The sequence below is a fragment of the Leptolyngbya sp. DQ-M1 genome, from assembly GCF_039962505.1.
Classification (GTDB): Bacteria; Cyanobacteriota; Cyanobacteriia; order Leptolyngbyales; family Leptolyngbyaceae; genus Leptolyngbya.
The window spans coordinates 570615-628285 of sequence record NZ_JAMPLJ010000001.1; the positions used below are offsets into that span (position 1 = coordinate 570615).

General features: G+C 48.1%; 53 protein-coding genes (1 of these 53 only partly in view). 36 read left to right on the plus strand and 17 right to left on the minus strand.

The features are described from left to right. The first annotated feature begins 153 nt into the window (after window positions 1–153). Window positions 154–1638, plus strand: a complete 1485-nt coding sequence (locus NC981_RS02810) for a hypothetical protein (protein ID WP_348241434.1) — start codon at window positions 154–156, stop codon at window positions 1636–1638. On the opposite strand, the gene NC981_RS02815 is transcribed toward NC981_RS02810, so the two are convergent. From NC981_RS02815 to NC981_RS02825, 3 genes are all read right to left on the minus strand, one after another. Further along, a complete protein-coding gene (locus tag NC981_RS02815; RefSeq protein WP_348241435.1) occupies window positions 1619–1807 on the minus strand; it encodes a hypothetical protein in 189 nt (62 codons plus the stop codon). The two genes, NC981_RS02810 and NC981_RS02815, sit on opposite strands and share 20 nt — an antisense overlap. Window positions 1808–1913: 106 nt before the next feature. Then, window positions 1914–2708, minus strand: coding sequence for a PD-(D/E)XK nuclease family protein (locus tag NC981_RS02820; RefSeq protein ID WP_190378576.1), 795 nt, complete (start codon window positions 2706–2708; stop codon window positions 1914–1916). A gap of 122 nt (window positions 2709–2830) precedes the next feature. Next, on the minus strand, window positions 2831–3055 hold the full coding sequence (locus NC981_RS02825; RefSeq protein WP_190378577.1) for a DUF2811 domain-containing protein: 225 nt from the start codon (window positions 3053–3055) through the stop codon (window positions 2831–2833). A 672-nt stretch (window positions 3056–3727) separates the two neighbouring features. Here NC981_RS02825 and NC981_RS02830 point away from each other — a divergent pair. Further along, window positions 3728–4477, plus strand: a complete 750-nt coding sequence (locus NC981_RS02830) for a hypothetical protein (protein WP_348241436.1) — start codon at window positions 3728–3730, stop codon at window positions 4475–4477. A 67-nt stretch (window positions 4478–4544) separates the two neighbouring features. Here NC981_RS02830 and ndk read toward each other — a convergent pair whose 3' ends face one another. Continuing rightward, the gene (gene ndk / locus NC981_RS02835; RefSeq protein WP_190378579.1) at window positions 4545–4994 is read right to left on the minus strand and encodes a nucleoside-diphosphate kinase; all 450 of its coding nucleotides are present in this window, start codon (window positions 4992–4994) and stop codon (window positions 4545–4547) included. Window positions 4995–5137: 143 nt separating this feature from the next. Between ndk and speA the strand changes: the two genes are divergently transcribed. The 5 genes from speA to NC981_RS02860 all read left to right on the plus strand — a co-directional run bounded on the left by speA (window position 5138) and on the right by NC981_RS02860 (window position 13748). Next, window positions 5138–7165, plus strand: a complete 2028-nt coding sequence (speA, locus tag NC981_RS02840) for a biosynthetic arginine decarboxylase (protein ID WP_348241437.1) — start codon at window positions 5138–5140, stop codon at window positions 7163–7165. After that, window positions 7165–7782: a histidine phosphatase family protein gene (locus NC981_RS02845; RefSeq protein ID WP_348241438.1), complete on the plus strand. Its 618-nt coding sequence runs from the start codon at window positions 7165–7167 to the stop codon at window positions 7780–7782. Before speA ends, NC981_RS02845 begins: the two co-directional genes overlap by 1 nt. 41 nt (window positions 7783–7823) lie before the next feature. Then, on the plus strand, window positions 7824–8738 hold the full coding sequence (locus NC981_RS02850) for a TIGR01777 family oxidoreductase (protein ID WP_348241439.1): 915 nt from the start codon (window positions 7824–7826) through the stop codon (window positions 8736–8738). Window positions 8739–8902: 164 nt separating this feature from the next. Continuing rightward, window positions 8903–11500: a DNA gyrase subunit A gene (gyrA, locus tag NC981_RS02855; RefSeq protein WP_348241440.1), complete on the plus strand. Its 2598-nt coding sequence runs from the start codon at window positions 8903–8905 to the stop codon at window positions 11498–11500. Between the two features lie 415 nt (window positions 11501–11915). Next, complete coding sequence (locus tag NC981_RS02860) at window positions 11916–13748, plus strand: serine/threonine-protein kinase (protein WP_348241441.1); 1833 nt, start codon at window positions 11916–11918, stop codon at window positions 13746–13748. Window positions 13749–13861: 113 nt separating this feature from the next. On the opposite strand, the gene tadA is transcribed toward NC981_RS02860, so the two are convergent. Continuing rightward, complete coding sequence (tadA, locus tag NC981_RS02865) at window positions 13862–14362, minus strand: tRNA adenosine(34) deaminase TadA (RefSeq protein WP_348241442.1); 501 nt, start codon at window positions 14360–14362, stop codon at window positions 13862–13864. Window positions 14363–14467: 105 nt separating this feature from the next. Here tadA and NC981_RS02870 point away from each other — a divergent pair, with 105 nt between their 5' ends. The 5 genes from NC981_RS02870 (at window position 14468) to NC981_RS02890 (ending at window position 18371) form a co-directional block, all read left to right on the plus strand. Further along, the gene (locus NC981_RS02870) at window positions 14468–16042 is read left to right on the plus strand and encodes a serine/threonine-protein kinase (protein ID WP_348242030.1); all 1575 of its coding nucleotides are present in this window, start codon (window positions 14468–14470) and stop codon (window positions 16040–16042) included. Between the two features lie 38 nt (window positions 16043–16080). After that, the gene (locus tag NC981_RS02875; RefSeq protein ID WP_348241443.1) at window positions 16081–16419 is read left to right on the plus strand and encodes a hypothetical protein; all 339 of its coding nucleotides are present in this window, start codon (window positions 16081–16083) and stop codon (window positions 16417–16419) included. Window positions 16420–16489: 70 nt separating this feature from the next. Next, on the plus strand, window positions 16490–16840 hold the full coding sequence (locus tag NC981_RS02880; protein WP_348242031.1) for a YtxH domain-containing protein: 351 nt from the start codon (window positions 16490–16492) through the stop codon (window positions 16838–16840). An 11-nt stretch (window positions 16841–16851) separates the two neighbouring features. Continuing rightward, window positions 16852–17433, plus strand: a complete 582-nt coding sequence (locus NC981_RS02885; protein ID WP_348241444.1) for a DUF948 domain-containing protein — start codon at window positions 16852–16854, stop codon at window positions 17431–17433. A gap of 134 nt (window positions 17434–17567) precedes the next feature. Then, window positions 17568–18371, plus strand: coding sequence for a TPM domain-containing protein (locus tag NC981_RS02890; protein WP_190378886.1), 804 nt, complete (start codon window positions 17568–17570; stop codon window positions 18369–18371). A gap of 110 nt (window positions 18372–18481) precedes the next feature. On the opposite strand, the gene NC981_RS02895 is transcribed toward NC981_RS02890, so the two are convergent. The 4 genes from NC981_RS02895 to NC981_RS02910 form a co-directional block, all read right to left on the minus strand. Next, window positions 18482–20026: a TAXI family TRAP transporter solute-binding subunit gene (locus NC981_RS02895; protein ID WP_348241445.1), complete on the minus strand. Its 1545-nt coding sequence runs from the start codon at window positions 20024–20026 to the stop codon at window positions 18482–18484. A 70-nt stretch (window positions 20027–20096) separates the two neighbouring features. Next, window positions 20097–20396 carry a hypothetical protein gene (locus tag NC981_RS02900; protein WP_348241446.1) on the minus strand — a complete coding sequence of 100 codons (300 nt, stop codon included), beginning with the start codon at window positions 20394–20396 and terminating at the stop codon, window positions 20097–20099. A gap of 523 nt (window positions 20397–20919) precedes the next feature. After that, entirely contained in the window at window positions 20920–21384 is a 465-nt protein-coding gene (locus NC981_RS02905; protein WP_190378887.1) for a tryptophan-rich sensory protein, read from the minus strand. 84 nt (window positions 21385–21468) lie between these two features. After that, entirely contained in the window at window positions 21469–23397 is a 1929-nt protein-coding gene (locus NC981_RS02910; RefSeq protein ID WP_348241447.1) for an amino acid transporter, read from the minus strand. A 321-nt stretch (window positions 23398–23718) separates the two neighbouring features. On the opposite strand from NC981_RS02910, the gene NC981_RS02915 reads away from it, so the two are divergent. The 9 genes from NC981_RS02915 (at window position 23719) to ispD (ending at window position 33191) form a co-directional block, all read left to right on the plus strand. Then, window positions 23719–24966, plus strand: a complete 1248-nt coding sequence (locus tag NC981_RS02915) for a dicarboxylate/amino acid:cation symporter (protein ID WP_348241448.1) — start codon at window positions 23719–23721, stop codon at window positions 24964–24966. A gap of 184 nt (window positions 24967–25150) precedes the next feature. After that, complete coding sequence (locus NC981_RS02920) at window positions 25151–26152, plus strand: glycosyltransferase family 9 protein (RefSeq protein WP_348241449.1); 1002 nt, start codon at window positions 25151–25153, stop codon at window positions 26150–26152. Next, window positions 26142–26573 carry a hypothetical protein gene (locus NC981_RS02925; RefSeq protein ID WP_348241450.1) on the plus strand — a complete coding sequence of 144 codons (432 nt, stop codon included), beginning with the start codon at window positions 26142–26144 and terminating at the stop codon, window positions 26571–26573. The genes NC981_RS02920 and NC981_RS02925 overlap by 11 nt, the downstream gene beginning before the upstream one ends. Then, on the plus strand, window positions 26570–27844 hold the full coding sequence (locus tag NC981_RS02930) for a helix-turn-helix domain-containing protein (RefSeq protein ID WP_348241451.1): 1275 nt from the start codon (window positions 26570–26572) through the stop codon (window positions 27842–27844). Before NC981_RS02925 ends, NC981_RS02930 begins: the two co-directional genes overlap by 4 nt. Before the next feature lie 90 nt (window positions 27845–27934). Next, on the plus strand, window positions 27935–28903 hold the full coding sequence (locus NC981_RS02935; protein ID WP_348241452.1) for a glycosyltransferase: 969 nt from the start codon (window positions 27935–27937) through the stop codon (window positions 28901–28903). Beyond that, entirely contained in the window at window positions 28900–30789 is a 1890-nt protein-coding gene (locus NC981_RS02940) for a glycosyltransferase (protein ID WP_348241453.1), read from the plus strand. The genes NC981_RS02935 and NC981_RS02940 overlap by 4 nt, the downstream gene beginning before the upstream one ends. 156 nt (window positions 30790–30945) lie before the next feature. Beyond that, complete coding sequence (locus tag NC981_RS02945) at window positions 30946–31671, plus strand: SDR family oxidoreductase (protein ID WP_348241454.1); 726 nt, start codon at window positions 30946–30948, stop codon at window positions 31669–31671. A 39-nt stretch (window positions 31672–31710) separates the two neighbouring features. After that, on the plus strand, window positions 31711–32475 hold the full coding sequence (locus NC981_RS02950; RefSeq protein ID WP_348241455.1) for a pentapeptide repeat-containing protein: 765 nt from the start codon (window positions 31711–31713) through the stop codon (window positions 32473–32475). Between the two features lie 35 nt (window positions 32476–32510). Continuing rightward, window positions 32511–33191: a 2-C-methyl-D-erythritol 4-phosphate cytidylyltransferase gene (gene ispD / locus NC981_RS02955; RefSeq protein WP_348241456.1), complete on the plus strand. Its 681-nt coding sequence runs from the start codon at window positions 32511–32513 to the stop codon at window positions 33189–33191. On the opposite strand, the gene NC981_RS02960 is transcribed toward ispD, so the two are convergent. Continuing rightward, the gene (locus NC981_RS02960; RefSeq protein ID WP_348241457.1) at window positions 33188–33757 is read right to left on the minus strand and encodes a Uma2 family endonuclease; all 570 of its coding nucleotides are present in this window, start codon (window positions 33755–33757) and stop codon (window positions 33188–33190) included. The two genes, ispD and NC981_RS02960, sit on opposite strands and share 4 nt — an antisense overlap. Before the next feature lie 123 nt (window positions 33758–33880). Between NC981_RS02960 and NC981_RS02965 the strand changes: the two genes are divergently transcribed. The 7 genes from NC981_RS02965 (at window position 33881) to NC981_RS02995 (ending at window position 42285) form a co-directional block, all read left to right on the plus strand. Continuing rightward, window positions 33881–35656, plus strand: coding sequence for an autotransporter domain-containing protein (locus NC981_RS02965; protein WP_348241458.1), 1776 nt, complete (start codon window positions 33881–33883; stop codon window positions 35654–35656). 305 nt (window positions 35657–35961) lie between these two features. Then, window positions 35962–37746: an ABC transporter substrate-binding protein gene (locus NC981_RS02970; protein WP_348241459.1), complete on the plus strand. Its 1785-nt coding sequence runs from the start codon at window positions 35962–35964 to the stop codon at window positions 37744–37746. Window positions 37747–38037: 291 nt separating this feature from the next. Then, a complete protein-coding gene (locus tag NC981_RS02975; RefSeq protein ID WP_348241460.1) occupies window positions 38038–38361 on the plus strand; it encodes a PIN domain-containing protein in 324 nt (107 codons plus the stop codon). 5 nt (window positions 38362–38366) lie between these two features. Continuing rightward, window positions 38367–40163: an ABC transporter substrate-binding protein gene (locus tag NC981_RS02980; protein WP_348241461.1), complete on the plus strand. Its 1797-nt coding sequence runs from the start codon at window positions 38367–38369 to the stop codon at window positions 40161–40163. A 17-nt stretch (window positions 40164–40180) separates the two neighbouring features. Then, window positions 40181–40954: a nickel pincer cofactor biosynthesis protein LarB gene (gene larB, locus NC981_RS02985; protein WP_348241462.1), complete on the plus strand. Its 774-nt coding sequence runs from the start codon at window positions 40181–40183 to the stop codon at window positions 40952–40954. Window positions 40955–41010: 56 nt separating this feature from the next. After that, on the plus strand, window positions 41011–41256 hold the full coding sequence (locus NC981_RS02990; RefSeq protein ID WP_348241463.1) for a helix-turn-helix domain-containing protein: 246 nt from the start codon (window positions 41011–41013) through the stop codon (window positions 41254–41256). Between the two features lie 42 nt (window positions 41257–41298). Then, complete coding sequence (locus NC981_RS02995) at window positions 41299–42285, plus strand: site-specific DNA-methyltransferase (RefSeq protein ID WP_348241464.1); 987 nt, start codon at window positions 41299–41301, stop codon at window positions 42283–42285. 7 nt (window positions 42286–42292) lie between these two features. Here NC981_RS02995 and NC981_RS03000 read toward each other — a convergent pair whose 3' ends face one another. The 3 genes from NC981_RS03000 to NC981_RS03010 all read right to left on the minus strand — a co-directional run bounded on the left by NC981_RS03000 (window position 42293) and on the right by NC981_RS03010 (window position 44162). Then, the gene (locus NC981_RS03000; RefSeq protein WP_348241465.1) at window positions 42293–42700 is read right to left on the minus strand and encodes a hypothetical protein; all 408 of its coding nucleotides are present in this window, start codon (window positions 42698–42700) and stop codon (window positions 42293–42295) included. Next, a complete protein-coding gene (locus tag NC981_RS03005) occupies window positions 42688–42882 on the minus strand; it encodes a hypothetical protein (RefSeq protein WP_348241466.1) in 195 nt (64 codons plus the stop codon). The genes NC981_RS03000 and NC981_RS03005 overlap by 13 nt, the downstream gene beginning before the upstream one ends. Before the next feature lie 110 nt (window positions 42883–42992). Further along, window positions 42993–44162: a cysteine desulfurase family protein gene (locus tag NC981_RS03010; RefSeq protein WP_348241467.1), complete on the minus strand. Its 1170-nt coding sequence runs from the start codon at window positions 44160–44162 to the stop codon at window positions 42993–42995. Window positions 44163–44257: 95 nt separating this feature from the next. Here NC981_RS03010 and NC981_RS03015 point away from each other — a divergent pair, with 95 nt between their 5' ends. The 4 genes from NC981_RS03015 to NC981_RS03030 all read left to right on the plus strand — a co-directional run bounded on the left by NC981_RS03015 (window position 44258) and on the right by NC981_RS03030 (window position 50383). Beyond that, a complete protein-coding gene (locus NC981_RS03015) occupies window positions 44258–45832 on the plus strand; it encodes a phospholipase D-like domain-containing protein (RefSeq protein WP_348241468.1) in 1575 nt (524 codons plus the stop codon). Window positions 45833–46225: 393 nt separating this feature from the next. Continuing rightward, window positions 46226–47341, plus strand: coding sequence for an LdpA C-terminal domain-containing domain (locus NC981_RS03020; RefSeq protein ID WP_348241469.1), 1116 nt, complete (start codon window positions 46226–46228; stop codon window positions 47339–47341). A 167-nt stretch (window positions 47342–47508) separates the two neighbouring features. Next, entirely contained in the window at window positions 47509–49245 is a 1737-nt protein-coding gene (locus NC981_RS03025) for a R3H domain-containing nucleic acid-binding protein (protein WP_348242032.1), read from the plus strand. Window positions 49246–49297: 52 nt separating this feature from the next. Further along, window positions 49298–50383 carry a histidinol-phosphate transaminase gene (locus NC981_RS03030; RefSeq protein ID WP_348241470.1) on the plus strand — a complete coding sequence of 362 codons (1086 nt, stop codon included), beginning with the start codon at window positions 49298–49300 and terminating at the stop codon, window positions 50381–50383. 60 nt (window positions 50384–50443) lie between these two features. On the opposite strand, the gene NC981_RS03035 is transcribed toward NC981_RS03030, so the two are convergent. Next, complete coding sequence (locus NC981_RS03035; protein WP_348241471.1) at window positions 50444–50584, minus strand: hypothetical protein; 141 nt, start codon at window positions 50582–50584, stop codon at window positions 50444–50446. A 184-nt stretch (window positions 50585–50768) separates the two neighbouring features. On the opposite strand from NC981_RS03035, the gene NC981_RS03040 reads away from it, so the two are divergent. After that, complete coding sequence (locus tag NC981_RS03040; protein WP_348241472.1) at window positions 50769–51683, plus strand: SGNH/GDSL hydrolase family protein; 915 nt, start codon at window positions 50769–50771, stop codon at window positions 51681–51683. A gap of 89 nt (window positions 51684–51772) precedes the next feature. Further along, entirely contained in the window at window positions 51773–52780 is a 1008-nt protein-coding gene (locus NC981_RS03045) for a GH25 family lysozyme (RefSeq protein WP_348241473.1), read from the plus strand. 62 nt (window positions 52781–52842) lie between these two features. On the opposite strand, the gene NC981_RS03050 is transcribed toward NC981_RS03045, so the two are convergent. Continuing rightward, the gene (locus NC981_RS03050; protein ID WP_348241474.1) at window positions 52843–53043 is read right to left on the minus strand and encodes a hypothetical protein; all 201 of its coding nucleotides are present in this window, start codon (window positions 53041–53043) and stop codon (window positions 52843–52845) included. A 204-nt stretch (window positions 53044–53247) separates the two neighbouring features. Continuing rightward, window positions 53248–55509, minus strand: coding sequence for a bifunctional (p)ppGpp synthetase/guanosine-3',5'-bis(diphosphate) 3'-pyrophosphohydrolase (locus NC981_RS03055; protein ID WP_348241475.1), 2262 nt, complete (start codon window positions 55507–55509; stop codon window positions 53248–53250). A 525-nt stretch (window positions 55510–56034) separates the two neighbouring features. Between NC981_RS03055 and patD the strand changes: the two genes are divergently transcribed. Both patD and NC981_RS03065 read left to right on the plus strand, forming a co-directional pair. Then, window positions 56035–56385, plus strand: a complete 351-nt coding sequence (gene patD / locus NC981_RS03060) for a heterocyst frequency control protein PatD (protein ID WP_348241476.1) — start codon at window positions 56035–56037, stop codon at window positions 56383–56385. A gap of 29 nt (window positions 56386–56414) precedes the next feature. After that, window positions 56415–57014 carry a zf-TFIIB domain-containing protein gene (locus NC981_RS03065; RefSeq protein ID WP_348241477.1) on the plus strand — a complete coding sequence of 200 codons (600 nt, stop codon included), beginning with the start codon at window positions 56415–56417 and terminating at the stop codon, window positions 57012–57014. Between the two features lie 101 nt (window positions 57015–57115). On the opposite strand, the gene NC981_RS03070 is transcribed toward NC981_RS03065, so the two are convergent. Further along, on the minus strand, window positions 57116–57671 hold the 3' portion of the coding sequence (locus tag NC981_RS03070) for a methyltransferase domain-containing protein (RefSeq protein ID WP_348241478.1). 371 nt of this gene lie beyond the right edge of the window; the window shows 556 of its 927 coding nt (coding positions 372–927); its start codon lies off the right edge, out of view — the gene reads right to left on this strand; its stop codon occupies window positions 57116–57118.

Below are 57671 nucleotides of genomic sequence, written 5' to 3' on the forward strand. Positions count from 1 at the left end.
TCGCTAGAGTGCCTCAATTTTTTTATCTGATAACAGGTAAAGTTTATCTTTTTTTCATATTTGGATTGTCGCGCCTTTACGATCGAATCATGCTAGTTTAGTACACAAATACTATGATTAGTCAAGAGTTATATCTTGGCTGAATGATTTGTGATGCAAACACCGTTGTCTGTTGATACGATTTTGGGCGACCGCTACTGCGTCTTAAAGATTCTGCATCAAAGTGCAGCAGGATGGGTCTATCTAGCGATCGACCAAACGACAAAAGGGGTTTGTGTCTTAGAAGAAATCTCTGCAATTGATCCAAGCACGTTACCGTTTTTGCAAGAACAATATGCTGAGTTACTGCCAGCTTTAAAGCTTCGTCAGGTGGCGCACTATCAAACAACGATCGTGGATTTTGATCGGTTTTATTTAGTTCGTGATTATACAGAGGGTCATTCCTATCGTGAGTTATTCGAGCAAAAACGAATCTTCTCAGAAAAGGAAGTGACGCAGTTTTCCAAGCAAATTCTAGCAATTCTGCGATCGCTGCAACGACGAGAGATTGCACACCAAAATCTTTCTCTCAATTCGATTATTCGGCGTTTAGATGGCTCATTAATGCTAGCCGAGTTCACGCAAGCGAGCTTTGTAGAGCGGGAATTTGATACAGATTTATATCTGTTAGCTGTTTTATCGATCGTGCTGCTGACAGGATGCGAACCGAAAGAACTCTACGACGAAACAACACAATCCTGGAAATGGCGCGATCGCGCTGATGTTCAGTCTCAATTAGCGCAAGTCCTTGATCGAATGCTTTCTCCCAATCCGCAAAGCCGTTATTCCTCGGCTGCAAAAGTCATGCAAGCTTTATCTGCATCATATCAACCGGATTTTGCTGCGATCGTCTTTACATTCGTGCTGATCGGACTGGCTGCAATCTCAGCTTATCGACTGATCAACTATCTACCAAATTTACAGACATCACCTCCGATCGCACTGGATACTACAGCATCACCAACCGCAACCGCTAAAGAAACGGTTCAGCAACGATCGAAACGATTAGGACTTCGAGATAATCTGCTTCAGCAAATTGTTGATGACTCAAAGGGAGTTCAAACACCAGAGAAGCTTCTAGAGCATCTAGAAACATTAAGCCAAGAAGCTCGTAGCGATATTGGAACCTACAAACGTGTTAACTACAATGCTTGGCTATCGAGCAATAAAGAGATCAGCGAACGAGCAATCGAACTGCTCACCGATGCTCAATTTGTCTCGTACTTCCCAGAACAGGAAGGAAAAGTTCTCAATCCCAGAACCTTTGGTCAAATCTGGTATGCGATCGCCCGCGACCAAATCACCAAAAGCAAATTTGAAACACTCCCTGCTCGTGCAAGTGGAACACTTAAGAATGGAATCGGAAAAGTTTACCGATCGCAATTCAAACAAGGTCAAACATTGAGGCTCAATCTAAAAGCAGATTCGGTCAGCGTTTGGATCATTGCTGACAATGCAACGCCGCTGAAAAACTTTGATCAATCAACCTGGACGGGAAAGGTCACTCGATCAGGCATCTATGAGATCGTGATTGTTCCCAATACAGCGAAAACGACTCAATATGAACTATCGATCGACTCTAGCTCGACTTCCAGGTAGGGGAATAGACAATCTCTTGAGTGACTTGGCGCGGTTTTTGAATGGTTCGACGATCGTGAACTGAATAACAAACCGCACCGTAACCACTGAAAGTTTGGTAATCCCGATAAATTGAAACGAGAAACGGAGCGCTAGAAGACTTTCTAGCGTAAGCAATAAAACGATTCATACTGCACACCCACCCAAGGCATTGAACAATATTGAACAATGCTGAAAACAACGTCCGTTCGATGAGTCCTCCACTCAAAACAGAGCCAAGAACCAACATCAAAACTCTACAATCCCAGTGCAAGCTGTAATTCAGGAGTTGCACTAACCGTTGTAGGCAACGGAGCCGGGTTAACATTCACTGCAGAACAATACCGGAAATATGCACAACGATCGCATTGCTTCCCTGGTATTGGCTCCCATGTTTCATCATGGCGCAACCGTACCGCCAAATCTGAAATCACCGCTTGCACTTGCTTTTTATGTCTGCGAGTGGCTCGATACCGAACCTTCTCGCCGGTTCGCAAAAACAGCAAGGTGAGATACTTCAAACTTTGTTGATAAGTCTGCTCCAACGCCAGGTAATACAATCCGATCTGCAAATCCATCTCATCAGACTCTGGAACCTTCAGATCGCGGCTCGACTTGTAATCGATTAGCTCTAACCCATCATTGAGATAGTCGATCCGATCGTATCTTCCCGTAATACAGAATTCGAGGCTTTCGACGCGCAAAAACGCCTGAATTCTTCCTTCAACTGCTAACGGTTGGCGTAACGACGGAGCATTCAAAATGAACTTCTCGTAATAACGCTCAAGAATCGATCGACCATCTTCAACTTGGCTCGGAGTCAAGCCGGTTGAATGCTCTTCCCAGCAGCGATGCACCCAGGCTAAATCGGGGACAGAATCGTGGTAGTGCCAGTCCCGATGAACCATTGCTAACGCTTGATGCAGTGCCGTTCCCAACGCTGCTGAACCGAAGAAATCATTGCTCGTAAGCCGCCGCTCGTACCGCAAATAGTACGCATAGGGACAGCGACTATACGCCTGAAGTTTTGTCGCAGAAATCTGATAAGGCATGATGAGGCAAACAAGGTTATGAGGAACGTACAGTTCGGAAATCGATAATGCTTGAATCGGCTCGACCGAATGCTAGAGCGTCGGACTTCTAATCCACTGCTTCTAGGTTCCAATCGAAACAGTTAAATCTGTTCAACCGGACGCTTAAAGATGGAATCGAGATAAATCCGCGCTGTCTGACGATCGGTTTGACGTTCATTTGCTGGGCGGTTTTGCAGCAGGAACAAAGACAGCGCCGCAGACATCACTCGGTCTTGATCCCAATCGGGACGGGAATCGAGAAACGACTGGAATGATTGATGTAGTGCTTCGGGAATTTCAACAAAAAGACTGATATTGCTATCCATATCCATCAAACCTCAAATAATGAATCGTCAGTAGGTGAGCTAACCCTCGAATTTCTGCGAAAATCTGCAACAGAAATCTACGCCAGTCCGGTCGCTCTTTCCAATCTCCAGGGCTGTGGAAATCTTGTATCGCGGCTCGGCTGAACGCTTTCGGTTAGTCGCTACATTCTGCGCGATCGCTGCCAGAAGATCAACATCAAGAAACGTAACAATCCGTTGCTAGATCAAAATTACTGAACGATAGAATCGGTATTTCAGCCATTTTTTCTTAATGTCGCTTCACAAATTAAGTAATTCTCAAGCAGTGAGCAGGATTGCACTCGACTTTTCCACAGTCTGCCGGAAAATGACGATCCTAGCCCGATCCCCTGTGGAAAACTTTCTATTCGATGTGGAAAAGGTGTGGAAAAGGAATCGATCACCTGTGGAGAGGCTGTGGAGAGTTTGGGGAAAACCCGCTTCTTTGTAAAGTTTTGTTAAGATTCCTGCCGTCTCCAGCCTAAGCTGTAAATCCCGCGGCTGAATTGGGTATTCTCTGTCTCCGAGCCTACGAATTGATCGAGAATATGAGCAAAATAGAGGCTGATACTCCGGTCGGTGGTCGCCAATCTAGACACAAGAAGGGATAATAGAATGTCTGATTACCGATGCTCGTCCCTTTAATATTCTGGAATGATAGATCTGAATCTTCCTGCCCAACTCAATCCGCAATCCTTCCTAGTCCTAATCGTTTTAGTTGCCTTGGAATGCGTGTTGTCGGCAGATAACGCGATCGCCCTTGCTGCAATAACTCAGGGCTTGCAAGACCTAGAACTAGAGCGTCGCGCCCTGAATATTGGGCTAGTGGTTGCCTATATCTTGCGGATATCGCTGATTTTGGCAGCATCTTGGGTCATTGGGTACTGGCAATTTGAGTTAGCGGGAGCGCTCTATCTGCTGTGGCTAGCATTTCAGTATTTCACCTCTGCCGAGAAAGAAGAAGGAGCGCATCACAGCCCCCGATTTTCTTCGCTCTGGCAAGCGATCCCGTTAATTGCTTTTACGGATTTGGCATTTTCGCTGGATAGTGTGACGACCGCGATCGCGGTTTCTCAAGAAACCTGGCTGATCTTGCTCGGTGGCACGATCGGGATCGTAGTGCTGCGGTTTATGGCAGGTTTATTTATCAATTGGCTAGAAGAATTCACGCACCTCGAAGATGCAGGTTACGTTACTGTTTCATTTGTGGGAATTCGATTGCTGTTGCGGGTGCTGAACGATCAGCTTGTGCCGCCAGAATGGTTGATGATTACGCTGGTTGCGATCGTGTTTGCATGGGGATTTTCTAAGCGAAATGATATCGCGGAGATTGAAGCGATCGCCGAATCCCAAAGCGAAGCAATGCCCGAAATTGAACCCATTTCGGAAAAAGATCCGGTTTAATTGCTCAAAACCCGACGGCACGCCGCCGGGTCACGATCGACAATTTGTCGCCAATTCAGGATTGCGATTATTCGTAAATCCAAGACAGCACGGTGGGCTGCCAATTCACTAATTCTTCGTCCTTAAACCAAAGCGCAATCTCGCTCTGAGCAGTTTCCGGCGCATCCGACCCGTGAATCAGATTGCGTCCGATATTGGCACCAAAATCACCCCGGATTGTTCCGGGTTCAGCAGTGAGGGGATTGGTTGCGCCGATCACTTTCCGCGCTGCTGCAATCACACCATCGCCTTCCCAGACCATTGCGACGACTGGGCCAGAAGTGATGAATTCAACCAGACTGCCGAAAAACGGACGTTCCCGGTGAACGCCGTAATGGCTTTCTGCCAGTTCGCGACTGACATTCATAAATTTCAAACCGACAAGGGTAAAGCCCTTCGTTTCAAAGCGGCGAATGATTTCACCGATCAGTTTGCGCTGTACGCCATCGGGCTTGATGGCTAAAAATGTGCGTTCCAAGCTGGACTCCCAAAAATGAAGTGAAATTTACAGAACCTAGATTATCTTAGAACGGTTAATCCGGTGATATGAAAGACTTCTGTTTTCAGATGGACGCGATAGACTGGATGCTTGAAGATTCGTTGCAATGAGGAAAAACCACGATGGGAGAACGCTCCGCTACTGTCAAGCCCGAAAAACAACCACCAGATCCGGGCTTGCAAGAGGAGGATTTGAAAACTAAGAATGGTAAGTCGAACGGCAAGCAAAACGGGAAATCCCCCACTCTGCTGGCTGCGCCGAAAAAGTGGATGATCGAAGATAGCGAAGAACTTTATCGAATTCAGGGCTGGGGCGATCCGTACTTTTCAATTAATGCGGCGGGGCACGTCACCGTCTCACCGAGAGGCAATCGCGGCGGATCGCTGGATTTGTTTGACTTGGTGAATGCACTAAAGCAACGAAATCTTGGTTTGCCGCTGCTGATTCGGTTCTCGGATATTTTAGAGGATCGCGTCGAGCGGATTAATTCCGCATTTGCAAAAGCGATCGCTCGTTACAGCTATCCCGGAGTTTACAAAGGGGTCTTTCCGGTTAAGTGCAACCAACAACGGCATTTGGTCGAAGATTTGGTGCGCTTTGGTCAACCGCATCAGTTCGGGCTGGAAGCGGGATCAAAACCGGAATTGATGATCGCTCTCGCGTCCCTGAAAACTCCTGGAGCCTTGCTGATCTGCAACGGCTACAAAGATCGGGAGTACATTGAAACGGCGATGTTAGCGAGACGATTGGGACAAACGCCGATCATTGTTCTAGAGCAGATCGAAGAAGTTGGACTGGCGATCGAAGCCAGTAAAAAACTCGGCATTCAACCGATTTTAGGGGTTCGAGCAAAACTGAGCGCGAAAGGCATCGGACGCTGGGGAACTTCGGCAGGCGATCGAGCAAAATTCGGCTTAACAGTTCCCGAAATCATTGATACCGTGAACCAACTGAAAGCAGCCGATATGTTGGACTGTCTGCAATTGCTGCATTTCCACATTGGTTCTCAGATTTCAGCAATCAGTGTGCTGAAAGAAGCCATGCGCGAAGCCAGTCGCATCTATATCGAACTATGCAGACTGGGTGCGAATATGCAGTATCTCGATGTCGGTGGCGGTTTGGGTGTGGACTATGACGGATCGCAAACGAACTTTCACGCCTCGAAAAACTACAGCACTCAGAACTATGCGAATGATGTGGTTGCAGCCGTGAGAGATGCTTGTGCGCTTGCCAATCTTCCGGTTCCAACCTTAATTAGCGAAAGTGGACGAGCGATCGCATCGCATCAATCGGTGCTGGTGTTTGACATTCTGGGTACAAGTGATGTCGCGGTTGAAACGCCCGAACCTCCCCAAGAAGATGAACATCTAATCATCCAAAATCTCTATGAAACTTACACCTCGATCAACAGTGAAAACTTTCTAGAGATGTATCACGATGCAGCTCAGTTCAAAGAAGAGGCGGTGAATCTATTTGGATTTGGTTATCTCAGCTTGACCGAACGAGCCAGAGCAGAGCGATTGTATTGGTCTTGCTGCCATAAAATCATTACATTTTCGCGTCAACTTGAGTACATTCCCGATGACATCGAAGACCTTGAGAAAATTATGGCTTCGATGTACTACATGAATCTCTCGGTGTTTCAGTCGGCTCCGGACAGTTGGGCGATCGATCAACTCTTCCCGATCATGCCCATTCACAGACTCAACGAAGAACCGACAAAGCGAGCAACTCTGGCAGATTTGACCTGTGATAGTGATGGCAAGATTGATCAATTCATTGATCTACGCGATGTGAAATCGGTGTTAGAACTTCATTCACTCAAGCCGGGTGAGCCTTACTATCTGGGAATGTTCCTTAGTGGTGCATACCAGGAAATCATGGGCAACCTGCATAACTTGTTTGGGGACACCAATACGGTTCACATTCAACTCACACCTAAAGGCTATCAGATTCAGCACGTGGTTCGGGGTGACACGATCAAGGAAGTGCTGGGCTATGTGCAATACGATGTGGAAGACATGATCGAAAGCGTTCGACTGCAAACTGAACACGCGCTGGAAGACGATCGCATTACCTTACAAGAGTCACAATTGCTGCTTCAGAACTATGAGCGCAGTTTAAGCGGCTACACCTACTTGCTGTCTTAATGATGAAGTGGTTTGTTTGGCTGTTGCCATTGTTATTGATTGAATGCGGGTACGATCGTTCACTATCTCAAGCTTCCGATGAAACTGTGAATGCTCGACCTGCTCCGGTCGATCGATCAATTTGGGGACAATTGCGGCAAGTAGAAACCTTCACGGTGATTCTGATGCGTCACGCGCTGGCTCCCGGAACAGGCGACCCAGGCAACTTTCGCTTAGACGATTGTTCGACTCAGCGCAATTTGTCCCAAGAAGGTAGAAATCAAGCCAAACAAATCGGTCAAGTGTTCAGACAGCGACAAGTTCCCGTGTCGCGAGTGCTATCGAGTCAGTGGTGTCGCTGCTTGGAAACGGCTCAATTGATGAATTTAGGAAAAGTTGAGCCGTTTCCCGCGCTAGATTCTTTTTTTCGCGACAGATCTACCGCACCGCGACAAACTGAACAACTCCGCCAATTCATGAGCAAAAACAAAGCTGCAAAGCAAGTCGTAAGCATGGTGACGCATCAAGTCAACATTACGGCGATCACAGGTGTTGTTCCCGATCAGGGTGAAGCGATCGTCGTGCAACTCGACGAGCAGAATCAGTTTAAGTCGATCGGCGAACTCGATCCGAATTAAGCGCGATCTATACTTGCAGATGGCGTTTCGTCTTGAAGATTATGAAAGTCGCGGTGACTGGGGCAACAGGATTTGTCGGATCACGGTTAGTGGAACGATTGTTAGCAGAAGGGAATTCAGTGGTTGCATTCAGCCGCGCCCGTGCCAGTGCAGAACGAAAACTTCCGCGCTCCTCAAACTTAGAAATCGTTGCATACCATCCGCAACAAGCGGGAGACTGGCAAGCAAAAATCTCAGGCTGCGATGCGGTTGTGAATTTAGCCGGAGAACCGATCGCTGAAAATCGCTGGACTCCTGAAATCAAAAAATCTCTGTTAGAAAGCCGGACTTTGACGACTCAAAATGTGGTGAATGGCATTGCTCAAGCCAATTCAAAACCGTCTGTGCTGGTGAATGCGTCAGCGATCGGCTTTTATGGCACCAGTGAAACGGCGGCATTCGATGAAACCAGTGCCGCAGGACAAGATTTCTTAGCCGAAGTGTGTCAGGCTTGGGAAGCAGAAGCCAGTAAAGTCAAAGAAAGCGGCACCCGATTGGTAATCTTCCGAATCGGAATTGTTCTCGAAAACGGTGGCGCACTGGGTAAAATGTTGACCCCGTTTCGGATGTTTGCGGGAGGGCCGATCGGTTCAGGCAAACAGTGGTTCTCCTGGATTCATCGTGAGGATTTAGTCAATCTGATTCTCAAAGCCCTGACCGATTCCAATCTAGAAGGCACCTATAACGCAACGGCTCCGAATCCGGTGAAAATGGCAGAACTCACCGACGCGCTCGGACAAGTGATGAATCGTCCGTCTTGGTTGCCCGTTCCGGCATTTGCGTTAGAAGCATTATTGGGCGATGGCGCGATCGTCGTTCTCGAAGGACAGCAAGTTTTGCCAAAACGTACCCTGACCACCGGCTTCGAGTACGAGTATCCAACCGTAAACCAAGCCCTTGCCGCAATTCTTAAATAATCCCAGTAAACCCTAGATTTCATAAGGATTTCAGCCTCGATCCCAAAGCTAAATTTGTGCTAAAATTTATCCAATATGAGCCGAAGCAGCTATACTTTCTAGGCATCTTTTTCCGCTCATATTTTTTCGCTTTTCGGTAGTACAAAAGTATCTCGGAGTCTTCTATGACCTTCTCCCAGGAACCGCCCCAAGATCGGATTATTCCAACCGATTTACGCAACGAAATGCAGCGGTCTTACCTGGAATACGCGATGAGCGTCATCGTAGGGCGGGCGCTGCCCGATGCGCGAGACGGGCTGAAACCTGTGCATCGTCGTATTCTTTATGCCATGCACGAATTAGGACTGACGCACGATCGACCCTTTAGAAAGTGTGCCCGTGTGGTCGGGGAAGTGCTGGGGAAATACCATCCGCACGGAGATACCGCCGTGTACGATGCCTTAGTGCGGATGGCGCAGGACTTTTCGATGCGATCGCCCTTGATTGATGGGCATGGAAACTTCGGATCGATCGACAACGATCCCCCTGCAGCAATGCGATATACCGAATGTCGCTTAACTTCACTCACGGCATTTTCACTGCTCCAAGACATCGAATCGGAAACCGTAGATTTTGTCGATAACTTTGATGGCTCAGTTCAGGAACCAACCGTTCTGCCGTCAAGAGTGCCGCAACTGCTCTTAAACGGTTCAGCAGGAATTGCAGTCGGAATGGCAACCAACATTCCGCCGCACAACTTAGGAGAACTCATCGACGGACTGGTGGCATTGATTCAGAATCCAGATTTAACCGATCTGGATTTGATGCAGTACATTCCGGGCCCTGACTTTCCAACCGGTGCCCAAATTTTGGGACGGACTGGAATTCGAGAAGCGTACACAACTGGCCGCGGCTCGATCACGATGCGAGGCGTAGCTTCGATCGAAACGATCGAACATCGTGGACGACCGGATAAAGAAGCAATCATCATCACCGCTCTGCCGTATCAAACGAATAAAGCGGCATTGATCGAACGCATTGCAGATTTAGTGAACGATCGCAAGATCGAAGGCATTTCCGATGTACGCGACGAGAGCGATCGAGATGGGATGCGAGTCGTCATCGAACTGCGACGTGATGCTTACCCACGTGTAGTGCTGAATAATCTCTACAAGCAAACTCCAATTCAAGCGAACTTTGGCGCAAATATGCTGGCGCTTGTAAATGGCGAACCACAGTTGTTGACTCTGAAGCAGTTCTTGACCGTGTTCTTGGACTTCCGGGTCGAAGCAATCACGCGCCGTACCCGATACCAACTCCGCAAAGCTCAAGAACGCGATCATCTCCTGCAAGGATTGTTAATTGCATTGGCGAACCTCGATCGCATTATTGCCCTGATTCGTCATGCGGCTGATACCGCAACGGCGAAACAACAACTGATTGAAACCTATTCGCTTTCAGAACAGCAAGCTGATGCAATTCTGCAAATGCAGCTTCGACGGTTAACAGCACTCGAAGCCGAAAAGATCGAGCAAGAACACCAAGATTTGCAAGCTCAAATTCAAGACTTGTTAGATATCTTGGCAAGACGCGATCGCATCTTAGACATCATCACTCGAGAAGTCACGCAGCTTAGAGCGAGTCATGCCACACCGCGTCGAACTATCATCGAACAATCTGAAGACGACCTCGGTGATATCGATCTGATTGCAAATGAGAAATCGATCGTGCTTGTCACCGAACAAGGCTACATCAAGCGCATGCCGATCAGCACGTTTGAAGCCCAGAATCGCGCCACTCGCGGTAAGTCTGGAGCGCGAATGAAGGAAGACGATGCCGTTGAACACTTCATTAGCTGCTGCGACCATGACAGCGTATTGTTCTTTAGCGATCGTGGAGTCGTCTACGCGCTGAAAGCCTATCAAATTCCAGTCGGGTCAAGAACCTCGCGAGGAACGCCGATCGTTCAGTTGCTCACTGTGCCGCACGGAGAAAAAATCACTTCGGTTATCTCTGTGAGTGAGTTCTCCGATGATGAGTACCTGGTGATGCTGACCAACAAAGGCTACATCAAGAAAACAGCCCTTTCAGCCTTTAGCAACATTCGCACCAACGGCTTGATTGCGATCTCGCTCGAAGAAGGCGACCAACTGCGATGGGTGAGACTATCGCGAGTGGATGACAGCATCATTATTGGATCAAGTCAGGGTCGATCGATTCACTTCCGTGTCAACCATGAGCAATTGCGCCCACTCGGTCGTGCAACTCGTGGTGTAAGAGCAATGTCTCTCAGAGAAGGTGATAGCTTAGTCGGTATGGCAATCCTGCCAGGTCAGATTGTGGCAGATGTTGTCCAAGCGCAAGCCGAAGATCCTGCGGGCGTTGAAGATGAGGCAAGCCTGGACGAGAACACAGAACTGCCGCCGCAGTCCGGCCCGTGGGCGCTTGTCGTCACGACCGGAGGCTATGGTAAGCGAGTTCCGGTCAAACAATTCCGTCTGCAAAACCGAGCAGGAATGGGAATTGTGGTGACGAAGTTCCGCAAACCGGGTGATACTTTGTCTGCGCTGCACATTGTCAACGAAGGCGATGAAATGATGCTAATCACCAATCGCGGCATTATTATTCGGCAGTCGGTGGATGCAATTTCATCGCAGTCACGCGCAGCCACTGGAGTCAGAGTGCAGCGATTAGACGAAGAAGATGCGATCGCAGCCGTTGCGCTTGTTCCTCCCACTGCAGAGGAAACTGAAGTGGTTGATCTCGAAGACGACGCAGAATAATCAAAAGGCGGGAGCAATCCCGCCTTTTTGATTTTTTGCAGATTGAGATCGACTCTCAGAGCCGACTTCTCTCCCTGGGGGGTCATAACCCTGAACTTTGTTTGAAAAAATTGAGCAGGAACCGAAGTCAAAAACTTTGCCTGACCCCTGCCCTAATTCCTGAAAGTAAGGTAAGAAGACACAAGTTCGATAGGGTTCTCTCTTTGGTTTGAGTGGCTACTTGCTCCTAAATTTCCCACATTGGGTAATCAGTGTGGGAAATTGGAATTTCCGGCTTGGAGTCGCCCTAAGGTAAAAGATAATGTAAAAGATTTGGGTAGAGGATTTGGGGACTGCCCGATGACTCAAGCGAAGCGAAAAACCTTGATCGAACTCACATCCAAAATCGTCATTGCACCAGGAGTGAGAACAATTCGTGAGTGTTTTACAGCGATTTCAGTCTAATTCGTCCAATCATCCGTTGGGAGGTCGCTATCAAGTTATTCAGGAATTGAGCGCGGGTGGATTTGGTCAAACTTTTCTTGCTGCGGATTTGCACCTTCCCGGTCAGCCTCACTGCGTCGTGAAACAACTGAAACCCCAGTCTACTCATCCCCAAAGCTTGCAGGTCGCTGCCCGCCTGTTTGATACGGAGGCGCAAGTGCTTTATCGCTTGGGACATCACGATCAAATTCCGCGCCTGCTGGCTCACTTTCAGGAGAATTCAGAATTCTACCTGGTTCAGGAGTGGATCGACGGACACCCCGTGGGTGAAGAACTGATTGCTGGGCAACCCTGGTCAGAAGCGCAAGTCCTCTGGATGCTTCGCAGCTTGCTTGACGGACTGAGCTTTGTGCATCAGCAGAACGTGATTCATCGCGACATCAAGCCCTCAAATCTGATGCATCGTCGCTCAGATGGCAAAATTGTGCTGATCGATTTCGGAGCCGTGAAGCAAGTCAGTACCGGATTCAGTCACACTGCGCCAACTCATACGATCCCGATCGGCACTCCAGGCTATATGGCGATCGAACAAATGGCAGGAATGCCCCGCTTTAGTAGCGATATTTATGCGGTTGGTGTGATTGCGATCGAAGCTCTCACCGGACTTCCGCCTTCCCATCTCACTCAAAATCCGAATACCGGAGAGCTTCAGTGGCGCGATCATCTACCCGATCTTAGCCCCGCGATCGCTGCTGTGCTAGAGAAGATGATCTGTGCTGACTTTCGCGATCGCTATGCCACTGCTGTACAAGCTTTGACCGCCATTCAAGCGATTTCCGCAGATCTCGGCGCTGCACCTATCCCCCTGCCTTCGCATCCACCGATCGCGTCAAACTCTACCGGAACCGCTTCGGTTCCGGTACCCACAGCAGCCTTAGCCGTGAATCCTCCACGCAATTTAGACAATGCAGCGATGCAGGCGCGAAAAATCTTTCCGTTTCTCGCGTCGTTCCGTCCCACCGTCTTAGCGGCGACATCCCTAATGCGAGTCAGCACACTTAAGCAAAGCGTAACGGTCAGATGGCGCGAACCGCTCGCTAAGATTTCTCGCCGTCGGATGCTGCCTCCCGCGATCGGACTCACGATACTAGGCGCTACTTTTTTCGGTTGGAATGCCACTCGTCCCCCTCAAAGAAATCTGAGCATTTCCACGCCTGCTCCTTCCCCGAATCCGGCGACTCAAGCTGCAAAACTCCTCGACGAAGCAAAACAGCAGCGGACAGCAAAGCAGTATCAGCAAGCCGTGAACACCTACGATCGGATGATCACGATCGATGCCAAATCTGCTGAAGCGCATTGGGGACGGTGCTACAGCTTGAATTATTTACAGCGTAGTAAAGATGCGATCACGGCGTGTGAGGCTGCATTAGCGCTGCGCCCGAATTATCCAGAAGCTTTATGGAGTAAAGGGTACGCTCTGGAGCAACAGCAACAGTACGAGCAAGCCTTGCCGCTTTATCAACGCGCTATCACCCTGAAGCCTGATTTTGCTGAGGCGTGGAGCAATCAGGGAACGCTACTGTTCCGGTTTGGTCGTTTCCCTGAAGCGATCGCCGCCCTGGATAAAGCAACCACCCTCAAACCAGATTTAGCAGAGGCTTGGAACAATCGGGGTGCTGTATTGTGGCGCTTGGGGCGGATTGATGAATCGATCGCATCGATCGACAAAGCCATTCAGCTTCGACCCGATTACCAAGACGCGCTCAGTCTGCGGCAGCAGATTGAGCAAAAACTGAACCGAGGCGGCCATCAAAAGCGAAACTAGCCAAATTGGCAAACTCCCACTGCTAGCAGTGGAACTCTCCCACGCTCTGCGTCAGACCAGCCAAAAGCAAGCCGATTGGGATCAGTCTCGAACCGCAGTCTGTCGGATTCGCATTAATCTTTATGCTCACGCCGCTGTCGAAACCATTGCTGCAATTGATCCCGGCAAGGCATTTCTAAAATCCCACCGAATACTGTTAATCGATGATTCGATGCCGCGCTATCCGGCAAATTCAACACTGTCCGAATCGCGCCAGCTTTCGGATCATCAGCTCCATAAACAAGCATTCCTAATCGCGCCAAGACGATCGCACCCGCACACATCGGGCAGGGTTCCAGCGTTACGTACAGCGTACAGTCATTTAAATGCCAGGACTGTAAAGCTTGCCCCGCTTGTCGCAGCGCCAACACTTCTGCATGAGCCGTCGGATCGCGATCGCGTTCTCGGCGGTTCTCAGCCTCCGCAATAATCGTGCTAGATCGAACCACGATCGCACCAACCGGAACTTCTCCCGCATCTCCGGCTTGCTGTGCCAATTCGAGCGCTCGCCGCATCCAATCGCAGTGCGTGGAATAGTCAGCGCTATTGATCCCACTTGGGTACCCAGAAACCATGAACTTTATTGAGGCTTTTGGGAATACTCTACCTGATTGCCTTGGAGATTCTTGCAGCTCTGGGCAGTTCAGGGTCAAACATTCTGTAGCGCGATCGATGTCCTCATGAGCTATTGCTTAAATCCAGTCTGTTCTAATCCCGAAAATCTGGCGAACGTTGAGCGGTGTCAAGCTTGTGGTGTTTCTCTGCTGTTGCGCGATCGGTATCGGGTGTTTCACGCGCTGGGTCAAGGTGGCTTTGGTGCAACATTTCTAGCTAGGGATGAATCGCTTCCCGGTCAGCCTCATTGCGTGATTAAACAACTCCGTCCCACCGCAACGGCTCCTCATGTCATGCAAATGGCGCGAGATCTGTTTGAACGAGAAGCCCAGACGCTGGGACGAATTGGCAATCATCCACAAGTGCCACGTTTGCTGGATTATTTTGAGGCAAGTCAAGAATTTTATCTAGTTCAAGAGTATATTAGCGGATCGACGCTGCAACAGGAAATCAAACGATCGGGCGCGTTTAGTGAAGCTGGAGTCAAACAGTTTCTCAGTGAAATCCTACCGATCATGCAGTACGTGCATAGCCATCAAGTGATTCACCGGGACATCAAGCCTGCCAATCTGATCCGCCGATCGCAAGACTGCAAGCTTGTGCTAATTGACTTTGGAGCCGTGAAAAATCAGGTTAACTCGATTTCTACAAGCTTATCGGATCAAACTGCTTTAACCGCTTACGCCATTGGGACACCAGGGTTTGCCCCACCAGAGCAAATGGCGATGCGTCCAGTGTATGCCAGTGACTTGTATGCACTCGGAGTCACCTGTATTTATCTCTTGTCTGGGAAATCTCCTAAAGATTTAGATTACGATCCCACAACAGGCGAACTCCTCTGGCAAAGGCAAGTTCACGTCAGCGAACACTTTGCAGGTGTCTTGAAGAAAATGCTGGAAGTGTCCGTGCGGCATCGGTTTCAGTCGGCTAATGAGATTCTCCGGGCGCTGGACTTAGAACCGTATCTTGATAGTTTGGCAAACAGCATGAATAGCGTCACCGCCCGATCGACCCTGCCGAAACGCGAACCCGATTCCCAGCCAAGCTCTCCCGCCGCTCGCGCAGCAATGGCAATTCGTGCTAGGAATACGCGATCGGACTCAACTCACACCCAAACCGGAGCCGCCCGAAACCGGATGATGGCAGCCCGTCCTCGTGATTCGGGCGGACGCACTAGCGGCATGACCGAAGGCAGAATCAATCAGGCCACAAAACTGGATGCTATCACTCTCGCTAATTTGTATACCAAAGGAAAACGCGATTTTGCTTCTGTAGAGCTGTGCGCTGTCGTCGCTCCAAAAATTAATCTAGCCGGTGCAGTCTTTCACCAATCGAATCTCAAGCAAATTAACTTACAAGGCGCAAACTTATTTAACGCAGATTTTGGGCGAGCCAACTTAAGCCGCGCAAATTTACGTGATACCAATATGGCGCAGTCTTATCTGAGCAATGCGGATTTACAAGGGGCAGATTTGCGGGGAGCCGATCTCACCCAAGCCTATTTGCTCAATGCCAATCTCCGGGGAGCGAACCTCTGTGGCGCGAATCTCACAGGCGCGAAAATCACTGAAGAACAGTTAACCACCGCAAAAATGAACTGGCTAACCGTCAGACCCAACGGAAAACGCGGAATTTTGTAAAGACATGGCTATTATTAAGATAAATTCTCGATCGCACCATGTTAATCGCCGTTATTGCTCTGAATCTTTCACTGGCACTTTACGGGTTCTACCTGACCTGGCAAATGCGGAACCTGCGCCGGACATTTTCTCAAGCCGCAGATGCCCTGATTCTTGCAGAACAGAATACACACAATCTACTCAGCGGCGCACCTGAAGGAATTGAGCGACGAGAACTCACTGTTCACCAGCTTCGTCAGAACTATCGACAACTCCAGCCAAAACTCCAGCAAGCTCAGAAAGCGATGGCACTTCTTGGTATGGGACGATCGATGTTCTTGAGTCCCAAACTCCCCCAACGCTTAAGAAAATCTGCTACAAAACGAATGAACCGCTAGATCGCTCTCTTCGTCTGGCAAAATGGGGGTACGGTGTTGATCGAAATACTAGCAAGGGGAAAAGCCGAGCATTATGTCTAATCGGTCTGGATCATTTTTAGGCGGCATGATTGTCGGAGCGGCGATGGGAACGATCGCAGGCTTACTGATGGCACCGCGCACTGGGCGAGAAACCCGACAACTGATCAAAAAATCAGCCGATGCCCTACCTGAACTTGCGGAAGATCTTTCCACCAGTGTCCAACTTCAGGCAGATCGATTTTCTGAGACAGCTTTGCGAAACTGGGATGGTACCCTGACTCGATTGAAAGAAGCGATCTCGGCGGGTCTCGAAGCGACTCAGCGTGAGCATCAACTCCTCGATCGTGAAACTGAATCAGGGAATGAACCAAATCCTCCGGTACGCGATCGTTTGCGATAGGCGAGTGAAATGTGGCTGATCCTATTTTTTGGTTAGGTTTATCAATTTTATTGGTGGCGATCAGTTTGACCGCACTGCTTACGGTTGCAATCCCAGCGTTTAATGAGATGGGACGCGCCGCCCGCAGTGCGGAAAAGCTATTTGATACGCTGAATCGCGAACTGCCGCCAACGCTGGAGGCGCTGCGAATTACGGGTCTGGAAGTCACCGATCTCACCGATGACGTGACGCAGGGTGTTCAGAGTGCAACCCAAGTGGTGAAACAGGTCGATCAGAGCATTACCGGAGTAAAACAGCAGGTTCAAAAAGCGCAAACGACAAGTCGAAGCGTGTTTGTGGGTGTGAAAGCGGCATGGCGCACCTTGACCCAGCCGAATAAATCGCGGCGATCGTCCCGGTTGGCATCGGGTTCAGACCCACGATCGTTTTTTCGTCCTACTGCTTATCGCGACCCTTTTGACGACAATCATTACGAAGATTCTTTAAGCGCAGACCCGCACCATGATCGCCACAGTGAGAATTTACCGAATGAGCAATCGGACGTGCAGCCCACTGAACCTCCAAGACAACCGGTGCAGCGTAAGCCAGAGTAGTCCAATTTCTCAGGGATCGCGATCCTATATTAGAATTAGTTAAACAAATGTAAACAAAAATGAACGTTAATCCCTGAACGTCTCATTTTACGATCGCTTCTATGTTCTTTAGTCATACAACTGTGAAACCGCCCATGCACACTCTTCGAGTCCGCCGTCTGTTACAAGGACTGATGGCGCTGATGGTTGTTCTCTCCGTATGGACGATCGCACCTGCGGCTCAGGCTTATAACAATCCTGACCTGCTGCCCGATCATCCGACGAATGTGATTGATCTCGCGAATGAATTGACGACGATCCAGGAAGAGACGCTCTCCGAAGATTTAACCAATTTTGAGGCAAAGACGGGCTGGAAACTGCGCGTTCTCACTCAGAGCGATCGCACTCCCGGAACTGCGGTAAAACAATTTTGGGGTTTGGACGATAAAAGCGTTTTGCTTGTGGCTGATCCCCGTGGTGGGAATTTATTAAATTTCAGCGTTGGTGATGACCTGTATCCGCTACTGTCTCGGACATTCTGGATCGAGCTGCAAACCCGATTTGGCAACCAGTTTTTTGTGAGAGATAACGGCGGGGATCAGGCAATTTTGCAGGCGTTAGAGTCGGTGAAAGGATGCTTGTTGCAGGGTGGCTGTAGCGTGGTTCCGGGATTACCGCGTGAGCAGTGGTTATTGACGTTAATCACATCTACAGTCGGTGGATTGGTGTTTGGCTTTGCGGCACAGCCTCGTAAAGAAGGGCAGATTTTTGCTTGGCAGTGGGCGCTGATTTTCTCGCCGCTGTGGGGCATTTTGTTTTTGGCGTTCGGTGTTGGCCCAGTTGTGACTCGCACTTCGGAATGGCTCCCTCTGTTTCGCAATGTGGCAGGATTTGCGATCGGAGCGCTAGTTGCATTTCTAGCTCCATCTTTTGCGCGATCGTCCACCTCAGAAACCTAAACATTCAGAACACAAGCAATTCTCCATTAGAGGATCGTAGCGACATGACTGATCGCGTCGCTACGATTATGTAACGAACTGGCGATCTCCCACGATTCTTTAAGTTTGAATTAGACCGGGGTTGATGAACCCTCCGATCGCTCTTCCAAGCTTGGGCTAGCCATTTCAGGCAGAATAGCAGTTCCGCTCAAAGTCATCACAGACAGTAAAGTTAGCTCCATTAGCTCGATATATGCCTGAACTTCAACTTGGTCAGTAATCAACATCTCGCGGTATTGCTGCTTGAGATAGCCTAATTTCTGTAGGGCGGCTTGTGGATCGGTTTGCAGCGAGGCTTGCCAGTCATCTAAGACCAGTAGTGTGTTCAGAACAAACTGTTTTCGCTGCTGCTCTAGGATAGTGCGGCATTGAACCGCGAAAGTTTGCGTTTTGTGCTGTACTTGCTCATAGGCATCCGACGTAATCGAACCGTCGATGAACATCAAGCGGTGTTCCTGGCTCAGATCCTCAATGCCCTCTAGAGCTTGCTGAGGGTTGTGCGGAAGAAACTGCTTCAGTTCGTTGGTGCGAGTGATGGTAGCCAGGAGGAACTTTTTGCTGCGATCGCGTCTCCATCGCTGAATAATTAATCCAATCCCGCTCGTACCAAATAGAATCACAAGTCCTGCCTGGAGGTCACTATTGGCTTCGAGATATCGCAGCCACGCATTGCGCGGATCAGCATTTTCAGCATAGACATTCTGAGCGCCGGGATGGACGTAGAGCAAGTTTCTCTGCAACAGCGATCGCGCTTCCCCGGTTTGCAAATCGGGATAAAAGAGCGAAAACCGGCGGGAATTGTATAGAATCGCCCAGGTGAGTAAGCCAACCGTTTCGGTGCTGACATCGGGGCGAGTCACCAGAACAGTTGCAGTGGCGAGAGTAGAAATATCGCGGCTGGGAATCACAGGGCGCGGATTGTACACACCCTGCGGGATCGTTGTGGACTGATACGCACCCGGATCGCGATTGGTGAGGTAGTTGATGCGCTCAGGCTCGATCGACACCAGTTGCAGCGAGGAATTTGCAATTAACTCCTGTCGTAGTCGTTCGCTTGCACCCAGCGTTCCTACATAGAATCCAGCATCAAGCTGACGGATGCTGAGCTTACGAAAGGTTTCATCAAAGCTAGAGCTGTCTTTCTGAAGCTTGAGGTTGAAGGCTCGAATGAGATATTCCGAGGTGTAACGGATGCCGCTGCCTGAAGAGCCAACTCCGACCCGCTTGTTGTTCAAGTCGGAGAACGATCGAATTTTGGCATCTTTGGAGGCGATGATGTGAATCGGCTCATTTGCCAAAATTGCCACGGCTTGAACTTTCCCTTGGCTCATGGCATTGCTGACGACATCAAGCTGCACTAAGGCGAAGTCTACCTGACGATCGAGTAAACGCCTCAGGTTCTCGATCGAGCCTTGAGATTCGCGGTTTTCGACCTTGAGCTGTACGGTGTGATGAGTTACGGAGCGAATTTGCTCTGCCAATCGACTGTAATAGCCCTGACTGGTTCCACTCGAAAGCGCAACTTGTTTAGGCGATCGAGCGCAACCGGAGGTCAGCAATGTGACTCCAACGGCACAACCCATCATTAGCTTCGATAAGAACTGCAGTTTTAGCATTGTTTCGATCGAGAAAGGAACGCTCAGACCTGTCTTTTAATCATGTCTGATTTCATCATCCCTGAAACCGTCACCGCGAATACAGTGATAATTTTTGTTTGAATGAATTCGGCTCAAGCTGTTTCGGTTTTCCTTTCCGTAAAGCAAGACTAACCAACGATAGGGTCTTTAAAAGACTGACATCTTGTCGAACCAAAACGCCATACGAGGGAGATTGTAAGTTAATCCAAATCACAAATCGAGTCGCAGACAGAGTGACTACGATTGGGATTTTTGCTTCAGCGAGTACCCATGCCATTTGGTGCGCCTGAAGACGGTATCTCAGGTCAAATTGGTAAGCTGCGCCATAGAGAGTATTGGCATACCGCATTCCTTCTCGAATTTGATCTTGGAAAAAGAAGGAAAATTTGTCGATCGTAGATTCCCGCAGAATAGGAGGGTACTGGTTAGGTGCAGTGTCCTTGATCTCAAAGCCAAGAGTCTGAAAAATGCGGCGCTTGATCTCTACTTGATCTCTATGAGTGCGGTTGCATTGGCTGGGTTTTGTTCAAGCTGCTGGTAAAGCTTTGTTAGCAGCTCAAGCTCTTGAATTCTCAAGCTGCGGTTCCCAGGAGCGAGTGGCAAATTTTGCACAATGCGATCGAGATTGTCGTCACTCAGATTGAAGCAATTTGAAGTGGAAACAAGCGATCGAGGTATTCAAGATTTTGCCTTAGAAGTTTACGAATGTGATAGTGAGCGATCGGAGAAAGAGACATAACCGTAGACGAGAATGGACTTGCGAATGAGCAACTTCTATTTCAGAGTGCCCCATATAAGTCGCTTAAGAGCGTCAGCGTTTTAACGGAAGTCTCCAACGAAGGTACATTTGTGAGAAGGGCGAAATAAATTTGTTAGATCGCTTCGGGATTGAAATCGATTAGCTCACGGGTCGCATAGGTTCCGATCGGACTCCAGAGCAAATAAGGCACAAGAAACAGGGCGGCAAGCGGGGAAATCGGCAATACCGAGAGAGCTAAGACAAAACCCAAAACCCCACCAAAGCCTCCGATTACCGTTCCGATCGCTAAGCTGCGAAGTCTTAACGTCAGCGGAATATAAGCAACAGTCACGACCTCCACAAGCAGATAGAAGCCCATAATCAACCAGGTTTTGAGGCTGCCTGGATCGGCTCTCCACACAAGCAGCGCCGAGATTGCACCACAGGTAAAAATCACAGTCCAAATCACTGGAATTACAGGTTCAACGATCGCTAACCAGCGTGGAAGATTCAGCCGTTTCACCCAGCGAATGTCCTCTTTGGGGTGAAACAGAAAGCTTCCAAACGATACCAATATCGTTACGATCGCAATGATCATCCAGGGTTTCAATGAACTGCTCCTAACTCTGCATTTCGAACATAGCGAGATTGCTACAAGCGCAACCTGTATCCCCAGGCAGAACTATCCGCCCACGTGGATACGGGGACGGCGCTGCGGAATTCTTTCAGCTTTTCGCAAGACTTCGCGAGTTAAAACTGCGATATCTCCTTCACCCAGTAGAATAAACCGCATCAAATATTGAATCGGATTACCTTCGACCCAGCCAAAGTAAACATGAGGAAGCCGACCCGTTTCATCTCGAATGGCTAAGGCAATGGCTGCGATCGCATTCGGTACAGCAGCACTCCTGGCTCTCAAGATGCGATAGTTTCCAACCTGCACTCCTTGGACTTGAATGGTATGGGCAAATTGCGACGCATCTGAAATCTGGATTTCTAGAAACAGAATGGTTTCATCTGGTGGAATGTGAGTATCTTCGCGTACCTCTTGTTCTTTGAGAAAATACTCTCGTTCATCCCCTATACTGATCCGATTTGCAATCAATCGCACCGCATGATGATTTTCTTGAGCGAGAAATTGACGCGCAACTTCATCAAACTCAAGGTGCTCAGCCCGAAGCTCAGTCGATCGCCAAACTCGCGAAATCATCGACGTGACAATGATCGCTCCGATAAACAGCGAGGCAATCCGAATTCCTTCAGGTCGCTCGATAATATTGACGATCGTAGTGTAGATAAACACTAGAGTAATGATGCCGAACGTGAGCGTTCTGGAAAGTTTGCCTCGATTGCGCGTTGAGAGTGTGACCGCGATCGCGGCTGAACTCATTAGCACTAACACACCTGTAGCATAAGCTCCCCCCTGTGCCTCAACATTCGCCTTGAAAATGATGGTTACGACAAAGGCAACAAAGGTGTAAATCAGCACTAAAGGACGAATCATCAATGTCCAACTGGGAGCCATTCCATAGCGGGGTAGATAGCGCGGCACAATGTTTAACAATCCTGCCATTGCAGAAGCACCCGCAAACCAGAGAATTGCGATCGTGCTTAAGTCGTAAACAGTTCCAAAGGCATTTCCTAGATATAGGTGTGCTAGATATGCCAGTGCGCGTCCGTTTGCTTTTCCGCCTGCTTGGAACTCTGCCGCTGGAATTAATAGTGTTGTAACAAGACTACTGGTCATGAGGAAAAAGCTCATAATTATTGCAGCAGTTCCCAACAACTTATGAGTATTGCGAATTCGCCCTTTGGGGGCTTGTTCGGTATCAGTTTGCCGTCCTCGTACTAGCGGCATCACAGCAACCCCGGTTTCAAATCCAGACAGTCCTAGTGCTAACTTAGGAAACAGTAGTGCGGCAACTCCTACAATTAGCAATGGATTAGATTGTTGTGCAAACAGTGCTTGTTGCCAGTTTGCCACAGCTGATAAGTTATTCAATATTTGATAAGCGCCTACACCAATGGTGATCAAATTCAGAAACAAATAGACACTGACTAAAAAGACAGCAATGCCGATCGCTTCTTGAAAACCCCTAAGAAAAACAGCTCCCAACAGAGCAACTAATATCAACGTAATCGTAACGCTTTGCCCGTGCAGAAATTCTGGAACAAACGGATTTTCAATAATGTGAGCCGTGGCATCCGCAGCAGAAAGGGTAATCGTAATAATAAAATCGGTGGCAACAAAGCCCAGCAAACATAGCACAAACAATTTGCCTTGCCATCCCGGTAGAAGCTTTTCGAGCATTGCGATCGAACCTTCTCCATGTGGACTGATACTGGCAACGCGGCGATAGATAGGAAGTGCGCCGAAAAGCGTTAATAGCACTAGGATCAGCGTTGCGATCGGAGATAAGGCTCCGGCAGCGAGTGCGGCAATTCCTGGCTGATAGCCTAGAGTCGAAAAGTAATCCACCCCAGTCAGACACATCACTTGCCACCAAGGTTTTCTCACATGATGCTTTTCTGCCTCGCTGCGATTAGCGTCCAGCAACCATTCGGCGAACTGTCGTCGATATTGTTTTGGTGGAACAATTGGCCCGACCATGAACATTACTCCTAAAGATTTAGCGAGCCTGATTCAGCTCATGCAGAAGCACGATCGCTGAATAGCAGTTTTAATTTGTCAAAATCCGTCAAGATTAAAGTTCACATGTTATCACTGTGGAAATAACTATCTAAGGTCGAAGACTGTAGTTTTAGAGGCTCTACAGGCTAGCCAAAGGAAAGATAGAGGATTTTAGCTGTAGGGCAAAAAATTCTTTGACCACTTTGACAAATTATAAAGGTGGAAATAAGGGGAGCGATCGAAAGAACTGAAGCGATCGACAGTGCTACAGTGAGTCCTGACGGTTGAAGAGTCAAGACTATGAGCTTATCGACGCTGATTTTGGTGGCAATGGCGGTGGGAATCGGGTTTGGGGCGGTGCTGCATGATTTCTTTCCGACAGTGATCCTGCCGCTCGATCTCTATTTGCTCAGTCCAACTGGAACGGCATTTTTGCGGTTGATTCAGTTTGTGGTCGTGCCGATCGTTTTTTCATCGCTGATTTTAGGCTTGACTCGGATTCAGAATGCGGCACAGGTTGGGCGGTATGCGGTAAAGCTGATTGTGAGCTATTGCTTAACGAGTGGGATTGCTGTGGCGTTGGGATTGATCATAGCGGTTGTTGTTAAGCCTGGAGTTGGAGTGTCGGTTTCAACTGATGTGCAGATTAGTGCGATCGCTCAACAACAATCACTAATCGATTGGTTAGTGAGCTTGATTCCAACGAACCCAATTGAAGCACTTAGCACAGGCAATCTACTACAAGTGATTTTCTCATCTGCGTTGATTGGGGTTGCAATTCAGCTTGTGGGTGAAAAGGCAGCAAGCTTTGTTAGCTTTGTTGAAAGTTGCTATGTCATTAGTGAAAAAATTCTGTCGATCGTGCTTTATGTTGCACCGATTGGTGTCTTTGCCTTAGTTAGCTCAGTTATTGCAACCGAAGGGCTACAGCTCATCGCGAAGTTATTTACCTATGTCTTTTCGCTCTTTGTTTCGACATTGATCATGATTACTTTCTATGTCTTGATTCTTGCGATACTGAAAGCCAAACCGATTAAACTGCTTCAAAGTCTTGTTCCAGCCTTGTCGTTAGCATTTGGCACTGCAAGTTCTAATGCTGCACTGCCTGTCGTCCTGAAGAATGTTCAGGAAGATTATGGGCTGCGTGAGGACATTGCTAGCTTTGCAGTCCCCTTAGGAACAGCATTAAAGCGAGATGGATCAGCGATTTTGCAAGGCTTTAATGCGGTGTTTATTGCTCAAATGTTTGATATTTCTTTGACTCCTTCATTGTTGCTTGCGATCGTACTCAGCACCTTTTTAGTTTCGTTCAGCACTCCGGGTGTTCCTGGTTCTGGAATCATCATGATGACGACTGTTCTGACTGCATCAGGATTACCCGTGGAAGGAGTGGCAATTGTGGCGGGAATCGATCGCTTAACTGATGGCTTCAAAACAGTGCTCAACATTATTGGCAATGTTTCAAATGCAGTCATTCTGAATGCTTGGGAAGATGCGCCGGCTCCTCAGCCTACTGATGTCACGGATGAGGTCAGGGAGCTTACCTAATCGCACTTCAACTTGGTAGGTCAGTCTTTAAACGAAGTGGGCTTTTGACCCACTTTTTCATGATCTCTATCCTGGGTCGGACTGATCTTCTACTCTCTTCTATCTATGTAGGGACGACATAATTTACCTAGAACCTCTACTCTGCTTCAAGACGTAGCAGGTAGAAGGATAGTAGGTAGACAGTGTGAGTGAGGCGATTTCAACAGCAGAAAGAATTGCGATCGTTCGGGCATTACCAGGATTGGGGGATTTCCTGTGTGCAGTGCCAGCCCTACGCGCTCTGAGAGTCGCTTATCCTCAAGCAAAGGTGACGCTGATTGGTTTGTCCGGTTCACAGGGATTAGCGGAGCGATTTGAGCAGTACATTGATGAGTTTGTAGTGCTGCCTGGTTATCCTGGTCTGCCAGAGCAGTCTGTTGATTTATCTGCTTTGCCAGCTTTTTTTGCAGAAATGCGATCGCGCAAGTTTGATCTCGCAATTCAGATGCATGGAAGCGGCGTTGTGACGAATCCGCTAACACTGGAACTCGGTGCAGGGCGAACGATCGGATTCTTCCAATCCAGTCAAGTTTGTCCCGATCTCGCTTCGTTTTTGCCGTTCGTCGAAACGGAGCATGAAATTTTGCGGTATTTGCGCTTGCTTGATTTTGTAGGAATCCCAGCGTCAAACGCGCAGATGGAATTTCCGATCGGAGAGAACGATCGCCAAGAGAGACAAGCTTTATTGCAACTGTACGATCTACAGCGCTATGTCTGTATTCATGCCGGGGCAAGTGTTTCTTCGCGCTGTTGGTCAGGAGATCGGTTCGCAGCGATCGCAGAGCATCTCGCCCAGAAGGGATGGCAGGTGGTATTGACCGGAAGCGATGCGGAACGGGGATTAACTGAGGCGATCGCACAATTGATCAAGGCTCCGACGATCAATCTAGCAGGACGAACCAGCTTGGGGACGTTGGCGGCAGTGCTAGAAAACTGTCGATTGTTGGTGTGCAATGATACGGGAGTTTCACATCTTGCGGCGGCGCTCAAGGTTCCAAGCGTGGTGATCTTTAGTGGGTCTGATCCGCAGCGATGGTCGCCTTTGGATCGCCAGCGCCATCGATCGATTGTGCCTCCTGCTTCGATTAGCACGGTCTTGGAGCAGGTTGAAGCTCTATTACAGCAGGAGGCACTCTATGTTGCCTGAGAAGGTATTGGTGATTCAGACTGGCAATCATGCAGATGGATTGCGATCGGGAATTAAGCAGGTGCGATCGCAGTTGCCAAGTTCGCAGATTGTTGTGCTGTGTGCGGCTCGGCTGAGTCAAGTGGCACTCTCAATTGCTCAAGTGAATCAGGTCTTAGTACATTCTGCTATCTCTGAAACAAGCTTGTCTGATGTTCCAGAGCGATTACTGAATTTGATTGAACTGCTGAAAGTTGAGCAATTTGATGCGGCGATCGTCTTACCCGATGGAAATCGATCGCCGTATCCGGCTGCTTATGCTTGTTATCTTGCCGGAATTCCGGTGCGAGGCGGAGTGTCTTGTGAGTTCGGAGGCGGGGTGTTGTCGGTGTGTAGAGCGAGTATTGAGGAGATGCTGAATACTCTTCGGGAGGCAGCGTGACACGAGAAGGAGCTGCGCTAATTCGGTTTAAGCGAGTTGCTCAAGTGATTGTTCAGCAGATCCAAGAGGTGCTGAATGCACGAGTGTTTGTAGTGGACGATCGAGCGATTGTGGTCGTAAGTACCGAGAATGAGGCAGTTGGACACTGTTTTGATGCACCATCGAATTTGAGACTGCCTTTACAGGTCGGATACCAACGAGGCGAATTGATTCTCGGCCATTTAGAGTCTGATGAGATTTCGCTGCGGCTAATGCAAGTTTTAGTAGAGTTAGTGATTGCCCAGGCAATGTCGATCTCAGATCAGCCTTTTCAGCCAGAACTGAAAAACAAGTTTATTCATGATCTGCTGCGTTCTGCGAGCCGGAACGAATCTGAAGTGCTACGAGAAGCGCAGATTTTGGGCTTAGATTTTACTCGTCCGCGGGCTGTGATTTTGATTGATGCGGCTGAATATTTGCTCTCTTGTCCGACTAAGCCGTTTGAAATGTTGGATGCTCAAACTCAACGCAGAATTCAGGTAATTATTGAAAGCATTGTTAAGTTCTTTCATCTCCCTAACGATACAATTTGTGCTTACATTGGCGGGAGTGAGATTGCAGTATTAAAAGCCAGTAGTACTCAAGATCTTAAGGCTTGGGCAGACCAGAAAGACCCCGCCGGAAATCCATCGTGGGCAAATTTAGCCGCCTTAAAACGAGCCAGTACCGCATTGCTGAATCAATTGCGATCGCAAACCGGAACCAATCTCAGCATCGGAATTGGGCGCTATCATCCAGGCATTCAAGGGTTGGCGCGATCGTATCAAGATGCACAAGCGGCATTGTCTTTAGGACATCACTTTTCTGGTGAAAACCAAGTTTATTGTTTAGACGATTTGGGTGTCGCCGCGTTCGTTGGCATTTCAGACGAAAGCACAAAAATTGATTTAGCAAAACATCTTCTCAGCCCGTTAGATCAAGAGCCAGAACTAATTGATACGCTGGAAGTTTTCTTTACAGAAAATTGCTATCCGTCTTCTACAGCCGGGAAGTTATCTATCCACAGGAATACTTTAAGTTACCGTCTTGATAAAATTACTTCATTAACGGGACTAAATCCCCGCCTATTTGATGATGCAATCCAGATTCGATTAGCGCTACTGTTGCGCTCTTTTGTTGATTCGCATTCGGAAAGTTTAGCGGTTCGCGATCGTAAGTTGGGCATTTGCACAATCCCTGAGCGTACAAACTCATTACATCTTGTGCAAATGCCCAATGTATTCTCTCTTTAAATTTTGCATGATATAAAACAATCATTCAGTATGTTTGTTTTGCGTTGATTGTTCTGCTCCAGGAACGCGCACTTATTCGGAATTTTAGTTATGAAACCTCTTCGGATTCTTACTTGGCACGTCCATGGGAGCTATTTGTATTACCTTGTCCAGTCGCCGCATCAATTCTTTCTGCCGGTGAAACCTGGGTTTCCAGAAGGATACGGCGGTAAGTTAGGTGGATTTGTTTGGGGTGACAATGTGCATAATGTTCCGGCTGAAGAAGTACGGAACTTGGAGTTCGATTGCATCTTGTTCCAATCACGCAAAAACTATCTCGAAGATCAGTACGAGATTCTGTCGGAGCAACAGCGCTCCTTGCCTCGGCTCTATCTGGAACATGATCCACCCCGCGAACATCCAACAGATACACCGCATGTTGTGAATGATCCAAATGTCCTATTAGTTCATGTGACGCACTTCAATAATCTGATGTGGAACAGTGGTGTGACACCGACCTGTGTAATTGAACACGGTGTTATGGTTCCTGAAACTGTGCGCTATCAAGGGCAGATCGATCGCGGCATCGTCGTAGTGAACGGATTACAAGCAAGGGGACGAAGACTCGGAGCTGATATTTTTGAACGAGTGCGATCGCAAGTGCCGTTAGATTTAGTGGGAATGCAGGCGGAAAAGCTCGGTGGACGCGGCGAGATTCCGCACCAACAATTGGCTGAGTTCACGTCACACTATCGATTCTTTTTTAATCCGATTCGCTACACCAGTTTGGGCTTGTCGGTCTGCGAAGCCATGATGATCGGAATGCCAATCATTGGGCTTGCGACCACGGAAATGGCAACGGTGATTGAAAACGGAGTGTCTGGTTATGTGGATACGAATGTCGATCGCTTAATCGAGGTGATGCAGCAGTTGCAGAAATCACCCGAAGAAGCTCAGCGATTGAGTCAGGGGGCGCGGAAAGTTGCCGAAGAGCGATTCAATATCGAGCGGTTTAAGCGCGATTGGAATCGGGCATTTGCACAAGTTGTCGATCGTAAACCTACTATGACCCTCGTATGAAACGGATTGCATTAATTAGTGAACACGCTTCGCCGTTTGGGATTCTGGGCGGTGTGGATAGTGGCGGACAAAATGTGTATGTCGGACAGTTGGCGAAGCATTTAGCCAAGCGCGGTTATCAGGTGGATATTTTCACGAGGCGCGATCGGGCGTTGTTGCCGGAGATTGCCAACTGGAGCGAGGGAGTGCGTTTAATTCATGTTCCCGCAGGTGATCCGGTTGAGATTCGCAAGGAAGATCTATTGCCGCATATGCAGGAATTCACAGCGTACATGCTGCGTTTTTGTCAGCATACGCACTATGATCTCGTTCATGCTAACTTCTGGATGTCTGGGCTGGTTGCCGCAGAGTTGAAGCGAGTGTTGCAGATTCCGTTTGTGATTACGTTTCATGCGTTGGGGCGGGTGCGGCGATTTCATCAAGGCGGAAACGATGAGTTCCCGGATGAGCGGTTTGAAATTGAGGATCGATTGGTGCAGGAAGCCGATCGCATTGTTGCCGAATGTCCTCAAGATGAAACGGATTTGATTGAACTCTATAATGCTGATCCGCGCAAAATTACGATCGTGCCTTGTGGCTTTGATTCGTCTGAGTTTTGGTGTTTAGATAAAGCATTGGCGAGAGTTGCTTTAGGGTGGAATCCTGACGATCGCATTGTTTTGCAACTCGGTCGTATGGTTCCGCGTAAAGGGGTTGATACCGCAATTCGAGGATTTGCAAAGTTCTCTGAGAAGACTCCTGCACAGTTGATCATTGTGGGTGGTGAACTGAATGATAGTGATCCGCGCATTGCGAAAGAGGTCGATCGACTGAATGCAATTGCAACAGAGCTAGGAGTCGTCGATCGTGTGCATTTCGTCGGTCGCAAAGGGCGGGAAGTGTTGCGGTACTACTACAGTGCAGCAGATGTGTTTATTACAACGCCTTGGTACGAACCTTTCGGAATTACACCGCTTGAAGCAATGGCTTGCGGAACTCCAGTAATTGGTTCGAATGTCGGTGGGGTGAAATTCTCGGTTGCAGATGGTGAAACAGGCTATCTTGTGCCACCGAATCAGCCCGATGCGATCGCCGATCGTCTGTCTCATTTGTATGCTCATCCAAGTTTAATGGAAAAGCTCAGCCGCCAAGCAATTCGGCGCGCCAATGATCTGTTTACTTGGCAAAGTGTGGCAGACTCGATGGCGAATTTATATCAGTCTGTGCTGATTGATCAGTCAACTGTGTTAGATTCTGCGGCAGTGATCGATCGGGGATTCAATTCAGTGATTGCAGCCATTCAAGCGGCTCACTCCTGCTTGCAAACTGAAATTACTCAAGCGGCAACCTTGATCACAAATTGCTTTCTTCAAGATGGCAAAGTGTTAATCTGTGGCAATGGCGGTAGTGCTTCAGATGCTCAACATTGTGCAGCAGAATTTGTCGGACGATTCAAGATTCCAAATCGGCGGGCGCTGCCTGCGATCGCGCTCTCTGCAGATACCGCATTGTTGACCGCTTGGGCAAATGATGTGGGATACGATCAGGTGTTTTCTCGTCAGATTGAGGCATTTGCACAACCGAATGATTTAGTCATTGGAATTAGCACGAGCGGTCGATCGAAAAACATTCTTGCCGCGTTTGAAACCGCACAACGTCTGGGAATTCCGAGCATTGGAATTTTAGGCGGCGATGGAGGACATGCTCGATCGCTCTGTGACTTATCGATCGTGGTTCCTGCGGCTGATTCACAGCACATTCAGGAAGTGCAAATCGTCGTGATTCACTTACTTTGCGAATTAGTTGAAGCATGGGTAGTGAATCACGAACAGAAACCGAAGCGACAACGATTAAGACTACAGAATCGTAAACAAGCTTCGGGAGTTCCGTTAACGGTAAATTATTAGGACTGCGATATGCCTAAAATTTCGCCCTCACCCTAAACCCTCTCCCTAGGGGAGAGGAGACAAGAATTCTAGCTCTCTTCTCCCTCAGGGAGAAGGGTTGGGGATGAGGGCAACACCGTTAACGCAAAGAACAAACAATTGATATAGGAGAAAACAATGAGTGATTTAACTGGAAAAGTAGCTCTCGTGACAGGTGGCGCACAAGGATTAGGCGAAGCAATTTGTCGAGTTCTAGCTGCTTCTGGTGTTACTGTCATCGTCGCAGATATTCGAGAAGATCTCGCTGAGAAAGTTGTCTCCGAAATTAGCTCGGAAGGTGGAAAAGCGGCAGCCCTGCGTTTAGATGTCACTGATGAAGCCCAGATTCTCGCTAGCATTGACAAAGTGATTGCAGAATATGATCACTTAGATATTCTGATTAACAACGCGGGAATTGATGTTACGGTGTCGATCGAAGAACTCGATGTCAAAGACTGGGATCGGGTTCTTGCGGTGAACCTCCGCGCCCCCTTCATTCTGTCGAAAGCGGTGATTACGCACATGAAGCAGCGCAAGTCTGGACATATCGTCAACATTGCTTCGACTGCATCAAAGCGCACATGGGCGAATGCAACTGCGTATCATGCCAGTAAGTGGGGCTTAGTTGGGTTTAGTCATGCGCTGCACGTTGAAGCCCGTCCAGAGCGGGTCAAAGTTACGGCTGTGATTGCAGGCGGAATGCAGACTCCATTTATTCTCGATCGCTTCCCCGATACGCCGCTTGACAAGCTCCAAGACCCCAAAAACGTTGCGGATACCATTCGCTACATTCTCACCCAACCACCGGAAACTGTGATTCCAGAAGTGATGGTAATCCCGATGCAAGAATCGTCTTGGCCTTAATCTAATATTAGAAAGGCACTTCTAACTCTGTTGAACCTTATGCAGAAGATTTCGATCGCGCTTCTCACGCTCACAGGAGTTTTAATCTCCGCGTCTGCCCAAGCTCAAAACTCACAGCAGCTTCAACAGTTGCAATCGACTAAAGAGTGTCGTGGGTGCGATTTGACCAACGTGAATTTGGCAAATACCGATCTGAGCAATGCACGCTTGATCAATTCTTCGCTGTTCGGCAGTAATTTCAGCGGTGCTAACCTGACTGGAGCAAACCTTAGTGGAATTCAGGCAGGTGAATTAGTCGTGAATGCACGATCGAGCGATCGGCGAACGAGCAACTTTACTGGAGCAGATTTCACCAACGCTGATGTCAGTCGGGCTTCGCTCAATCGTGCGATTCTCGATCGTGCGAATTTCACCAATGCTTACTTACTAAACACTGATTTCGGTTCGGCGCGGCTCACGGGTGCAAATTTTCAAGGTGCGACGCTTGGGTCTTCATTTTTTGGGGGTGCAGACTTAAATGGCGCAAATCTAAGCAATCAGCAGCTTGTCAGTGTGTACCTGAGAAATGCCAGATTAGACAATGCTCAGCTTGCAGGCGCACAGTTCAGTTTCTCTGATTTGACCAATGCTGTATTGAAAAATGCGGATTTGCGGGGAGCAACTTTCGTTAGCACTTCGATCAGCAATGTCGATTTCACAGGCGCGCAGCTTGATCCGGCGATCGTGCCGCAACTGTGCCAGCTTGCGAATGGAACAAACACGATTACCAATGTCTCAACTCGTCAAAGTCTCGGCTGTCGCTGATAGACTATGAACTCGGAGTGTTATTGGAATGAATCGTGTATTTATTAATTCCTGCGGCGGGTTCCGGACGAAGAATGGGCAGTGAGCGCAATAAACTGCTGCTCGAACTACTGGGAAAGCCTTTAATTGCTTGGACATTGCTTGCCGCAGAAGCCTCACAAACAATCAAATGGATCGGCATCATCGGGCAATCGATCGATTGGGAAGACTTCAAATCGATCGTTGAGTCGCTGAATCTGACGAAGCCTGTTCAGTTTATTCAAGGGGGTGCAACTCGCCAAGAGTCGGTCTACAACGGACTTCAAGCACTCCCGATTGGAGCTGAATCCGTTTTGATTCACGACGGCGCACGCTGTTTAGCCACGCCAGAACTGTTCGATCGTTGCTCTGAAGCATTGCAATCTTGTGATGGATTAATTGCTGCAATTCCGGTCAAAGATACGATTAAAGTTGTGGATGCAACCGGGGCGATTGAAAGTACACCGGATCGATCGCGGCTTTGGGCTGCCCAAACTCCTCAAGGATTCTCAGTTTCACTGCTGAAAAAGTGCCATGAACAAGGGCGGCAGAAGGGCTGGGAAGTGACGGATGATGCGGCACTATTTGAACAATGTGGATTGTTGGTGCGGATTGTGGAAGGTGAAGAAACGAATTTGAAAGTCACAACGCCTGTGGATTTGGCGATCGCAGAATTCATTTTGCGACAGCGTTCTTAAGCCGAAAAAATTTGTGCTGGCGTTAGGTTGAGCATTGGGAAAGTTGAGGAAGAAATGACTTGATCGCCTTGAAACGCTCCGATTTCTTGATAGGCTCCTGCTTCTAATTGCAGCACCGTGACACTCTGAGTTTGAGGATCAACAATCCAATATTCAGGAATCCCTCGATCTTCGTACTGTTCACGCTTGTTGGTGTAGTCCCGCGATCGATTGGTTTCCCCCGGACTGACAATTTCCACCACCAGCAGGGGAGGAGCCATTGATAAAAGGATCGTATTGCGGCGTTTTAACTGCTCGATGTGTTCTTCGCGAAGCACCGTCAGATCAGGAAAGCGGTTCTGGGGTTCACCACGGACTTGTAGCTCTAGTCCATGTCCTCGAATCCTACGGTAGTCAATGAATGGAACAAGCTGTAAGAGTAGAAAGGTGGCTATTTGAAAATTTAGTCCTGATTCCGGTGGCAATGCGACTAGCTCCCCATTCCATAACTCGTAAAGCTGATCTGTCCCGTCATCATAGGACAAATATTCTTCAAAACTCGAAAACTTGACTTTTGCTTGAGTCATGAGATTGTCCTCGATCGCTCTCTTCATTCTGACGTGATTTTCAAACAGTAATTACTAATCACAAAATTTAAGCTTCTCTGTTCTACACTCTAGGGTAAGTGTGATGAAGCATCAGAAAGTATTATGAAATGCAAGATTTTTACACTTTCGTTGGCGATCGCGGTTTCCTTACTACCTGTTCGCGTCTCGGCTCAAGCGATTGAAGGATTTACAGTTTTTGGAGATAGCCTTTCAGATAATGGCAATGCGTTCAGAGCCACAAACGGATTATTTCCGCCAAGTCCACCTTATTTCAACGGTCGGTTGAGTAATGGGCCTGTTTGGATTGAAAGCCTTGCTGAAACACTCAACCTAACAACCACAACCACGAATTTTGCATTCGGTGGAGCTTCGAGCGGAACGATAAACACCACGGTTCCATTTTTACCCGGCGTGACGACTCAGGTGAATGGCTTTTTGCAGAATTCACCGAGTATTAGCCCAGATCGTGTGTTTGTCGTTTGGGCAGGCGCAAATGATTATCTTGGTGGTCGTGTTACTGATCCTGCAATTCCACTGGGAAATATTTCTAACATTCTGCAACGCCTGACGGCAGCAGGCACAAGAACTTTGATCGTGCCAAATCTGCCGGATTTAGGCAGAACTCCGGGAGCGAGGACTCCAGAGCGACGTGCGGGACTCACCCAACTGTCGATCGCGCACAATCAAGGCTTAAGAACCTCATTACAAGCCTTAGCGCAAAGTCAGCCAGATGTGAATATCATTCCGCTTGATATTGGCGCATTACTCAATGAAGTGTTCAATGATCCGGCTCGATTTGGCTTTACCAACGTGACTCAGCCCTGTATTCTATCGGGCGCAAATTGCGATCAGTTTCTATTTTGGGATGATATTCATCCAACAACCGCCGCGCATCGAATTGTTTCAGAGTATGCGCTGGACATCTTGACGGCTCCGCAAACGATCGTGCCTCAAGCCGAGATTGCGCTGGGTGTGGCGCGTCGTCCCACTCGCGATCTGGATGGTCGATTATTGACGCTGCGAAATCCAACTCAAAATCCAACTCAAAGACTGGGTGTATTTGTGAACGGAGATTTTAACTTTGGGAGTCAGGATGCAAACGATCGCAGTACAGGGTTTGATTTTGATACCAAAGGCGTTACAGTCGGAGCAGATTATCGCGTCACAGATGGCCTAGCACTGGGATTAGCATTCAATTATGCAAGCAGCAATAGTGACTTAAACAACAATCGTGGCAGAGTTGAGATTGATAGTTATTCGCTATCTGCCTATGGAAGTTATGAGCGCGATCGCTTCTATGCAGATGCAGTGATTAACTATGGCTGGAATGACTTTGAAATCGATCGGAAAATTAATGCGACAGGTTTCCGCTCTGCAACTGCAAAGACTAACGGTAATCAATTCTCGGTTCGTTTGAACACAGGGTATAACTTTGGAAAAGATCAGCTCTCTGTCGGGCCGATGGTTGGTGTTCGATATACCAGAGTTAACATTGACAGCTACACAGAGCGAAACGGCAGTATTTTGAATTTGAATGTAGCTGATCAAAAAGCGGATTCTGTCATTTTGAATGTTGGAGCGCAGCTTTCGTATGATTTCCGTTCTCCTGCTGCAACGGTAACGCCGTTTATTGCGGCAAACTATGAGCATGAATTTGCCAACGGAAGTCGCGAAATTGTCACCGAGCTTGTCGGTCAACCCGGAATCCCTAATCGCACCAGAACGGGTGAACCCGATCGAGATTTTATTCGCTTGAGCGCAGGAGTCCAAACCCAGTTTGCGAATAATTTGTCGATCGGAGTTGGATACGAAACAATTTTAGGCAAGCGGGATGTCAGCGATCATTTTGTTCAAGCCCGAATTCGCTATCAGTTTTGACATCCGGGATGGGCTGACGTTCTGCGGTGAAGAGTCCACAATTCTTAGCGATTCTTATACCGAATTAAACATAGAATGCGATAGATCATACTCAAAGTCCCCAGAATGGGGGATTTAGGGGGCGAGAGTCTGTCGCATCCACAAATCAATCTGGTATTAGCGATCGCACGTTTCTACTCCAAATTGGGATAGAGCATTGCTGCCAGATTGATATTCAGGTTGATAATCTCCCAGAAATCTCCCAGAAATCGCGCAAAAGGTGTAGAAAGGATAGAATCACTCTCTGAAAGATGCGCGATCGACGTATGAAATTTTCCGCTCCGACAGGTTTCTGGCGATTCTGGACATTCGCAATGGCGGCGTTCTGCCTTGTGTTGACTGTCACGGCTTGCAATCCTCAAGGATATAAGACACAAGCAGCGCGAGTTCCACAAATGGTCGATAGCATTCTGAGCGATCCCAAGTCGTTCAACTATGCGCTGATTAACGAAGATCCAAACGTTGCGGGTCTGATGTATGTCGGATTAGTGACCGAAAATGCTTTAACCGACAAGCTAGAGCCAGAATTAGCCGAGAAATGGGAGCTTTCCCCGGATAAAAAGAAAGTGACCTTTACGCTGCGAGAGGGCTTGAAGTGGTCGGATGGCGCACCTTTAACGGCGGATGATGTCGTGTTTACGTTTCGCGATATTTTCTTGAATCCCAAAGTTCCGACTGATATTCAAGATGTGCTACGGATTGGTAAAGAGCGGCAATTGCCCACCGTGCGGAAGATCGACGATCGCAGAGTCGAATTCACGACCCCAGAACCGTTTGCTCCATTTCTACGGGTGACGGGTGGACTCGGAATTTTGCCAAAACACATCTTAGCGGAAACGATCGCGAAAACGGGCAGAGACGGCAATCCGTTGTTTCTCTCGACTTGGGGAACGGATACCGATCCGAAAAAGATTGTTACGAACGGTCAGTATACGATCGATCAATATGTCGCCACTCAGCGAATCATCTTTAAGCGCAATCCTTACTACTGGCGCAAAGATGCTCAAGGCAATCAACAACCGTATATTGAGCGGATTGTTTGGAGCGTGGTCGAAAACCAGAATACCGAGCTTTTACAGTTTCGATCGGGTGGGTTAGATATCTCTGAACCGATTCGGGCAGAAGATTATCCAATTCTGAAAAAAGAGGAAAAGCGCGGTAGCTTTACAGCTTACATTGGTGGCACTCGACCGATTACCACGTTTATGGCGTTTAACCTGAATCAAGGACGTAGAAACGGTCGTCCTGTGGTTGATCCGGTGAAGTCGAAGTGGTTTAACAATCCGAAGTTTCGGCAGGCAATCGCGTATGGTATCGATCGCGAGCGCATGAACACCAACATCTATCGCGGTTTGGGTGTGTTAATCAATTCTCAAATTCTAGAAACGAGTCCGTACTATCTCAAACCCGAAGAAGGATTAAAATCTTACAACTTTGATCAAACGAAATCGAAGCAACTGCTAAAAGAAGCCGGATTCAAACTCAATTCTCGCGGTCAATTGACTGATGCAGAAGGAAATGCGGTGCGATTTACCTTGATTACGAATGCTGGAAATACGGTTCGAGAAGCAATGGTGGCTCAGATTAAGCAGGATTTGAGTCAGTTAGGAATTCAGGTTGATATCAATCCGATTAACTTTGGAGTGTTAATCGATAAGCTGGATAACACTCAAGACTGGGAAGCGTATTTGCTGGCAATGGGTGGCAGTAAAGAGCCAAACAGTGGGGCGAATGTGTGGTTGCCGGATAGTCGATCGCATAGTTTTAATCAGTCTGCGTCTCCTGGAAAACCCCCGCTCGAAGGTCGGGTTGTGGCAGATTGGGAAGCAGAAATCGGACGGCTCTACATTGAAGGCGCAAGAGAGTTAGATGAAGCGAAGCGTAAACAGATTTACGGTCAGATCCAGAAAATTTCTCAGGAGTATTTGCCTTGGATTCCGTTGGTGAATGCAAGAGTGATGGCAGTGGTTCGCAACAGCATTGAGGGTGTACAGTATCCTGAGAGCGGCGGCGCATTGTGGAATCTCCACGAACTTAGAGTTGAGGATTAATGGATGATGAAAGTGGCAGATAAGATTTACGAATTGGTGAAGACGCTGCCAGAGGAGCAAGCCAGCTAGGTGCTTATGTTTGTTGAGTCTTTGCAGCAAGCTACTAGAGTACAAGTAGAGGGTCAAACAGTGGCGCGACAGTCAGAAACACCTCTTTCTGATTTCGTCGGAATTCTGAAAGACTCACCCAACTTTAATCAAGATCCAGTAGCACTACAAAGAAAGCTGCGCGATGAGTGGGATTAGATTTCTCCTAGATACTAATTACATCATCGGTTTGGTAAAGCAGCAGTGACCCAGGAAATAATCGATCGTGCGATCGGGGTTCAGGCTTGCGCTTATAGTGCAATTACGCGAATTGAACTGCTCGGATTTCCAGATATCACACCGCAAGAGGTGGAAGGGATTGAGCGCCTTTTAGCTCCAATGTACTATGCTGCACTAACTAGAGAGATAGAAGATTGTACGATCGTTGTTCGCCGTCAATATTGCTTAAAAACACCGGATGCTATTATTGCTGCAACCGCCAAATGCCTCAAGCTAGAACTGCTCACGCTCGATCAGCAATTAATTAAACGAATGCAGGAAATCGAAGTGAGTGATCTTGAAGGATGAGAAATATGTCATTTCAATTTATCCGATCGATGCGTTGGAGCGTTGTTTTAATCCTTGCGATCGCTTCCCTCTTTCTATCTGGCTGTAATCCACGGAATTATCGAACTGAAGCTGCGCAAGTTCCACAATTAGTATTAGTTAGTCCAACTGATCCTAAAACGTTTAACTATGCAAATAACCAAACATTTCCAAGTGTCTTTCCGTTTATTTACGAAGGATTAACGAGAGAGAATGGTGTTACTGGAAACTATGAGCCTGCATTAGCAGAATCGTGGAAATTTTCACCTGATAATAAACGAATCGTTTTTACGCTTCGCCCGAATCTGAAATGGTCAGATGGAACCCCTTTAACATCAGATGACGTTGTTTTTACTTATGAGGATATTGTTTTCAATCCGAAAATTCCAACCGACCAAAAGGAAACTATTCAGATTGGAACGCAGAAGGTTTTTCCAAAGGTTCGCAAACTTAACGATCGACAAGTCGAATTCATTTTGCCCGAGCCATTCGCTCCGTTGCTTGCTGCGACTGCCGCTCCAGAGGGCGTGATGATTCTCCCAAAACACGCACTTGCTGAAGCGGTTAAAAATAAGCTACCTGACGGAAATTCAGCCTTTATTTCAACTTGGGGAACGGATACTGAGCCGAAGAAAATTATTACCAATGGTGCCTATGTAATTGATAGCTACAGCGCGGGTCAAAGATTAGTTTTAAAGCGAAACCCGTATTATTGGCGCAAAGATCAGAGCGGAAAACAATTGCCTTATATCGATCGAATCATTTGGCAGTTTATTGAGAATCAAGATACCCAATTGCTGAGATTTCGCTCCGGCGATTTAGATGTGATGGGAGATACTAGACCGCTTCGACCGGAGTATTTCTCGTTGCTGAAGCGAGAAGACAAACGTGGAAACTTCCAAGTTCTAAACGGCGGGCCTTGGTCGGGAGTATTGTATCTAACGTTCAATCTCAGTAAAGCAAAAGATCAAAATGGAAAGCCGTTCGTTGATCCGATTAAATCGAAATGGTTTAATACACTAGAATTTCGGCAAGCGGTGGCATACGCGATCGACAGAGACCGCATCAATACAAACCTATTTCGAGGACTAGGAGTTGTACAAAACTCTCCGATTTCTGTGCAAAGTCCTTTCTCGCTTAAAGAAGGCTTAAGGGTTTATAACTATAATCCACAAAAATCGAGGGAGCTACTGAAAAAGGCGGGATTTAAGTATAACGATCGCGGACAGTTGTTTGACTCCGAAGGGAATCGTGTTCGGTTTACCTTGATGACTAATGCGAACAATCTGACGCGAGTTGCGATCGGCGCTCAAGTTCGACAAGACCTATCAAAAATTGGAATTGAAGTTGATTACAATCCGATTAATTTTAATGTTTTGATTGATCGAATCAATGGATCGAGAGAGTGGGATGCTCACATGATTGGTTTTACGGGTGGCATCGAACCACAGGGACTTGCTAATCTCTGGATGACCAGTGGTGGATCGCATTCGTTTAATTTGACCCAACAGCCAGGGCAACCCAAGATGCAAGGGTATGTGGCAAATGATTGGGAGAAAGAGATCGATCGCTTATTCATCGAAGGAGCGCGAGAACTCGACCCAGAAAAACGTAAAAAAATCTACGGTGAATTCCAAAAATTAGTGCAAGAGCAACTTCCGGTGATTCATCTAGTGAATGATTCTGCATTGATGGCTGTTCGCAATCGAGTGCAAGGATTGAAATACTCTGGTTTACCGAGTTGGGGACTGTGGAATATTCAAGAACTTAGAATTAAAGAGTAAACTATGTCTCCTTAACAATGAGTCAACCCGAAGCGCTCAAAGCCTTACTTGATGAAGTTTCTCAAGGCAAAATTAGTTCCGCCGATGCTCTCAATAAGCTGAAGTATCTGTCGTATGAGCCTGTCGGTGGATTCGCCAATATTGATCATCATCGATCACTTAGAACCGGATTTCCTGAAGTAATTTGGAGTCCCGGCAAAACACCCGAACAGATTGCCCAGATCATGGAATCCCTGCGCGGTAACGCTTCGGTTGTGATGGCAACTCGCATGGAAGCGGAAGTCTATGCTTGGGTCAAAGAAATGGTTCCTGATGCAATTTACTACCCGATGGCTCGAATCTGTGCGTTAAATTCAGTTCAAGCCCCAACGCATCTAGGCACGATCGGCATTCTTTCGGCAGGTACGGCTGACTTACCTGTTGCCGAAGAAGCAGCAATTACGGCTGAACTGTGTGGTTTTCGAGTGCAACGCCTTTGGGATGTGGGAGTTGCGGGTATTCACCGTTTACTCAGCAATGTTCAGGTATTGTCTGAAGCGGATGTGTTGATTGTTGTTGCGGGAATGGAAGGAGCGTTGCCGAGTGTGGTCGCGGGATTGTCGGACTGTGCGATCGTTGCGGTTCCCACAAGCATTGGTTACGGTGCAAGCTTTAACGGATTGTCGGCATTGTTGACGATGCTGAATTCTTGTGCAACCGGAATCGGAGTGGTCAATATTGATAATGGCTTCGGCGCAGCAATGTTAGCAGGTCAGATTTTGAGAACGGCGGCAAAGCTGAAATCAAGATAAATTTGACAAACCCAGACAGTAAAAGACCTATTTGATGATTAAAGTAAATTGTTTTTATGACAGACCCAAGCGCAAAAGACAGTTCCGAACTACTTTCTGTGGCTCAAACGGCAAAACTCCTTGATGTAACTCGTCAACGAGTACACGACCTGATCAAGAATGGTCAAATTGCAGCTCGTAAACTCGGACGTTACTACTATGTAGAAGCTGCTGAGCTGGAGAAGTATAAAAATCTTCCTGCTGGAAAACCTTATCAACCTCGAAGTACAAACTCCGAAAACTCTATTGACAATCGACAATAGAAATTATACTCTTAACTCATTAACAGTGTGAAGGATAAGGCAATGCTCCCGTTTCAAGCAATTGAGCCAGAGACTGCGATTCAACAAGGATTAAGACAGGTTTATCAGAGTGAGCATGGCACTCTGTATCAAGGGGATTGCCTTAAACTGTTAACAGCATTACCTGACGAATCCATAGATTTAGTATTTGCAGATCCACCTTTTAATCTTGGAAAGAAATACGGTAAAGGGGTCAGCGATGAGATGGAAAATGAGGAATACCTCAGATGGTCTCGACAATGGCTTGGACAAAGCATCCGAGTTCTTAAGCCCGGTGGAAGTTTATTTGTATTCAACCTGCCCAGATGGTGCATTGAGTATGGTGCGCATCTGAACCAGCAAGGAATGTGCTTCCGGCACTGGATTGCTTGTAGAATGCCGAAAGCTTTTCCTAGAGGTAGAAAAATGTCTCCTGCTCATTATGGGCTACTCTACTACACGAAAGGAGAGCCAGCAGTTTTTAATAAGATTTATACACCAATTCAAGTCTGTCGGCACTGTGGTGGCGAGATTCGCGACTATGGTGGACACCGCAAAAGCCTCAACGAAAAAGGCATTAATTTGATGGATGTCTGGGATATGCCAGAAGAGGTTTGGGAAGATGCTTCAGAAAGTGTCGCTGATGAAATCTTATGGTCACTTGCCGAGGAAATGTGGACGGATATTCCACCTGTTCGGCATCGTCAGCATAAGAAACGACTCCCTAACGAACTTGCTCCGATCATGTTAGAGCGAATTGTTGCAATGTCGTCTAATCCGGGTCAAATTGTGCTTGATCCGTTTGGGGGTTCCGGCACTACTTTTTACGCAGCGGAAAAATTGCATCGTTACTGGATTGGTTCCGAGCTTGGAGACACGCAACCAGCCGTAGAGCGATTGACCGATTTAGCGAATGGAGTAGTTGAGCAATGGGAATCGGCAAGAGGAAGAAAAAGAAACAAGCAGCGTAAAACGAGTATCTCTCAGTTAACTCTTCCTTACTCTACTTAGCAAACAATTAAATCAAGGCACGACCATCTGTTCCTTTCGCGATCGCGGGAACGTTGCTATCAATTTGATCGTGTTCGATCACAAAGATTGCCAGAAATCCTTCTGTTAGCTGCACTGCTCGCCAAACATCAAAATATGGCTCCAGCTCTTCGTAATTGCCAATTCGATCTGTGAGGTACGGGTAGAGTTTTCTACTCGGAAGTACAAGAACAGCACCTAGAAAAACGCGCCTTAACAGTCCAAGCATTATCTTATTCATGGCTCGATGACTTGAGGAAATATTTCCTGTCTCCCACTCAAGCGCAAAAAGATGACCGTCAAGTGCTTTTGTTGCATCCACTTTTCCTGGTGAGCGAGTCGCGTAGTTGATAGAAGTTTCTAAGCTCCAGTGGAACCGATCTCTTAAAGCGACCATGCAAGCTTGATTGGCTTGACCCCATTACCGTGTTTTATTGGTTTAATGGTGAAGCTTGATGTTTCAGGAGGATGAACGATTAAAGAAATCGCCTGACGAATTTCAGATCGAATAATCGACCAATCATTTGATTCTTCAAAGCTCCCAATGCTAACGAGCGAAACCTCTTGAACAATTTTCATCCTGCTACTCATTGACACTGCTATGTAAGAGTAGTGCAATTCTTCCTAACTGGAAAACTAACTTTTAAGGCAGAGATCGAGCGGCTTAATTTCTGGACTTCTTCTCCATTTTAGAAACACTCACAAGGCTGTTTTTGCGGTTGCAGTCGCGCCAGAATTTGCTTCAGCACGATCGCACTCCAATCAATATCTTCCTCAGTCGTATACCGCCCCAACGTTAAGCGGATTCCCGATTTTGCAGCACGATCGCTATATCCCATTGCTAACAAAATCGGACTTGGCTTCAAAGTGCCACTACTACAAGCAGCCCCCGCACTAATTCCAATGCCTGCTAAATTCATCTGACGGACTAAGACTTTTCCATTCAAGGTTTCGCCATCTGCATCGGGCAAACAAAAACTGACATGATGCGGCAAGCGATGAATGCGATCGCCTGTCGTCACTAATTCAGGAACATCCGCAAGCTGATCGAACAAACGATCGCGCAATCGAATCAATCGCGGCGTTTCGGTTGGCAATTCTTGAGCGCTTAATTCTGCGGCAGTTCCAAAACTGGCGATCGCAGGTAAAGCTTGAGTGCCCGATCGTAACTTTCCTTCCTGCCCACCGCCCCCCAGGATCGGAACCAATTCCACACCCGGACGAACATACAATGCTCCGGTTCCCTGAGAACCATACAGCTTATGGCTTGAAAGGGATAATAAATCGATCGGCAACTGTTGCACATCAAGCGGCAATCTTCCTGCGACTTGAACCGCATCGGTGTGAAAGATTGCGCCATGATTCCGCACGATTTGACCAAGTTGCGCGATCGGCTGAACGGTGCCGACCTCGCTTTGACCATAGATGATCGAGACTAATACCGTATTTGATCGCAATGCTGCCTGCAAATCAGCCGGATTTACCTGTCCCAACACATTCACCGGCAAGCGCGTAATTTCCCAGCCCCACTGCTCTAGAAGTCGAGCAGGTTCGGAGATTGCCGAATGTTCGACGCTCGAAATAATCATGTGTTGGGGGGCGCTGTACTGATGCGCGATTCCCATCACGGCAAGATTATTTGACTCTGTACCGCCAGAGGTGAAGACGATCGATTCCGCAGGTGCATTAATCAGCATCGCAATCTGCATCCGCGATCGCTCCAAAATCGTAGCGGCGCGGTTTCCCCAGGTGTGCAAACTCGACGGATTGCCCCATTGTTCCGCTAAGACTTGCTGCATTTGCGCGATCGCTTCGGGTCGCGTGGGAGTCGTTGCACTGTAATCAAGGTAGATTTGCATGAGCGGTGTTGACAAGAGAAGAATGGGTACGCTACGGATGCTGTAGAACTGCTGCTTTGACAGTAGCAAGCTCATCTTGCGGGGCAATCTAGCTTATGGGTAGACTCAATCACCTTCTTCAGTTTAGTCTCTGTGTGGCACTGTTTACAGGTTGTCAAGTTGCGTCTTCCGTGAGCGATCGCCCAAAGCTGCTCCCACAAGACCCCAATATTCAAGTTTTTACCAATCATGATCCGTCGTCTGAATACACCGAGCCATACCGGAAAATTACGCGATCGGGCAACAATCTAGAACAAGTTTTGATTGACGCGATCGCGACTGCAACCTCAAGTATTGATATTGCGGTGCAAGAATTTCGATTGCCGAATGTAGCGAAAGCCTTGCGCGATCGTGCTGCATCTGGGGTAAAAGTTCGAGTCATTTTGGAGCATGAGTATGCTCGTCCCTACAGCGCGTACACGACTGCGGAAGTTGAGAAGCTACCAGAGCGCGAGAAAGCAAGATATCAAGAATCACGATCGCTGATTGACGAGAACAACGATGGACAATTGAGTGAAGCTGAGATTCAAGAGCGTGATGCTTTAGTTGTTCTAGACACTGCGAAGGTTGCTCGGATGGACGATCGTGCAGATAGCAGTCGCGGGAGTGGCTTAATGCACCATAAATTTATGGTTGTAGATGGTAAGACGACGATCGCGACTTCAGCCAATTGGACAATGTCTGATGTTCACGGCGATCTGTCCCGTCCGAGCAGTCGCGGTAACGCAAACACGCTTCTGAAAATTAACAGTCCTGAACTTGCACAAGCATTTACTCAAGAATTTGAATTGATGTGGCGCGATCGTAAGTTTGGCGTGAAAAAGCCTGTTCGACCTGTGCAACAGTTCAATATTGGTGAAACGCAGATTGATTTACACTTTTCACCGCATTCTAATAAAGTTCCCTGGGAACAGACCTCGAATGGCTTAATTGCAAAGACGCTGGAACAATCAACCCAGTCGATCGATCTCGCCTTATTTGTATTTTCGGATCAGGATTTGGTCAATGCGATCGAACCTCGACACAATCAAGGCGTTGCAATTCGAGCATTGATTGATCCTGGATTTATTTATCGATCCTATAGCGAAGGCTTAGATATGATGGGCGTTGCTTTAAGTGATGATTGCAAATGGGAAGTGAACAATCGTCCTTGGCAAAATCCGCTTAAAACAGTCGGTGTACCACAACTACCGCCCGGTGATCTGTTGCATCATAAGTTTGGTATTGCCGATCGCCACACTGTCATCACAGGTTCACATAATTGGACAATTGCCGCCAATCGAAACAATGATGAAACCCTACTGATCATTCGCAGTCCAATTGTTGCAGCACACTTCCAGCGAGAGTTCGATCGACTTTATGCAAACCCAATTTTAGGAGTTCCGCCTGCAATTCAGCGCAAAGTAGATGCTCAACAAAAACAATGCCCTCCTCCCACGGCTAGAAGCGATGGCAAGGTTAATCTAAACACTGCAACACAAGCTGAACTAGAAACATTACCAGGTGTTGGCTCTGCATTAGCAAAACGAATGATTCAAGCTAGACCATTTAACTCAATCGAAGACCTCGATCGAGTTCCCGGTGTTGGCAAAAAGCTCATGGAACGATTGCGCGATCGTGTGGTGTTTTGAATGCATCGGTACTAGCATAGATAGAATTTTTCCCGATCGAGCAAAGGTCGATCGGGCTTACAAATCTATGTTTGAAATTCAGAAATTGAAATGCGGAATTGAGTAACACAATTCCTGCACTCGATATCGTAAGTGCAAAACTCAATGATCTAATTCGTTTACTCAATAAAGAAATTCTGAAACGAAATGACAATATCTGCTTTCTTAAAATGCAATTCGTTTATCAAATTACGTAATACCAAAATTAAGAAACACAATTCTGAAACTCGATACTGCAATTTTGAAACAAAATGACAGAATTCATTGACTAGATGTTGGATTTTGCTCGTTGGGTCGCCCCGCCTACAAAAAAATTGCCAAAAATCCCCCTCGTCGCATTAGCATGAAAGAGTGATGGATTTTTATTCGCCCCGACGATCGCTACAACAAGGTCACTGGTTCAAACTCATTTGCGGAGCCAGTTTCCAACATCTCCCTGCCATTCGCACCCTTGCACTCGTGTATGCGCTTGCCGGGGCAGATTGTATTGATGTCGCTGCTGATCCGGCGATCGTCTCTACCGCACGGGAAGCATTAGCCGTTGCCAATCAATTTGCCGAGGAAGCCCGCGATCGTGGCTATCGTCCCTCAATTCCTTGGCTGATGGTGAGCCTCAACGATGGCGAAGACCCGCACTTTCGCAAAGCAGAATTTGATCCAGCCGTTTGTCCACCCGATTGCTCAAGACCCTGTGAATCGATTTGTCCCGCTCAAGCGATCGTGCATTCTGGCGTGATCGACGATCGGTGTTACGGTTGCGGTCGCTGCATTCCGATTTGCCCGATTGGACAAATCACCACGCGGTCGTATGTCTACACACCGGAAGCAATTTCGCTGATGTTGCTTGATGCCGGAATTGACGCGATCGAGATTCATACGCAAGTGGGACGATTCGAGGACTTTCAGAGACTTTGGAGCGCGATCGCACCCTGGGTCGATCGGCTCAAACTCATTGCGATTAGCTGTCCGGACGGAGACGGCTTAATCGAATATCTTTGGTCAACTTACAACTTGATCCGTCCGCTTCCTAGCGAATTGCTCTGGCAAACCGACGGCAGACCAATGAGTGGAGATATCGGCGATGGAGCAACCCGTGCTTGTGTGAAATTGGGCGAAAAAGTTCTCACCGCAGGTATACCCGGTCATATACAGCTAGCAGGAGGAACGAACCCGTACACTGTCCCTAAGTTAGAAGCATTGGGAATGTTGCACAATAGAGATAGAACATTCGTTTCGAGGTGCGTTTCTGGAATTGCTTACGGTAGTTACGCTCGGCGCTTACTTTTACCTGTCCTTAATCAGCTAGAAGCAATGGAGATGATACCCTTGAGCCGTCCATCGATCGTGTCGCAGAATGCAAGCCATTGTGCGATTGAAACCGTTCCTGAACTTCTGTGGCAAGCCGTTGATCTTGCCGCCTCGCTAGTGACTCAAATCAAATCTCCCGATCGTATCCGGCAAGTGATTTGACAGACATCAGCAGGAACCAAAACCTCCTACCCTAATCACAAGACAGTTTTTCCTGTCTTTTCCTCCCAGACTCAGAACACATGGCAGAATACAGCTCAGTTCCTTCCGCTCAACCCGATTCTCAGTTTTCCTCTGACCGTGAACTGACCGCTACAGACAAAAACCGGATGCAAATTACTGACGATTTAACGAAACTTCTAGATATCCTGCCGACGCATTTACGCGATCGCTTAATGCAGCACCCCGAACGCGATCTCTTAGTCGAAGTCGTGATGGACTTAGGACGCTTCCCCGAAGCTCGTTTCCCTGGCAGGGCTGAATATTTGTCCGATACGCCAATCACAAAAGCAGATTTGGCAGAAAGCACGAAAAAAGTCGGAGATTTTGGCGGCGATAACCGTGCTGGGATTGAGAAAACGCTGCACCGGATTAGCGCGATTCGTAACCGTCGCGGTGAAGTGATTGGGTTAACTTGCCGCGTGGGTCGAGCGATTTTTGGCACGATCGGGATGATTCGCGATTTGGTCGAAAGTGGTCGATCGATTCTGATGCTCGGTCGTCCGGGTGTAGGTAAGACTACGGCACTGCGGGAAATTGCGCGGGTGCTGGCAGACGAACTCGATAAGCGCGTGGTCATCATCGATACGTCGAACGAAATTGCTGGAGATGGTGATGTTCCACATCCGGCGATCGGTCGCGCTCGTCGAATGCAAGTGGCTCGTCCGGAACTGCAACATCAGGTGATGATCGAAGCGGTGGAAAACCATATGCCCGAAGTCATCGTGATCGATGAAATCGGCACCGAACTCGAAGCACTGGCAGCCCGAACGATCGCAGAGCGCGGCGTGCAACTTGTGGGAACGGCTCACGGTAACAAGCTGGAAAACCTGATTAAGAATCCCACGCTGTCGGATCTCGTTGGGGGGATTCAATCGGTAACGCTGGGTGACGAAGAAGCCCGCAGACGCGGCACACAAAAGAGTGTGCTTGAACGTAAAGCCCCGCCGACTTTTGATATCGCTGTCGAAATGATGGAGCGGCAAAAGTGGGTGGTGCATGAGGAAGTGTCGGATACGATCGATATCCTCCTACGCGGCAGACAGCCGAATCCGCAAACCCGCACGACCGACGAAGACGGCAATGTGACGATTACGCACGAAACGCCGTCTGCACCCGAACCCCGGAGTCGTCCGCAAGCGGTTCCCGAAATCGGTAACTACTTTTCGGGGCAAGCGCGGGGCTGGCGATCGTCGGGACGGATGAAAGCGGTGGCAAGTCCGACGAATGTGCGATCGTTGACTCCAGAGCAGCAATCGTTTGAGCGGATGCTGGATGAGTCCTTGGGACGGAGCTTTGATCCCGTTGAGTCCACATCGTTTCCAGGGCCAAACGGTGAGGAATTGCCGTTGCACATCTATCCCTATGGAGTAAGTCGGCAGCAACTCGACCAAGTGATTCAAACGCTGAATTTACCTGTGCTGTTGACGAAGGACATGGATGGGGCTGATGCGGTGTTGGCGTTGCGATCGCACGTCAAAAACCATGCGAAGCTGCGCCATCTCGCTAAAACGCGCCAGATTCCGATTCACACCGTCAAATCAAACAGTGTGCCGCAGATTGCGATCGCGCTGCGACGATTGCTGAATATGGATGATTCGGGTGTACCCGGCGAAGCAGAGTTAAGCTTGATTGTGCGGGGCGACAACGAGGATGAAATCGAAGCGCTCGAAGAAGCACGGCTCGCCGTCGAGCAGATTGTGATTCCGAAGGGTCAGCCTGTGGAATTGCTGCCGCGATCGGCGACGGTGCGAAAGATGCAGCATGAATTAGTCGAGCATTACCGCTTGAAGTCGCGGAGTTTTGGTGAGGAACCGAATCGCCGCTTGCGGATTTATCCCGCTTAGAACTGGGAGTTTGGTAGACTCAATATCTGCCAAACTTCTAGTTTTCTTGATCATGCTTGAGTTCATTCGCTCGGATCTGGCTCAATTTGCGGCATACAACACGCAGCACACGGACAATTCACATCTTGATCGCCCCGATCGCTTAGACGTGAACGAAAATCCGTATGACCTGCCCGAAGAACTCAAGCAAAAACTTGCCTGGAGTTGGCAAACTGCGATCGAATCAAATCGCTATCCCGATGGCGGATATTTGTCGCTAAAAGACGCGATCGCCCAATATGTCAACGAAACGGCACATTCAGAATTTACAAACACAAATATTTCAGTGGGAAACGGCTCGGATGAATTAATCCGATCGTTGCTGATGGCAACCTGTTTAAATGGAGAAGGCTCGATTCTGGTTGCGAATCCCACGTTCTCGATGTACGGAATTTTGGCGAGAACGTTAGGAATTCCGACTATTAGTGTCGATCGGTCTGAGCAAAGTTTCGAGATCGATTTGACTGCTGCACAAAGCGCGATTGCCACTCATCCGATCCGCGTAGTTTTTGTCGTGCATCCTAATTCACCGACTGGAAACGCTCTCACAGAGGCAGAAATTCAATGGTTACGAAGCTTGCCGCAAAACATCTTGGTGGTGATCGACGAAGCGTATTTCGAGTTTAGTCAAACCACTTTAGCCGGAGAACTACCGCAGCATCCAAACTGGGTCGTCTTGCGAACCTTCTCTAAGGCATTTCGGTTAGCGGCGCATCGAGTTGGATACGCGATCGCGCATCCTGAACTAATCGAAGCGCTAGAAAAAATGCGGCTCCCGTTCAACTTACCAAGTTTTTCGATCGCAGCCGCCCGCTTTGCCGTCTCCGAACGCTATTCCCTTTTAGCAGTCGTCACAGAATTGTTAAATGAACGCTCAAAGCTACAACAGCAATTAAAACAACTTCCAAATCTACAAACCTGGGATAGTGCAGCGAATTTCATTTATGCACGATCGCCCCAAGACCTAGCCGAACTGTGCGATCGTCTCAGACAGCAAGGCACGATTATTCGGCATACAGGCGGCGGCTTGCGAATCACGATCGGGACTCCTGCCGAAAACCAGCGAACGTTCGATCGACTGGCTGCGCTTCTGGGGTAAAGGTACCAAAAAAGAGCCTACAAGCTGTAAGCTCTCTAATCTTTGAGTAAACCAATTTCTCTAACCCAGTAAATACGCAGATTTAAGTGCCCACAAAATCAGCACTCCAATGCTTCCCAAAAGCAAAGTTGCAGAAACGCCAACCACGATCGGACTATCTGCACCGTCAAATTTCATAATGCCGCGATTCAGATCTGACATAGCTCAACACTCCAACATGACAACTCGGTGACTAACACAAGGCTATTCAAGAAATTGCGTTGTTCCTTCTTTCTCAAGCATTATTTTATCTTCTCATTCTCATAAGTCCAAGTAATGAGCAGGATTTCTGCATCAATCTCTCTAAGAGCAGCCAAGATAGTAAGGCAAATTACACAGACCCCGGATGAATTGGATCGTCCTAGCGATCGCCCTGATCACGATCGCGCTCATTCTTCTTGAACTCGCCCTTAAAACTTTGTTTGGCTTCGGTGAGCCACCGCTTTACATTCCAGATGCGGAAATCGGCTATCTGCTTGCTCCCAATCAATCGGTGCGGCGATTTGGCAACCGGATCGAAATCAATTCATATTCAATGCGATCGCGCCCCTTTGCCCCAAAACCCTCCACTGGCACAAAGCGCGTTTTGATGCTGGGCGATTCGATTATTAACGGGGGATGGTGGACAGATCAAAACGACTTGATTTCAGAGTTGATGATGCGATGGTCAGGTCATCCGATCGAAGTCCTCAACGCCTCAGCGAATTCTTGGTCGCCTCGAAATGAACTCGCCTATCTCAACCGCTTTGGAACGTTTAATGCTGATGCAATTGTGTTAGTCATTAATACCGATGACTTATTTGGAACACCGCCGACAGCCCTCGGAGTCGGGCGCGATCGCAATTACCCGGATCGAAAACCAATGAGCGCGATCAGCGAAGTGATCGATCGCTATCTTCTACCCGCACCGAAATTACCGGATGAATTGAAAAAAATTCAGGCGGAACCGGGCGATCGAGTCGGCATTAATCTAGACGCGATTCGACAAATTCGAGATCTTGCGATTCAAAACAAAGCGAAATTTGTTTTAGTCATGACCCCACTATTACGAGAGCTAACGCCACCTGGATCACGCGATTACGAAATCACCGCACGCCAACGATTAACAGAGATGGCGCAATTAGAGCAAATTCAGTACCTTGATTTTCTCACTATTTTTCAAGGCGAATCGACTAGCCCACAAGAACTCTACCGGGATTCTATCCACCTCAGCTTACGTGGGAATCAACTGCTGAGCCATTGGATTTGTAAATCAATTTAATCGCATCTTCAACTAATCTCAGGCAAACTTGGGGAATTAAATCCTTCAATAGTGAATGTACCCAGTAGCAAGGTTTAGAGGTTTGAATTATGGCTTTATTAGGGATAGATGTCTCGACCTACCAGGGCGATATTGATTGGGCAACCGTCGCCAGCCAGGGTGTGTTTTATGGATTTGCCAAAGCCACCGAGGGCGCAACTAGCCGAGACGATAAATTTACGCGCAACTGGGCAGGAATGCGATCGGTCGGCATTGTCCGGGGTGCGTACCATTTTTTCCGCCCCGGTCGAGATCCTGCTACTCAAGCGAATAACTTCCTGCAAACTGTGCAATCGATCGAGGCATTCGATTTGCCTGCCGTGCTTGATTTAGAAATCGACGACGGATTGAGCGCGGCAACAGTGATCGAGCGAGCGCTGCAATGGCTTGACATTATCGAAACCAGAACCGGACGCAAACCAATTCTCTATACATTTCCAAGTTATTGGGAAGAAAAACTTAAAAATCCTAAACAGTTTGCAGCCTACCCGCTTTGGATTGCGAACTTCGGCACCCGATCGCCCTTTGTTCCTGCCACCTGGAGCCGCTGGACATTCCATCAATATTCTGAATCCGGGACACTGCGCGGAATTGTAGGCAATGTCGATTTAAACCAATTCAATGGCAATTTAGATGGACTACAAAAGCTGTTAAAAGGTCGCATTCCCCTTAGACAAGGCTCAGAAGGAGATGTCGTGCAAGAAATGCAGAATTTGTTGGAAGCGCAGGGATTCGATGTCGGAACGCCCGATGGGGATTTTGGACCAAAAACCAAGGCGCAAGTCGCTGCGTTTCAAAGAGCAAAAAATCTAGTGGCAGATGGCATTGTTGGAGTGGCAACCTGGGCAGCGCTACTAGCAGGTAAAACCGCAGTACCGACTCCGACTCCGACTCCGATTCCAACTCCAACTCCCGCCTCTCCACCCCCGATCGACCTCATCAACGTCGCGAAGTCCTACCGGGGTGCAGCCCATCAAGATGCTGCCCTGAGATGGCTGCAAAGTCAGATTCCTCAATCGGTTCTGGATGACTTCGCGAAGCGCTGGAGACAGCCATAAACACAAAAGAAGTCCGATTTCGCAAAAGAACCGGACTTCTAATACAAGTTGAGAACTATAAATTAGGTGTTTTTCTCGTCGGTTTCCTGTCGCCAGCAATGCTCCAGAAGGTAAACTTCCGATCGCTCCCAACAGCGCTCTAGCTTCTGAACGCGATGGGTATGCCAAAACTTCTCTAAGTTCCAAACGAACGGACGCTCACGGTCAAATAGTTCTTGATTGAGATAGTCCCACCACGGGAAACGATCGGAGGAATAATTCATGCAAGGGGTCGAGTAATCTGTGCTAGGAGTAGAACAAGTTCGGATGCACCTATCTAAGGAGTGATTTTTTGCATCACAAAGCTGTCCAATCAGTATGGCATTGAATTATTAAAATCGATCACAAAAAAGCTTGAATCTGTCAGGGTTTTCTAGCTTCTTTAAGAAATATCTAGATTGCGTGAAATTTCTATAAGGCTTGAAACCTTAGTTGTCATCGATCTGGCTGACTCGTCGCATATTCAGCACGTCTGTCATCTTTTTAATCTGAGCAAAGGTGCGTTCTAGCTGAGCGTGGTCGCAAATATCAATGCCCAGGTCAATCACCGCCGTTTGATCCGGAAAGGTTTTGACTTGGGCATTGCGGACGTTGATATTGTTGTCGGTAAGGCGAGAAAGAATGTCTTTGAGCACTCCCACACGATCGATGACTTCGATTTGGATGTCGATCGGATAAGTTTGAGCGCGTCCAGTGGTCTGTTGGGTAGGATTCCAGCTCAGGGGTACTAAGCGATCGCCCGGAACAGAATCGACGTTGGGACAGCCTTGACGATGAATTGAAATGCCGCGATTGCTGCGGGTAATGACTCCAATAATCGATTCTCCGGGCAAGGGATGACAACAGCCTGCCATGTAATGCAACAAGCCTTCGACTCCCGCGATCGGGCATTTCGCCGTTGGTGCAGGTACGGCTCTCGGTGCAGCAGGAAGCAAGGGAATGAGAGCCGCATCGTTTGCCAAACTCGACGGTGAAGGTTGAGGGTGAGACAGCGATTGCTGTGCTTTGACGGCATCTCGAATGCGGTTGAGGGCTAGATTCAAAGTGATTTCGCCGTATCCGACGGCTGCCACGAAATCTTCAACGCTGTGATAGTTGCAGCGTTCAGCCGCCGTTAGCATCGGGGCGGATTTCATCAACGCTTCAAAGCCGTTTTTGCCGAGTTCTTTCTCCAGCATTTCACGACCGCGCAGCACGTTCTCGTCATGGTGCGATCGCTTGTACGCTTGTCGAATCCGATTTCTCGCGCCTGTGGTGACGACGAAATTCAGCCAGTCCAGACTGGGGCGGGCGTTCTTTTGAGTAATGATTTCGACGATATCGCCCATTCTCAATTGCGTATCGAGCTGAACCATGCGACCGTTCACTTTCGCGCCTGCACAGTGGTTGCCAACTTCAGTATGAATCCGGTACGCAAAATCTACCGGAGTCGATCGCGGACTAAGAGCAACAACTTCTCCTTTCGGCGTGAACACATACACATCGCCATCGAAGAGGTTGTCTTTAATGCTCTCAAGGTATTCTTGCGCGTCTTTAAGATCGTTTTGCCAGTCGAGCAGTTGGCGCAGCCAGGTAAATTTCTCGTCGTCGCTGGTGAGCTTCGAGGTTGAGCCGCCGGATTCTTTGTATTTCCAGTGCGCTGCAATTCCGTATTCTGCGACATGGTGCATTCCGAGCGTCCGGATCTGGACTTCTAAGGGACGACCAGAATCTCCAATCACAACCGTATGCAGCGATTGATAACGGTTCGGTTTAGGTAAGCCGATGTAGTCTTTGAAGCGTCCGGGGATCGGACGGAAGGTGTCATGCACGATTGCGAGAGCGCGATAACATTCATCGTTGTTTTCTACAATGATTCGGACAGCGGCGACATCGTAAATTTGCTCATAGTCTTTTTGCTGACGCTGCATCTTTTGGTAAATGCCGTAAAGATGCTTGGGTCTACCGCTGACTTCGACGCAATGGACTCCTACTTGATCAAGACGGCGTTTGAAGGTCGCTGCAACTTCGCTGAGTCTTGCTTCGCGATCGCCCCGTTTTTCCGAAACTAATTTCTGAATTTCTCGATAAGCATCGGTTTCGAGATACTTGAATGCGAGGTCTTCGAGTTCCCACTTGATATTACCGATCCCCAAGCGGTTCGCCAGCGGTGCAAAAATCTCGCGGGTTTCGAGCGAGATTCGCTGCTGCTTCTCGGATGGCAGATGCTCCAGCGTTCGCATATTGTGGAGTCGATCGGCAAGTTTCACCACGATCACGCGAATGTCCTGCGCCATCGCAAGAAACATGCGGCGGAAGTTTTCTGCCTGTCGCTCGGTCTTGCTAGAGAAGTTAAATTTAGAAAGCTTGGTCACGCCATCGACCAGACATCGAACTTCAGACCCAAACCGCTCTTCGATTTCTTCGGGTGTGACATCCGTATCTTCAACGACATCATGCAAAAATCCGGCGGCAATCATTACGCCGCTCCCACCGAGATCTCTTAAAATGCCTGCTACCGCGACAGGATGAGCGATGTACGGTTCGCCGGAGGCACGCTTCTGCCCTGCGTGCAGTTGATAAGCAAATTCAAACGCACGGCAGATCAAATCTTGATCGCGTTGGTTGTCGTCGGAGGGTTTGAGGAAACACTCACGCAACCAATCGGGTAAAGCAAAGTCAATGGTGGGGATGGATGCCGCTACATTCATGCTGATTTGCGTGACTAGAGTGCAGGTTCAGACAATCAGATCTAGACAATAAAGAGATCGTGGAGGAAATTCAAATCCTGGATTAATGTATAGCGCTATACAAAAGAATCAATGAATAGAAAATGAGTCTAGCATAAGGAGCTTTCCTAACGGCTAGACACTAAGATTTGAACTTCAGAATCGACAAACAGCGAGACAAAAAATTCACAGAGATAGCGCCCTTGAAATCGTCTCGCACTCAGGTCGATTCAAGTGAAAATAGAGGGTATATCTTAAGCTTGTTAAAACAATCGTAACGCTCATTCTATCGAATGGTGATCCGTTTCTTGGCGGAAATTTTGGATTGTTGAGAAATTTTGCGATCGTCCTCAACTCAAGCAAAACTCAGGGTCTTGCATACGTACTTCCCACGATGTGGACAATTTCGAGCGAATTTATACCGAGAGCTTCAACCATCTACTGAAACACCGTTCTACATCCAATTATGCTTTTCAGCGATCCCCGCTCTTTCACTAAAGTTCAAGCATGTTAACAGAGAACCAAGTCCGCGTTTTTCAACGATTCCAAAACGCGATCGTTGCACTCGATCAAACTCTCAACACGGTCGAACTGGATCGACCTGCGCTTCATCAAAAGATACGATCGCTCCAGCAGATTTTCCAGGAGGAGATTCAGCCGATTCAATCCGAGCACTATCAAACGCATTCTGTCTTAGTGGAAATCAATAAACAAATGCGGTTGCTTGGGATGGATGGAATGTTTTTACAGACTGCGCGGCAGGCTGGAACCGTCGAAATGCGGCTTGGGCAGGTTCGCGATCGCATTAAATTCTTGACCACCTATTGCAGTGCGATTCTAGGGACTGAGCCTGATTAAATAAGAAACGTCGGATTGAGGATTGCGCCATGCAGTGCCCAAAAGAGAGAAAAATCACGCTAATTGATGGCACATTAACCGAGGCATTAGCGGTGAAACAGTGTCCTGACTGTAAAGGAACCTGGATTCCGTCTGAGAATTACAAGGCATGGCAGGCAGAAAGACCCCATCCTAAAACTGTTGCAGATCTAATTCCCAAAACATTAGATGTAGAGTTCGTACAGTCGCCGCTTGATGCTAAGGCAGCGCTGTGTCCTGAGTGCGGGAGCTATCTTGCGCGAGTCAAAGTCGGCATGAAAACGCCCTTTTATGTGGAACGCTGTTTAAGCTGTGGGGGAATTTGGTGCGATCGTGGTGAATGGGACGCACTCGAAACAATGGGATTGCACCTTGCGATCGAGCAGTTGTTCTCCAGTGAGTGGCAAACTTTATCGAGAGAGCGCGAACATCTCGCCATTGAGAAGCAGGCGACGATCGATCGCTTAGGAGTCGAGTTAGCAACTCAAGTGTTTGAGTTAGCGGAAGTGCTGAAGAACCATCCAAACGGGGATTTTGGTGTAGCCTATTTGATGCGGCGATTTGAGAATTTTGCTCAGGAAGTGAAGCCGCAGAATTCTGAACCGAGGTAACTCCCAAAATTTGAGCAGTGTTTTAACCTTCAAAGTCCCCCATTCTGGGGGATTTAGGGGGCACCCCGGATACAGCATCGCAACTTATCTGTAATGATCGCTCACTTTCTCACAGCGCGGAACATACCGAAGCGACACAATCCCGCCCCAAACGCTAATCGCATCAATAGCAGGGTTGGCACTTCTCGCAGGGACTTGATCAAGCCAGGAACTCCGAAGCGGATTAACCCTTGAGGACGCGCAACTCCTTGCCAAATCGAATCTAGCCAAGACGGTAGCGTTTCCCTTGTCCAATCTGCCGTCTGAACCGTGCCATCCGTCAAATGTGTCGCCTCTAATTGTTCTGCAAATCCTTCAATACTGGCAAACTCTGGATGTGCCCACTGATCCAGCAGTTGGCGCATCACCCAACGCTCCCACAAAACGAGCGGCTGCTTTCTCGCGTCTCGCTGATTCCAGTCCGCAACCACCAGAATTCCACCGGGTTTAAGCACTCGCATGAGTTCCTTTGCAAATACCGCTTTATCTGGCATATGTGGGCCTGCTTCAATGCACCACACCACCTCAAAACTGGCATCCGGGAACGACAGATTCATTGCATCATCTTGCTGGAATTTTGCCGAAAGTTCCGATGGCGTGAGTTCCTGTGCTCGTTTG

Excerpts from the sequence above, each read along its gene's own strand:
- NC981_RS02875 (WP_348241443.1), top strand. The coding sequence starts at position 16,081 with ATGTTAATCGCCGTTATTGCTCTGAATCTTTCACTGGCACTTTACGGG.
- NC981_RS02965 (WP_348241458.1), top strand. The coding sequence starts at position 33,881 with ATGAAATGCAAGATTTTTACACTTTCGTTGGCGATCGCGGTTTCCTTA.
- NC981_RS02815 (WP_348241435.1), bottom strand. The coding sequence starts at position 1,807 with ATGAATCGTTTTATTGCTTACGCTAGAAAGTCTTCTAGCGCTCCGTTT.
- tadA (WP_348241442.1), bottom strand. The coding sequence starts at position 14,362 with ATGGTTTCTGGGTACCCAAGTGGGATCAATAGCGCTGACTATTCCACG.
- NC981_RS02905 (WP_190378887.1), bottom strand. The coding sequence starts at position 21,384 with ATGATCATTGCGATCGTAACGATATTGGTATCGTTTGGAAGCTTTCTG.
- NC981_RS03055 (WP_348241475.1), bottom strand. The coding sequence starts at position 55,509 with ATGAATGTAGCGGCATCCATCCCCACCATTGACTTTGCTTTACCCGAT.
- gyrA (WP_348241440.1), top strand. The coding sequence starts at position 8,903 with ATGACCTTCTCCCAGGAACCGCCCCAAGATCGGATTATTCCAACCGAT.
- NC981_RS03010 (WP_348241467.1), bottom strand. The coding sequence starts at position 44,162 with ATGCAAATCTACCTTGATTACAGTGCAACGACTCCCACGCGACCCGAA.
- NC981_RS02945 (WP_348241454.1), top strand. The coding sequence starts at position 30,946 with ATGAGTGATTTAACTGGAAAAGTAGCTCTCGTGACAGGTGGCGCACAA.
- patD (WP_348241476.1), top strand. The coding sequence starts at position 56,035 with ATGTTAACAGAGAACCAAGTCCGCGTTTTTCAACGATTCCAAAACGCG.
- NC981_RS03015 (WP_348241468.1), top strand. The coding sequence starts at position 44,258 with ATGGGTAGACTCAATCACCTTCTTCAGTTTAGTCTCTGTGTGGCACTG.
- NC981_RS02870 (WP_348242030.1), top strand. The coding sequence starts at position 14,468 with ATGAGCTATTGCTTAAATCCAGTCTGTTCTAATCCCGAAAATCTGGCG.
- NC981_RS02820 (WP_190378576.1), bottom strand. The coding sequence starts at position 2,708 with ATGCCTTATCAGATTTCTGCGACAAAACTTCAGGCGTATAGTCGCTGT.
- NC981_RS02995 (WP_348241464.1), top strand. The coding sequence starts at position 41,299 with ATGCTCCCGTTTCAAGCAATTGAGCCAGAGACTGCGATTCAACAAGGA.
- NC981_RS02980 (WP_348241461.1), top strand. The coding sequence starts at position 38,367 with ATGTCATTTCAATTTATCCGATCGATGCGTTGGAGCGTTGTTTTAATC.
- NC981_RS02890 (WP_190378886.1), top strand. The coding sequence starts at position 17,568 with ATGCACACTCTTCGAGTCCGCCGTCTGTTACAAGGACTGATGGCGCTG.
- NC981_RS02825 (WP_190378577.1), bottom strand. The coding sequence starts at position 3,055 with ATGGATAGCAATATCAGTCTTTTTGTTGAAATTCCCGAAGCACTACAT.
- NC981_RS03050 (WP_348241474.1), bottom strand. The coding sequence starts at position 53,043 with ATGAATTATTCCTCCGATCGTTTCCCGTGGTGGGACTATCTCAATCAA.
- NC981_RS03040 (WP_348241472.1), top strand. The coding sequence starts at position 50,769 with ATGAATTGGATCGTCCTAGCGATCGCCCTGATCACGATCGCGCTCATT.
- NC981_RS02915 (WP_348241448.1), top strand. The coding sequence starts at position 23,719 with ATGAGCTTATCGACGCTGATTTTGGTGGCAATGGCGGTGGGAATCGGG.
- NC981_RS02895 (WP_348241445.1), bottom strand. The coding sequence starts at position 20,026 with ATGCTAAAACTGCAGTTCTTATCGAAGCTAATGATGGGTTGTGCCGTT.
- NC981_RS03000 (WP_348241465.1), bottom strand. The coding sequence starts at position 42,700 with ATGGTCGCTTTAAGAGATCGGTTCCACTGGAGCTTAGAAACTTCTATC.
- NC981_RS02810 (WP_348241434.1), top strand. The coding sequence starts at position 154 with ATGCAAACACCGTTGTCTGTTGATACGATTTTGGGCGACCGCTACTGC.
- NC981_RS02960 (WP_348241457.1), bottom strand. The coding sequence starts at position 33,757 with ATGACTCAAGCAAAAGTCAAGTTTTCGAGTTTTGAAGAATATTTGTCC.
- NC981_RS03030 (WP_348241470.1), top strand. The coding sequence starts at position 49,298 with ATGCTTGAGTTCATTCGCTCGGATCTGGCTCAATTTGCGGCATACAAC.
- NC981_RS03005 (WP_348241466.1), bottom strand. The coding sequence starts at position 42,882 with ATGAAAATTGTTCAAGAGGTTTCGCTCGTTAGCATTGGGAGCTTTGAA.
- NC981_RS02850 (WP_348241439.1), top strand. The coding sequence starts at position 7,824 with ATGAAAGTCGCGGTGACTGGGGCAACAGGATTTGTCGGATCACGGTTA.
- NC981_RS02830 (WP_348241436.1), top strand. The coding sequence starts at position 3,728 with ATGATAGATCTGAATCTTCCTGCCCAACTCAATCCGCAATCCTTCCTA.
- NC981_RS02910 (WP_348241447.1), bottom strand. The coding sequence starts at position 23,397 with ATGGTCGGGCCAATTGTTCCACCAAAACAATATCGACGACAGTTCGCC.
- NC981_RS03025 (WP_348242032.1), top strand. The coding sequence starts at position 47,509 with ATGCAAATTACTGACGATTTAACGAAACTTCTAGATATCCTGCCGACG.
- NC981_RS02990 (WP_348241463.1), top strand. The coding sequence starts at position 41,011 with ATGACAGACCCAAGCGCAAAAGACAGTTCCGAACTACTTTCTGTGGCT.
- NC981_RS02970 (WP_348241459.1), top strand. The coding sequence starts at position 35,962 with ATGAAATTTTCCGCTCCGACAGGTTTCTGGCGATTCTGGACATTCGCA.
- NC981_RS02950 (WP_348241455.1), top strand. The coding sequence starts at position 31,711 with ATGCAGAAGATTTCGATCGCGCTTCTCACGCTCACAGGAGTTTTAATC.
- NC981_RS03045 (WP_348241473.1), top strand. The coding sequence starts at position 51,773 with ATGGCTTTATTAGGGATAGATGTCTCGACCTACCAGGGCGATATTGAT.
- speA (WP_348241437.1), top strand. The coding sequence starts at position 5,138 with ATGGGAGAACGCTCCGCTACTGTCAAGCCCGAAAAACAACCACCAGAT.
- larB (WP_348241462.1), top strand. The coding sequence starts at position 40,181 with ATGAGTCAACCCGAAGCGCTCAAAGCCTTACTTGATGAAGTTTCTCAA.
- NC981_RS03035 (WP_348241471.1), bottom strand. The coding sequence starts at position 50,584 with ATGTCAGATCTGAATCGCGGCATTATGAAATTTGACGGTGCAGATAGT.
- NC981_RS03020 (WP_348241469.1), top strand. The coding sequence starts at position 46,226 with ATGGATTTTTATTCGCCCCGACGATCGCTACAACAAGGTCACTGGTTC.
- NC981_RS02935 (WP_348241452.1), top strand. The coding sequence starts at position 27,935 with ATGAAACCTCTTCGGATTCTTACTTGGCACGTCCATGGGAGCTATTTG.
- NC981_RS02925 (WP_348241450.1), top strand. The coding sequence starts at position 26,142 with ATGTTGCCTGAGAAGGTATTGGTGATTCAGACTGGCAATCATGCAGAT.
- NC981_RS03065 (WP_348241477.1), top strand. The coding sequence starts at position 56,415 with ATGCAGTGCCCAAAAGAGAGAAAAATCACGCTAATTGATGGCACATTA.
- NC981_RS02900 (WP_348241446.1), bottom strand. The coding sequence starts at position 20,396 with ATGCGGTATGCCAATACTCTCTATGGCGCAGCTTACCAATTTGACCTG.
- NC981_RS02940 (WP_348241453.1), top strand. The coding sequence starts at position 28,900 with ATGAAACGGATTGCATTAATTAGTGAACACGCTTCGCCGTTTGGGATT.
- NC981_RS02845 (WP_348241438.1), top strand. The coding sequence starts at position 7,165 with ATGATGAAGTGGTTTGTTTGGCTGTTGCCATTGTTATTGATTGAATGC.